The organism is Citrobacter sp. wls619 (assembly GCF_005281345.1).
GTDB lineage: Bacteria > Pseudomonadota > Gammaproteobacteria > Enterobacterales > Enterobacteriaceae > Citrobacter.
In genome coordinates, this window is sequence record NZ_SZXJ01000083.1 from 1 (window position 1) to 57,671 (window position 57,671).

Annotated in this window: 57 protein-coding genes (1 of these 57 running past the window's edge); 22 read left to right on the forward strand and 35 right to left on the reverse strand. The window is 50.9% G+C overall.

Translation table 11 applies throughout. The annotated features are described in order from the left end of the window. The 3 genes from FDX19_RS25140 to FDX19_RS25705 form a co-directional block, all read left to right on the forward strand. A partial coding sequence (locus FDX19_RS25140) for an FKBP-type peptidyl-prolyl cis-trans isomerase (RefSeq protein ID WP_170974392.1) occupies positions 1–905 on the forward strand: 905 nt, incomplete at its 5' end. A 578-nt stretch (positions 906–1,483) separates the two neighbouring features. Beyond that, positions 1,484–1,951 carry a reverse transcriptase domain-containing protein gene (locus FDX19_RS25510; protein ID WP_249357563.1) on the forward strand — a complete coding sequence of 156 codons (468 nt, stop codon included), beginning with the start codon at positions 1,484–1,486 and terminating at the stop codon, positions 1,949–1,951. 59 nt (positions 1,952–2,010) lie between these two features. After that, positions 2,011–2,148, forward strand: a complete 138-nt coding sequence (locus FDX19_RS25705; protein WP_249424168.1) for a hypothetical protein — start codon at positions 2,011–2,013, stop codon at positions 2,146–2,148. 103 nt (positions 2,149–2,251) lie between these two features. Here the strand turns inward: FDX19_RS25705 and emrB are convergent, their stop codons facing one another. From emrB to FDX19_RS16485, 14 genes are all read right to left on the reverse strand, one after another. Then, positions 2,252–3,790, reverse strand: a complete 1,539-nt coding sequence (emrB, locus tag FDX19_RS16420; protein WP_005122927.1) for a multidrug efflux MFS transporter permease subunit EmrB — start codon at positions 3,788–3,790, stop codon at positions 2,252–2,254. Between the two features lie 16 nt (positions 3,791–3,806). Then, positions 3,807–4,979 (reverse strand): multidrug efflux MFS transporter periplasmic adaptor subunit EmrA, encoded by a 1,173-nt coding sequence (gene emrA, locus FDX19_RS16425; RefSeq protein WP_048213008.1) that lies wholly within the window; start codon positions 4,977–4,979, stop codon positions 3,807–3,809. A gap of 129 nt (positions 4,980–5,108) precedes the next feature. Beyond that, entirely contained in the window at positions 5,109–5,639 is a 531-nt protein-coding gene (gene mprA / locus FDX19_RS16430) for a transcriptional repressor MprA (protein WP_005122929.1), read from the reverse strand. Positions 5,640–5,729: 90 nt separating this feature from the next. Next, positions 5,730–6,065, reverse strand: coding sequence for an L-valine transporter subunit YgaH (ygaH, locus tag FDX19_RS16435; RefSeq protein WP_137383530.1), 336 nt, complete (start codon positions 6,063–6,065; stop codon positions 5,730–5,732). Further along, positions 6,055–6,792 carry an AzlC family ABC transporter permease gene (locus tag FDX19_RS16440; RefSeq protein ID WP_137383531.1) on the reverse strand — a complete coding sequence of 246 codons (738 nt, stop codon included), beginning with the start codon at positions 6,790–6,792 and terminating at the stop codon, positions 6,055–6,057. The genes ygaH and FDX19_RS16440 overlap by 11 nt, the downstream gene beginning before the upstream one ends. A 122-nt stretch (positions 6,793–6,914) precedes the next feature. Beyond that, on the reverse strand, positions 6,915–8,099 hold the full coding sequence (locus tag FDX19_RS16445) for an MFS transporter (protein WP_137383532.1): 1,185 nt from the start codon (positions 8,097–8,099) through the stop codon (positions 6,915–6,917). A 191-nt stretch (positions 8,100–8,290) separates the two neighbouring features. After that, on the reverse strand, positions 8,291–9,286 hold the full coding sequence (gene proX, locus FDX19_RS16450; RefSeq protein ID WP_137383533.1) for a glycine betaine/L-proline ABC transporter substrate-binding protein ProX: 996 nt from the start codon (positions 9,284–9,286) through the stop codon (positions 8,291–8,293). A gap of 68 nt (positions 9,287–9,354) precedes the next feature. After that, a complete protein-coding gene (gene proW / locus FDX19_RS16455) occupies positions 9,355–10,419 on the reverse strand; it encodes a glycine betaine/L-proline ABC transporter permease ProW (protein WP_137383534.1) in 1,065 nt (354 codons plus the stop codon). Further along, positions 10,412–11,614 (reverse strand): glycine betaine/L-proline ABC transporter ATP-binding protein ProV, encoded by a 1,203-nt coding sequence (gene proV, locus FDX19_RS16460; RefSeq protein ID WP_137383535.1) that lies wholly within the window; start codon positions 11,612–11,614, stop codon positions 10,412–10,414. The genes proW and proV overlap by 8 nt, the downstream gene beginning before the upstream one ends. A gap of 354 nt (positions 11,615–11,968) precedes the next feature. Beyond that, positions 11,969–12,928: a class 1b ribonucleoside-diphosphate reductase subunit beta gene (gene nrdF / locus FDX19_RS16465; protein ID WP_137383536.1), complete on the reverse strand. Its 960-nt coding sequence runs from the start codon at positions 12,926–12,928 to the stop codon at positions 11,969–11,971. Between the two features lie 10 nt (positions 12,929–12,938). Continuing rightward, on the reverse strand, positions 12,939–15,083 hold the full coding sequence (gene nrdE / locus FDX19_RS16470) for a class 1b ribonucleoside-diphosphate reductase subunit alpha (protein ID WP_137383537.1): 2,145 nt from the start codon (positions 15,081–15,083) through the stop codon (positions 12,939–12,941). Next, a complete protein-coding gene (gene nrdI, locus FDX19_RS16475) occupies positions 15,056–15,466 on the reverse strand; it encodes a class Ib ribonucleoside-diphosphate reductase assembly flavoprotein NrdI (RefSeq protein WP_137383538.1) in 411 nt (136 codons plus the stop codon). The genes nrdE and nrdI overlap by 28 nt, the downstream gene beginning before the upstream one ends. Beyond that, the gene (nrdH, locus tag FDX19_RS16480) at positions 15,463–15,708 is read right to left on the reverse strand and encodes a glutaredoxin-like protein NrdH (protein ID WP_137383539.1); all 246 of its coding nucleotides are present in this window, start codon (positions 15,706–15,708) and stop codon (positions 15,463–15,465) included. The genes nrdI and nrdH overlap by 4 nt, the downstream gene beginning before the upstream one ends. Positions 15,709–15,986: 278 nt before the next feature. Continuing rightward, positions 15,987–16,418: a carboxymuconolactone decarboxylase family protein gene (locus FDX19_RS16485; RefSeq protein WP_137383540.1), complete on the reverse strand. Its 432-nt coding sequence runs from the start codon at positions 16,416–16,418 to the stop codon at positions 15,987–15,989. A gap of 90 nt (positions 16,419–16,508) precedes the next feature. Here FDX19_RS16485 and FDX19_RS16490 point away from each other — a divergent pair, with 90 nt between their 5' ends. Beyond that, positions 16,509–17,843 (forward strand): PLP-dependent aminotransferase family protein, encoded by a 1,335-nt coding sequence (locus tag FDX19_RS16490; protein ID WP_137383541.1) that lies wholly within the window; start codon positions 16,509–16,511, stop codon positions 17,841–17,843. 123 nt (positions 17,844–17,966) lie between these two features. Continuing rightward, entirely contained in the window at positions 17,967–18,317 is a 351-nt protein-coding gene (locus tag FDX19_RS16495) for a DUF2002 family protein (RefSeq protein WP_005122944.1), read from the forward strand. 37 nt (positions 18,318–18,354) lie between these two features. Here the strand turns inward: FDX19_RS16495 and alaE are convergent, their stop codons facing one another. After that, positions 18,355–18,804 carry an L-alanine exporter AlaE gene (alaE, locus tag FDX19_RS16500; protein ID WP_003037259.1) on the reverse strand — a complete coding sequence of 150 codons (450 nt, stop codon included), beginning with the start codon at positions 18,802–18,804 and terminating at the stop codon, positions 18,355–18,357. A gap of 555 nt (positions 18,805–19,359) precedes the next feature. Between alaE and stpA the strand changes: the two genes are divergently transcribed. Continuing rightward, entirely contained in the window at positions 19,360–19,761 is a 402-nt protein-coding gene (gene stpA / locus FDX19_RS16505; RefSeq protein WP_137383542.1) for a DNA-binding protein StpA, read from the forward strand. A gap of 35 nt (positions 19,762–19,796) precedes the next feature. Here the strand turns inward: stpA and FDX19_RS16510 are convergent, their stop codons facing one another. From FDX19_RS16510 to FDX19_RS16520, 3 genes are all read right to left on the reverse strand, one after another. Next, complete coding sequence (locus tag FDX19_RS16510; RefSeq protein WP_137383543.1) at positions 19,797–19,976, reverse strand: hypothetical protein; 180 nt, start codon at positions 19,974–19,976, stop codon at positions 19,797–19,799. An 80-nt stretch (positions 19,977–20,056) separates the two neighbouring features. Next, a complete protein-coding gene (locus FDX19_RS16515) occupies positions 20,057–20,584 on the reverse strand; it encodes a rhodanese family protein (RefSeq protein ID WP_137383544.1) in 528 nt (175 codons plus the stop codon). A 9-nt stretch (positions 20,585–20,593) separates the two neighbouring features. Beyond that, the gene (locus tag FDX19_RS16520; protein ID WP_137383545.1) at positions 20,594–20,893 is read right to left on the reverse strand and encodes a helix-turn-helix transcriptional regulator; all 300 of its coding nucleotides are present in this window, start codon (positions 20,891–20,893) and stop codon (positions 20,594–20,596) included. Between the two features lie 174 nt (positions 20,894–21,067). On the opposite strand from FDX19_RS16520, the gene FDX19_RS16525 reads away from it, so the two are divergent. Together FDX19_RS16525 and lysM are read left to right on the forward strand one after the other, a co-directional pair. Then, positions 21,068–21,226 (forward strand): YqaE/Pmp3 family membrane protein, encoded by a 159-nt coding sequence (locus FDX19_RS16525; RefSeq protein ID WP_038632951.1) that lies wholly within the window; start codon positions 21,068–21,070, stop codon positions 21,224–21,226. A 97-nt stretch (positions 21,227–21,323) separates the two neighbouring features. Continuing rightward, entirely contained in the window at positions 21,324–21,773 is a 450-nt protein-coding gene (lysM, locus tag FDX19_RS16530; protein ID WP_137383546.1) for a peptidoglycan-binding protein LysM, read from the forward strand. Positions 21,774–21,785: 12 nt separating this feature from the next. Here lysM and csiR read toward each other — a convergent pair whose 3' ends face one another. From csiR to FDX19_RS16565, 7 genes are all read right to left on the reverse strand, one after another. Then, a complete protein-coding gene (gene csiR, locus FDX19_RS16535; protein ID WP_137383547.1) occupies positions 21,786–22,472 on the reverse strand; it encodes a DNA-binding transcriptional regulator CsiR in 687 nt (228 codons plus the stop codon). 45 nt (positions 22,473–22,517) lie between these two features. Further along, positions 22,518–23,918: a GABA permease gene (gabP, locus tag FDX19_RS16540; protein ID WP_137383548.1), complete on the reverse strand. Its 1,401-nt coding sequence runs from the start codon at positions 23,916–23,918 to the stop codon at positions 22,518–22,520. A 147-nt stretch (positions 23,919–24,065) separates the two neighbouring features. After that, positions 24,066–25,349, reverse strand: coding sequence for a 4-aminobutyrate--2-oxoglutarate transaminase (gene gabT, locus FDX19_RS16545; protein ID WP_137383549.1), 1,284 nt, complete (start codon positions 25,347–25,349; stop codon positions 24,066–24,068). Positions 25,350–25,374: 25 nt separating this feature from the next. Further along, complete coding sequence (gene gabD, locus FDX19_RS16550; protein WP_137383550.1) at positions 25,375–26,823, reverse strand: NADP-dependent succinate-semialdehyde dehydrogenase; 1,449 nt, start codon at positions 26,821–26,823, stop codon at positions 25,375–25,377. A gap of 23 nt (positions 26,824–26,846) precedes the next feature. Next, the gene (gene lhgO, locus FDX19_RS16555) at positions 26,847–28,115 is read right to left on the reverse strand and encodes an L-2-hydroxyglutarate oxidase (protein WP_137383551.1); all 1,269 of its coding nucleotides are present in this window, start codon (positions 28,113–28,115) and stop codon (positions 26,847–26,849) included. Positions 28,116–28,134: 19 nt separating this feature from the next. Continuing rightward, positions 28,135–29,112, reverse strand: coding sequence for a glutarate dioxygenase GlaH (glaH, locus tag FDX19_RS16560; protein ID WP_137383552.1), 978 nt, complete (start codon positions 29,110–29,112; stop codon positions 28,135–28,137). Positions 29,113–29,371: 259 nt separating this feature from the next. Beyond that, positions 29,372–29,974: a short chain dehydrogenase gene (locus FDX19_RS16565; protein ID WP_137383553.1), complete on the reverse strand. Its 603-nt coding sequence runs from the start codon at positions 29,972–29,974 to the stop codon at positions 29,372–29,374. A gap of 98 nt (positions 29,975–30,072) precedes the next feature. Here FDX19_RS16565 and FDX19_RS16570 point away from each other — a divergent pair, with 98 nt between their 5' ends. Next, positions 30,073–30,969 carry a LysR family transcriptional regulator gene (locus FDX19_RS16570; RefSeq protein ID WP_137383554.1) on the forward strand — a complete coding sequence of 299 codons (897 nt, stop codon included), beginning with the start codon at positions 30,073–30,075 and terminating at the stop codon, positions 30,967–30,969. Positions 30,970–31,060: 91 nt separating this feature from the next. Here FDX19_RS16570 and FDX19_RS16575 read toward each other — a convergent pair whose 3' ends face one another. The 3 genes from FDX19_RS16575 to FDX19_RS16585 are packed head-to-tail and all read right to left on the reverse strand — an operon-like array spanning position 31,061 to position 34,012. Beyond that, on the reverse strand, positions 31,061–32,575 hold the full coding sequence (locus FDX19_RS16575) for a tripartite tricarboxylate transporter permease (protein WP_137383555.1): 1,515 nt from the start codon (positions 32,573–32,575) through the stop codon (positions 31,061–31,063). Between the two features lie 10 nt (positions 32,576–32,585). Then, a complete protein-coding gene (locus FDX19_RS16580; RefSeq protein ID WP_105242189.1) occupies positions 32,586–33,020 on the reverse strand; it encodes a tripartite tricarboxylate transporter TctB family protein in 435 nt (144 codons plus the stop codon). Between the two features lie 14 nt (positions 33,021–33,034). Next, positions 33,035–34,012 carry a tripartite tricarboxylate transporter substrate binding protein gene (locus tag FDX19_RS16585; RefSeq protein WP_137383556.1) on the reverse strand — a complete coding sequence of 326 codons (978 nt, stop codon included), beginning with the start codon at positions 34,010–34,012 and terminating at the stop codon, positions 33,035–33,037. A gap of 153 nt (positions 34,013–34,165) precedes the next feature. Between FDX19_RS16585 and tctD the strand changes: the two genes are divergently transcribed. The 13 genes from tctD (at position 34,166) to FDX19_RS16650 (ending at position 49,803) form a co-directional block, all read left to right on the forward strand. Then, entirely contained in the window at positions 34,166–34,840 is a 675-nt protein-coding gene (tctD, locus tag FDX19_RS16590) for a transcriptional regulator TctD (RefSeq protein ID WP_137383557.1), read from the forward strand. Then, positions 34,827–36,239: a sensor histidine kinase gene (locus tag FDX19_RS16595; protein WP_137383558.1), complete on the forward strand. Its 1,413-nt coding sequence runs from the start codon at positions 34,827–34,829 to the stop codon at positions 36,237–36,239. The genes tctD and FDX19_RS16595 overlap by 14 nt, the downstream gene beginning before the upstream one ends. 451 nt (positions 36,240–36,690) lie before the next feature. Beyond that, positions 36,691–38,106 carry an undecaprenyl-phosphate glucose phosphotransferase gene (locus FDX19_RS16600; RefSeq protein WP_137383559.1) on the forward strand — a complete coding sequence of 472 codons (1,416 nt, stop codon included), beginning with the start codon at positions 36,691–36,693 and terminating at the stop codon, positions 38,104–38,106. Further along, entirely contained in the window at positions 38,096–39,382 is a 1,287-nt protein-coding gene (locus FDX19_RS16605) for an outer membrane beta-barrel protein (protein ID WP_137383560.1), read from the forward strand. The genes FDX19_RS16600 and FDX19_RS16605 overlap by 11 nt, the downstream gene beginning before the upstream one ends. 1 nt (position 39,383) lies before the next feature. Beyond that, positions 39,384–39,941, forward strand: a complete 558-nt coding sequence (locus FDX19_RS16610) for a polysaccharide biosynthesis/export family protein (protein WP_137383561.1) — start codon at positions 39,384–39,386, stop codon at positions 39,939–39,941. A 2-nt stretch (positions 39,942–39,943) separates the two neighbouring features. Continuing rightward, a complete protein-coding gene (locus FDX19_RS16615; protein WP_137383562.1) occupies positions 39,944–42,061 on the forward strand; it encodes a polysaccharide biosynthesis tyrosine autokinase in 2,118 nt (705 codons plus the stop codon). Beyond that, positions 42,058–43,269 carry a lipopolysaccharide biosynthesis protein gene (locus FDX19_RS16620; RefSeq protein ID WP_137383563.1) on the forward strand — a complete coding sequence of 404 codons (1,212 nt, stop codon included), beginning with the start codon at positions 42,058–42,060 and terminating at the stop codon, positions 43,267–43,269. Before FDX19_RS16615 ends, FDX19_RS16620 begins: the two co-directional genes overlap by 4 nt. After that, positions 43,266–44,651 carry a capsular biosynthesis protein gene (locus tag FDX19_RS16625; protein WP_137383564.1) on the forward strand — a complete coding sequence of 462 codons (1,386 nt, stop codon included), beginning with the start codon at positions 43,266–43,268 and terminating at the stop codon, positions 44,649–44,651. Before FDX19_RS16620 ends, FDX19_RS16625 begins: the two co-directional genes overlap by 4 nt. Beyond that, a complete protein-coding gene (locus FDX19_RS16630; protein ID WP_137383565.1) occupies positions 44,641–45,630 on the forward strand; it encodes a glycosyltransferase family 2 protein in 990 nt (329 codons plus the stop codon). Before FDX19_RS16625 ends, FDX19_RS16630 begins: the two co-directional genes overlap by 11 nt. 14 nt (positions 45,631–45,644) lie before the next feature. Continuing rightward, positions 45,645–46,856 (forward strand): glycosyltransferase family 4 protein, encoded by a 1,212-nt coding sequence (locus FDX19_RS16635; protein WP_137383566.1) that lies wholly within the window; start codon positions 45,645–45,647, stop codon positions 46,854–46,856. A gap of 1 nt (position 46,857) precedes the next feature. Continuing rightward, positions 46,858–47,970, forward strand: a complete 1,113-nt coding sequence (locus FDX19_RS16640) for a glycosyltransferase family 4 protein (RefSeq protein ID WP_137383567.1) — start codon at positions 46,858–46,860, stop codon at positions 47,968–47,970. Between the two features lie 2 nt (positions 47,971–47,972). Next, positions 47,973–48,380 (forward strand): hypothetical protein, encoded by a 408-nt coding sequence (locus FDX19_RS16645; RefSeq protein WP_101742956.1) that lies wholly within the window; start codon positions 47,973–47,975, stop codon positions 48,378–48,380. A gap of 31 nt (positions 48,381–48,411) precedes the next feature. After that, complete coding sequence (locus FDX19_RS16650) at positions 48,412–49,803, forward strand: DUF4832 domain-containing protein (protein ID WP_137383568.1); 1,392 nt, start codon at positions 48,412–48,414, stop codon at positions 49,801–49,803. 47 nt (positions 49,804–49,850) lie between these two features. On the opposite strand, the gene galE is transcribed toward FDX19_RS16650, so the two are convergent. The 7 genes from galE to FDX19_RS16690 all read right to left on the reverse strand — a co-directional run. After that, positions 49,851–50,867 (reverse strand): UDP-glucose 4-epimerase GalE, encoded by a 1,017-nt coding sequence (galE, locus tag FDX19_RS16655; RefSeq protein ID WP_121584947.1) that lies wholly within the window; start codon positions 50,865–50,867, stop codon positions 49,851–49,853. A gap of 65 nt (positions 50,868–50,932) precedes the next feature. After that, complete coding sequence (locus FDX19_RS16660) at positions 50,933–51,871, reverse strand: hypothetical protein (protein WP_137383569.1); 939 nt, start codon at positions 51,869–51,871, stop codon at positions 50,933–50,935. A gap of 153 nt (positions 51,872–52,024) precedes the next feature. Then, entirely contained in the window at positions 52,025–52,660 is a 636-nt protein-coding gene (locus tag FDX19_RS16665; RefSeq protein ID WP_005122990.1) for a carbonic anhydrase, read from the reverse strand. A 155-nt stretch (positions 52,661–52,815) separates the two neighbouring features. After that, positions 52,816–53,988: a MalY/PatB family protein gene (locus tag FDX19_RS16670; protein ID WP_137383570.1), complete on the reverse strand. Its 1,173-nt coding sequence runs from the start codon at positions 53,986–53,988 to the stop codon at positions 52,816–52,818. 124 nt (positions 53,989–54,112) lie between these two features. Next, complete coding sequence (gene nhaC, locus FDX19_RS16675) at positions 54,113–55,573, reverse strand: Na+/H+ antiporter NhaC (RefSeq protein ID WP_137383571.1); 1,461 nt, start codon at positions 55,571–55,573, stop codon at positions 54,113–54,115. A 194-nt stretch (positions 55,574–55,767) separates the two neighbouring features. After that, positions 55,768–56,706: a transcriptional regulator MelR gene (gene melR / locus FDX19_RS16680; RefSeq protein WP_137383572.1), complete on the reverse strand. Its 939-nt coding sequence runs from the start codon at positions 56,704–56,706 to the stop codon at positions 55,768–55,770. 590 nt (positions 56,707–57,296) lie between these two features. After that, positions 57,297–57,671 carry the 3' end of a methyl-accepting chemotaxis protein gene (locus FDX19_RS16690; RefSeq protein ID WP_137383573.1) on the reverse strand. It continues 1,119 nt past the right edge of the window, so only the last 375 of its 1,494 coding nucleotides appear in the window; its start codon lies beyond the right edge, outside the window — the gene reads right to left on this strand; the stop codon is at positions 57,297–57,299.

Consider the following 57,671-nt stretch of genomic DNA (forward strand, 5'->3'; position numbering starts at 1 on the left):
CGGCGAAACTGGAGAAACAGACGGCTCAGTTGACTGAGCTGGAGAAAGACAAAGCTAAAGCAACAGCAAAATCTAAATTACTTGCGCAACAGATTTTGAAGCTTGTCAACGTAATAGAAGATACGGGAAAAGTAAAAAAGTATCTGGAATCTCAGAACGTTAGTCTGATCGCTCAGAATAGTGAGCAAAAATCAAATATGGTTAAAATGGCCGAGTCATTGCGAAATTCTGAGAATCTGTCAAAGTTAGTTGCGGAGGAAAGAAGGAAAAATATTGAACTTAATACTTTGATTTCTAAATTGAATGTTTCAATAGGCGAAAAATCATCGCGAATTGGCGTGCTTGAGCAAGAGTTGTCTAAAAATGCTCAAAAAAATATTGAGCTTGAAGCATCAATACGACAGATGAATTTGAGTACCGTAAAGGCAGCTAACGTGCCTGAGAATGCCGCACATGGTGGTAATGCGGTTGCCCCGAAACCGTTATTGCAACAGCAACAAAATTCGCAAACGATAATAACTTCGCTTTCTGTTAAAGAGCAGTCAGAGGAACTGATGCGTTCAATTAAGGCGAAAAAAGGGGCTATTCAGCAATCCGATGGGGTTGTTTATGTTGTGGAAAGCAAAGGCGCAAAGCGGAAAGCGAAGCAAAAAGATAATATACAGTTTGTAATGAAAGAAGAGGTTAGTACGGGCATAGTTTTATCAAATAATGTTAATATTAATAGCAAAGTTGATAAGCTACCTGAATTACTTAGCAAGGCCGTTACTCTTGTAGGCACTAAGGGGCGCGTGAAAATATATATACCGCCTGATTTAGCTTATGGTGGTAAGGGTATTCCCAATGTTGCACCTTCAGGTATTGTTTCAATATTAACGGTAGATGTTACTGGCTTGAAACCATAAGCATATTTTTCTTGCTGCCTTTTATATGTGCGCTGGGCATGGCGCGTAGCGCCGTGACAGGCGCTGTTCTTTGGCTGTGGTGGTCAAAGAACGACTAAGAGGTGTAAGTCCTCGACACATCTGGTGAGGGAAGTGTTAGCCGAAGGCAAGGGTGTCTACCGTGAGGAGGATCTTCAGGAAGCCGGAAGCAAAATGCTGGCCTGACGAACAGGAAGCGGTTAAGGCGGCGCAGCGGGGTGAGGTGGCATATATCACCAAAGCCCGATACTCACACAGAACGCTGTGACGTAGAGCCGACAGGTATAAGCAGGAAAGTCGCGCGAATTACCCCGAGAGATCTGCCACTCTGCCATCGTGTTACCAGTCTCGTGAGAGGCCGGGATGGGGCGGCAGAAGTCAGCCGATATGGATCTGGAGAAGTTCTTTGACCGTGTGGATCACAGGCTTCTGATGTCGCAGCTTGCGGGAACGATAAAGGGCAGACGGGTGTTGAGGTTAATATGCCGCTACCTGAAGTCAGATATGGAGAAAGGTGATAAGCGGGAGAAATGGCGGGAGGGGCTACCGCAGGGCGGCCCGTGTCGCCGTTGTTATCCAACATACTACTGGATGAACTGGATAACGAGCTGGAGCGTCGTGGGCACAGCTTCTGCCGCTACGCGGATGACTGCAATATCTACGTGAGCAGCCGGAAAGCGGGTGAACATATACTGAAAGAACTCAGAGCGTTCCTTGACAATAAACAGAAGCTTACGGTAAATGAAAGGAAGAGCGCGGTGGCGCATCCGTGGGAGCGAAAGTTCCTGGGTTACAGCGTGACATGGCACAAACAGACGAAACTGAAGATAGCGCCGGCGAGCGTTAAAAGGCTGAAGGGCAAGGTCCACAGTCTGACGACGGGAAACCGGAGCCAGTCTCGATGTACTGACACCGGTGCTGTGAGGATGGATAAGCTACTTCAGACTGACGGAAGTCAGGGGGAATACTGGAGGAGCTGGACGGCTGGATCAAACGGAAACTGCGTTGCCTGGTGTGGAGGCAGTTGAAGAAACCGTCGACACGTTCAAAGATGTTACAAAGAGCGGGTCTGAACAAGGATCGCGCGATGATGTCAGCATACAACAGCCACGGAGCATGGTGGAGCTCGGGAGCCAGTCATCTGAATCAGGCGATAAAGACAGCATGGTTCAGGGGGATGGGCTTAATATCACTGGTGGAAAAGCAGCGGCAGTTCCAGCGTTAACATGAACCGCCGAATGTGAAACCGCACGTACGGTGGTGTGAGAGGACGGCGGGAGTGATCCCGCCTCCTACACGATTATAAACTCTAATTGATTATTAACGTATTAGTGCGCGCCGCCACCGCCACTGCCTGCACCGAATGGCGGTTTGGCAAACCATACCAGACCAAGCAGCACCAGGAAGATCCCCGCCGACATCCAGAAGATTTCGTTGGCGGAAATGATCAGCCCTTGATTGGTTATCTGCTGGGCCAGCCAGCCAGAGGCTTGTTCCTTGCTCATCCCCAATCCCTGCAGTTGGTCATACATAGCCTGTGCATTGGGGTTGTAGGGGTTAACGGACTCCGTTAACTGTGCATGGTGTAGCGACTCACGGCTAGTCCACATCGTCGTGGTGATCGATGTACCAATAGAACCCGCCAGCGTTCGCGTAAAGTTAGACAGGCTCGATGCTGCCGCCATTCGTTCAGGCGGTAAACCCGATAGCGTGATGGTGGTCAATGGCATAAAGAAACAGGCCACCGCGAAGCCCTGAATAAACTGCGGCCAGGCCGATGCGCCAAAGTCCATTCCGGGTTCGAACGTCCACGCACGCCAGTAGAAACAAACGGCATACATGATGAAGCTGAACGTGACCAGCCGACGCATATCCAGCTTGTGTGCGAAACGGCCGATAATCGGCGACAGGATCACGGGAATCACCCCAACCGGCGCAGACGCCAGGCCTGCCCAGGTTGCCGTATATCCGTACACCTCCTGCAATAACTGCGGCAACAGGACGATTGCGCCGAAGTAGAGCATATAGGCCAGACTGATACACAGACAGCCGATGGTAAAGTTTCGCGACTTAAACAGCGAGAGATCGACAATGGGGTGCTCGTCGGTAAGCTCCCAGACGATGAGGAAGCTGATTGCCACCACGGCGACAACCGTCAGGATGATAATTTCCTGCGAGGCGAACCAGTCCAATTCTTTGCCGCGGTCGAGCATAATCTGCAAACTGCCGATACCAATGACCAGTAGCGCCAGACCAATGGCGTCGATACGCCGCTGCTCGGTTTTGGTTTCCCGACCGCGCAGGGTTTGCAGCGTCATCAACACCACTACAGCACCGATTGGCACGTTGATGAAAAATATCCAGCCCCAGTGATAGTTATCGCTGATATAGCCCCCAAGAATGGGGCCACAGATCGGGGCAACAATCACCGTCATCGACCAGAGCGCGAGGGCAATGGAGCGTTTGGCGGGAGGATAGTTATTCAGTAACAGGCTTTGCGAGAGCGGGATTAACGGACCGGCGACAATCCCCTGAATGACGCGGAAGAAAATCAGCATGTTCAGGCTGGTGGACATCCCACATGCCCATGAGGCAATGACGAAGGCGATAGTTGACCACATGAAGAGTCTTACTTCGCCAACGCGCTTTGCCAGCCAGCCGGTGATCGGAATAGAGATAGCATTCGCCACCCCGAATGAGGTGATCACCCAGGTTCCCTGGCTCAGTGAAGAGCCGAGGTTCCCGGCGATAGTGGGGATCGCCACGTTAGCAATGGTGGAGTCCAGCACCTGCATGAATGTCGCCAGGGACAGCGCAATCGTCATAATGACGAGCTGCGCGCCTTCCAGCGGTTTTTGCTGTTGCATCACACGCACCTTTGAATTAGCCCGCGTTGGCCTGCACGATCTCTTCGATCATCTTATTGACCGGATCAAGGTTGATTTCACGTGCATTACTTTCAGATACTGGCGTCGTGCGGACCTGACTTGCCAGGATCTGCCCGTCACGATTAGCGGTATCTACCGTAACCAGTGTCGATAAACCAATACGCAGTGGATGTTGTGCCAGCTGCTGCGCATCCAGCTCGATACGTACCGGCAAACGCTGGACGACTTTGATCCAGTTACCGGTCGCGTTTTGCGCCGGAAGCAGGGAGAAAGCGCTGCCCGTACCCATATCCAGGCCGACGACTTTCCCGGTGTATTTCACATCATCGCCGTAAATATCACTGATAACGGTCGCCGGTTGGCCAATACGCATGTGCGCCAGCTGTGTTTCTTTGAAGTTGGCATCCACCCACAGATTAGTGGCCGGAACAACTGCCATCAGTGGCGTCGTCGGGCTAATTTGCGCGCCAGGCTGCACGGCACGACGGGAAACATAGCCGGTCATCGGGCTGACAATTTTAGTACGTTCCAGCGCCAGCCAGGCATTACGCACTTCGGTGGCGGCCTGTTGTACAGCGGGTTGATCTTCCAGCTTGCTACCCAGAATCATTGCCTGGTTCGCATTATATTGTTGGATTGCGACATCAAGCTGAGCCTGAGCGCTGGCGACGGCATCGCGGGCGTGTTGCAGTTCTTCGCGGCCAATCAGGTTGGCGTTACCCAGCGGGACACGGCGATTAAAGTCGCTTTGTGCCTGGGCCAGCGCGGTTCTCTGTACTTCAATGCTTGCCTGCAGCTGCTTGCTGTTGATCATCAACTGGTGCGTCTGGCGCACGCTGGACGCCAGCGCAGTTTTGGCCTTTTCAAATGCCTGTTTGGCATCTGTCTGATCGAGAGTGACCAGGACATCGCCCTGTTTTACAAAGTCAGTGTTATCAGCCCAGACTTTCGTCACGCTGCCTGATACCTGCGCCATAATTTGAACCTGGTTCCCTGCCACGTACGCATCGTCTGTCTCTTCGATATGACGCAGTACTAAAAACCAATAAATCCCATATGCCACGGCAATGATAATAAAGAGCAAGGTCAGAAGCAGCAGCATACTTTTACGTTTGCCATTCTTCTTGACCGGTTGCTGCGGGGTTTGAGTCTCCGCATTTGCGCTCATGTTGTTCTCCACGATCTTATTTTTTTCACATCGGCTGGAGCCGACCTGTTTATCAGAAAGGCCAGCACTGTGCGTGCTGGCCTGTCGGTTTTTCATTTATAAATCTGGATTTCTGAGCGAGTCAGCGCGTTAGCGCAGCGCTTCTAATACCGCGCCATCCTGCTCCATCTGATCAAGACGGGTCAGAAGTTTACGGGTGATGTGCTCAAGTTGATCTTTTTCGGTGGTGCTGAGAGATGACCAAAGCTGATGAAGGCAGTTATGCTGAGGCGGTAATACCTCCTGCAAAAAAGCATGGCCTTTTTCGGTCAATTGCAGATGCAGACAGCGGCGATCGTTATCGCTTTCGCGACGCTCAATCCAGCCGCGCTTTTCTAACTCATCCGCGATGCGGGTGGCGTTAGTTCGTGACGAGCCAAGTGCGCAGCTCAGTTCAGAAGGCTGAATACTGTGGTTTTCCTGAGACTCCAGCGTAATCAACGCCATAAACAACGTCTCGTTAATCCCTTGAGCTTTCAGCATCTTATTGCGGTTTTCCAGCAGCTTGCCCTGCATATGCATGCAAAGACGGGTCAGAAGCACTTCCTGATAAGGGAACTCTTCGTAGCGGCTGGCGCGAAATTTTAGCATTTGTTCAATGGGCGTAAACGAACTATCCATTTGGGTATAACCTCATTAATTTCAGCCGATATAGTAACGACAGTGACAAATAAAGTAAATGTATTATTTATTTAAAATGATTATTTTAATCTATGAGACAAACAGCATTTTCCAGGCTAATCCATAGCCCAGAGCACTCAGTAAAGTCGGAATGATGATGCTGCGGGTCTTATAGAAGCTTGCACCCAGTACCACAAACCCCACCAGCGTAGGCACAAAACGACGGGCGTCGTGCATCACTTCTGGCGCGGTAGACACCACCAGCAGGGCGCAAATTGATGCAATACCGATGGTGTCGAGTAATATTCCAGTGGCTCCGCGCTTTGTCGGGCGCACATTCCCCATTCGCAGACGCAGTGGCAAATAGCGAAAACAGTAATTGACGCAGCCGACCAGCAGACCGAGCAGCAGAACCTCATAGCTCATCAGGACCTCCCTGCCAGAACGACTGAATGAGCGCGGTCAGGCATCCACAGGCTATGCCTGCCAGGATGGCTGCCGGAATGGAAAACAGCGTTACGCCAGCCAGCGCACCGGCTAATGCCGCCGTGACGCATAGCGTTTGCTGACGCTGGAAAGAGGCCAGCAGAAAACTCATAAACAGCGCCGGGAGCATAAACCCCAGCGCCGCTTCTACCGCCGGGAAACCCTTCAGTAAGCCAGTGCCGGAAAATGCGCCGATAACCGTGCCAAGAACCCAGGAAGCCCAGGAGCATAGCGCGATGCCGATCATCCAGTTTTCACTCCAGCGGCGGTTATCCCGCACCAGCTTCGCCGTTGCTGCGGCAAAGACTTCGTCAGTGAGGCCAAAGGCCCATAGCGCGCTTTTAGGTTTGCTCAGCTGTCGGGCGATACGGCTACGCAGAGAAGGGCCGTACAAAACGTGGCGAACATCCATCGCCATGACGGTCAGAGCCGCGACCCACAGTGAGCTGCCTGCGGCGAGCATGGTTGTGATGACAAACTGGCTGGCGCCGGCGTAAATGATGCAGGAGAAAAAAACGCTTTCAACGGGAGTAAAGCCCAGGCGAGTCGCATTCATACCAAATGCAAATGCGACCGGAATATAACTGATAACTATCGGTAGACTGTCTTTGAATCCTTCAGTTAACGTTGCAGAACGGAATTCAGACTGGGGAACAGGGCTTTCCATAGGATTATAGGCTTCATTACCGAAATTAAAATAACCTGGCTCAATACGTTATAACCTTAGCAGACTGATGGGCTCCTTAACACCCTGAGGAGCCCAATCAAAGGTAAACGGACGTTATACGCCTAATTTACGGCTTCCTGGCGGTGAAAACCTCGCCACCAGACCAGTAGATTGAGTACGGCAACGGTCACACCTGCCAGACAAACGCCAGCCCAGCCGGCATGCTGCCAGGCTGACGCTGAAATCAGCGAACCTGCCGCACCACCAATGAAATAGCTGGTCATGTACCCGGCAGTCAGACGATTACGTGCGTCCGGGTGAATGCGATAGATAACGGTCTGGTTGGTGATATGTACCCCCTGAACGGTCAGATCCAGTACCAGGATACCGATAATCAGCATCGGCACTGATGTATGTCCGAGCCAGATAGCCAGCCAGGAGAGCAACAGTAGCAGCAGGCCTGCGGTAGTCGTGAGGTGTGATTTACCCTTATCGGCAAAACCGCCCGCCGGACGAGCGCCTAACGCACCGGCAGCCCCGGCCAGGCCGAACAGGCCAATCATGCCTTCTGAATAGTTAAACGGTGGTGCGGCGAGTAAAAATGCCATCGATGTCCAGAGGATACTGAAGTTGGCAAAGGTCAGGCAGCCCAGCATCGCGCGGGTGCGGAGTAATTTATCGTGGATAAACAGGCTAAACACAGAACCCAATAGCTGCGGGTAGTTAAGATGGGTCTCTGATTTCATCTTCGGCAAACCACGCCACAGGGCAATCGCCATCAGCGCCATCAATACTGAGGCCACCCAAAACACGGTGCGCCAGCCGCCGAGATTCGCCAGTAACCCTGCAACCGTTCGCGCCAGCAAAATCCCCAGCAACAGGCCGCTCATAATCGTACCAACGACTTTACCGCGTTTGTCTGGCGTGGCAAGCGTCGCCGCCAGCGGAACCAGGATCTGTGCGACAACTGAGAACAACCCGGTTAGCGCAGTGCCGAGGATCAGCATCCCCAGCGACTGACTGCTGGCAGTAATCAGCATGCCGCCTGCGGCTAACAGTGTCATCGAGACAATCAGCATCCGGCGTTCAAACATGTCGCCAAGTGGTACCAGAAACAGGAGCCCCGCCGCGTAGCCAAGCTGTGCTGCAGTGACGATAAAGCCCGCAGTACTGGCCGATAGCGAAAAGTTTCGCGCGATGGTGTCGAGCAGCGGCTGGGCGTAATAGTTACTGGCAACGGCGAGGCCGGTCGCCACAGACATTAAAACAATCAGTGCCGGGCTAAGCCCGTGAGTGGGTTTGGTCATTGTTTTCAACTGAATAATGGGTTGCAGAAAACAATCATAACGGAAGTGATTAAATGTTGCTGATTTGTTGGGTGATGGATTGTGCGGTGAGGGAAGGGCGTGTAGGCCGGATAAGGCGCATCGCGCCACCATCCGGCATTGGTGCGGTTACTGGGCCTGATAGCGTCGCGCTTATCAGGCCTACGAGTGGGTTATTTCTGCGCAGCCAGCGCTTCTTTTACCCAGCCGTCGAACTGCTGCTGGTGGGCTTTTATCCAGCCATCAACGTGGCCCTGAACGTCAGCTTCTGAGGCTTTACCATCATGCATCATTGCGTTCTGCGCATTGATATCTGCCAGTGGTAATTTCATGATGGCAAACAGTTTCGCCGCCGCTGGGTTTTTCTCCGCCCAAGCCTTGTTGGCGACAATGTGCATGGTGTTTACCGGGAAGCCATAGTTCGCGCCGTTCGGCAGTTTGGTATCGATATCTTTCTGTTCACCGGGCAGAGAAGAGAACGGGACCTGCAGCCAGACGACATCTTTGCCCGGTTTCATCACGTCACTGACCCAGTACGGTGTCCAGGTGTAGTAAAGAATGGGTTTGCCTTCTTTAAAGCGGGTAATGGTGTCCGCCATCATCGCCGCATAGTTACCGTGGCTGACCTCGACGGTTTTTTCCAGATCGAAGGCTTTGTTCTGGTGGTTGATTACTGCTTCACAACCCCAGCCCGGCGAACAGCCCATCATATCGGCTTTACCGTCACCGTTGGTGTCAAAGATTTTGGCGATCTTCGGATCTTTTAACTGGGCGATATTGGTGATTTTGTACTGCTCAGCGGTTTTTTTGTCGATCAGATAACCCTGTGCAGCACCCGTAACGAATACCCCCTCGCGATAAAACTTTTTGTCTCCGCCGGCTGCGGCGTACATATCATCATGCAGCGGCTGCCAGTTCACGGCGGTAAAAGTTGCATCGCCAGAGGCAATGGAGGTATAGCCGACGTTGTAGTCAACTTCGCTGGTTTTGTTAACGGTATAACCCAGCTTCTCCAGCGCGCGGGCGACCAGCTGCGTCTGGAAGGATTCTTCAGAGATGGTGCTCTGGATTGGCTGTACGGTGATGCCTTTGCCCGGCAGGTCGGCAGCGAAAGCGCTGGTGGAGACAAGGGTGGCAAACGCTGTGGCAATAATTATTTTCTGTCGCATCGTTGTTCCTTAATTATTGGAGGGACGTATAGGCCCGGTAAGCAATGTGTCACCGGGCAACGGGTGAACTACTTAGTGAAAGGGCGGGTGAGAAGCCCAACCGGACCAGTGGTGTACCAGCGACGGTTACCACGGCTACGCGAGTCGCGGCCTACGGCCTGCGTCAGACGGTCCAGAATGATGGCGAGGATCACGATCCCCACACCGCCAACGGTAGCCAGACCCATATCCAGACGACCGATACCGCGCAGCACCATCTGACCCAACCCACCGACGGCGATCATCGACGCGATAACCACCATGGAGAGTGCCAGCATCAGCGTCTGGTTCACCCCTGCCATAATGGTGGGCATCGCCAGCGGCAACTGCACTTTAAACAGCATCTGACGCGGGCTGGCACCAAACGAGCGCGAGGCTTCGATCAGATCGGCCGGGACCTGATTAATCCCCAGAATGGTCAGACGCACGATGGGCGGCAGGGCGAAGATAATTGTCACCACTACGCCGGGGACGTTGCCAATACCGAACAGCATGACGATCGGCACCAGATAGACGAACGCGGGGGTGGTCTGCATGGCATCCAGCAGTGGCCGGACAATCTTCGCCGCACGCGGGCTGCGCGCCAGCCAGATCCCCATTGGCAGGCCGATCACCACGCAGAACAGCAACGCGGTAAGCACCAGCGCCAGGGTGATCATGGCCTGCGACCAGGCACCGATAGCACCGATAGCAATCAGTGAAATCAGCGTAGCGGCGCCCATTCCGATGCCGGAAATTTGCCAGGCGATCAGGGCGAACAGGATAATGGCCACCGGCGCAGGCATACCCAGCAGGAGTTGCTGGAAGCCATTGAGTATGTAATCCACCGGGACTCGAATGCCCTGGAAGACAGGACGGAAATGGGTGACCACCCAATCGATCCCTTCGGTGACCCAGCTATCCAGCGGGATCAGCGTTTTATGGAAGGGATCCATAATATTGAAATGCTCTGGTGCCGGTGCAGGTGCACTGGTCAGCCAGTCTGTGCTCGCGCCGTCGGCAGGTGCGCCTGAAGGCGTCCCCCAGGCATCAGCAGATTGCGCGGCGCTGTCGGCCGCCGGTGTGGTATCCCACGGATTGGTTTGATCAGTCATTGTTTGCCCCCTCGCGATCTAAAGCCTGTAGCAGCATGCGTTTTGAAATAATGCCCACATACTGCTGTTCCTCATCGACAACCGGCACCGCGCACGGGGCCTGACCGACATGAGAAAGTAACTCGCTCAGAGGAGTTTGTGCATCCACGGCTAGCGGCTCGTTGATTAATGCCGCATCAATACCTTGTGCCTGGCTTAAGGCTGTTTTTAATGAATCGATCGACACCACGCCGACGAATTTATTGCCGCGTTCAATCACGTAACCATATTCGCGATCTTTGTCCTGCAGTAATTGCAGGGCCGAACGGGGACCGACGCCTGGCGTTTTACGAATTAGCCCTTCAGGGCTACGACGGGATATATCTTTAGCGCTAAAGACCTGGCTAATATCTACGCCACGGAAGAAGGTACGCACATAATCATTCGCCGGATTATTCAGGATTTCATCCGGTGTACCGACCTGGACAACTTCACCGTTTTGCATAATGGCAATTCTGTCGCCAATACGCATCGCTTCATCAAGATCGTGGGAAATAAAGACCACGGTACGCTGATGTTTCGCCTGGAGTTTTACCAGCTCATCCTGCATTTCGGTGCGAATTAACGGATCGAGCGCAGAGAAGGCTTCATCCATTAATAAGATATCGGGATTGATGGCCAATGCGCGGGCGAGACCCACGCGCTGGCGCATTCCCCCGGAAAGTTCATCCGGGTAGCCGTGCGCATAATTCTCCAGACCAACCTGACGTAGCGCATCTAACGCTTTTTCTCGACGTTCATCCGCGCCAACACCGGCTAATTCCATGCCGAATGCCGTATTGTCCAACACCGTCATATGCGGCATCAGAGCAAAGGACTGGAACACCATCGCAATCTTTTTTCTGCGCACCTCGCGAAGCTCGGCATCGGAGATTCGGGCAATGTCTACGCCGTCTATCAATACCTGTCCGCGGGTGGGTTCAATCAGGCGATTGAGAAGGCGTACCATTGTGGATTTACCCGAACCGGATAATCCCATGATGACAAATATCTCGCCTTCTTCAATGGCCAGACTGGCGTCTTTAACGCCAAGCGATAGCCCTGTTTTATCCAGAATTTGCTCTTTTGAAAGTCCTTTTTCAATATATTTGAACGCTCTCTGGGGATGCTCGCCAAATATCTTATAGAGATTTTTAACTTCTAATTTAATTGCCATGCAATAGAATGATTCCTGTTATTTGTTTATATCGATATATTACCTGATGGAAATAGTGACCTTTTTCTACCCTAACATACTGAGAATCTGAGACAACCCTGAATTTGTTTGTGGCATGAATATTGCCAAACGTCAGATGGCGGGATTTCCCATGATATAAGGGCTGAGCGCGGATGAGCCTTGAGGGATATTTTTTGTAAATGACACTGAAAATGCGCCTGAATTGTTGAAATACAGGCGAATATTGCGGCTGATATTGAGTGTAGATCACCCAACACTATTTGTGTGATAAAAATGTGATCTCGTTAAAATATTAACGCGAAAAATGTAAGGTATTTTCCGCGTAAGGAAACGTTAAAAATTCCAGTCGTCATCTTCTGTTTCGACGGCTTTACCCATCACATAAGATGACCCTGAACCGGAGAAGAAATCGTGGTTTTCGTCTGCGTTGGGTGAGAGCGCTGCGAGGATTGCCGGGTTCACATCCGCCATTTCTGCCGGGAACAGGGCCTCATAACCTAAATTCATTAGCGCCTTATTGGCGTTGTAGCAGAGAAAGGCTTTGACATCTTCCACCCACGGGGTTTGCGCATACAGTTCCTCCGTATAACGAACTTCGTTGTCATATAATTCCATCAACAGATCGAGGGCGTAATTCTGTAGCGCGTCACGCGTAGAGGGTGAAACGTGCTCCAGACCCTTTTGGTATTTATAGCCAATGTAATAACCATGAACTGCTTCGTCACGAATGATCAGGCGGATAAGGTCAGCGGTATTCGTCAGCTTGCCGCGGCTGGAGAAATACATCGGTAGCCAGAAGCCGGAATAGAACAGGAAGGATTCCAGAAATACGCTGGCTATTTTCTTTTTCAGCGGTTCTTCGCTGGCGTAATGCGTCAGAATTATCTGTGCCTTGTGCTGGAGCGGAGAATTTTCCTCACTCCACAGGTAAGCCGCATCCACATCTTTGGTCTGACAAAGCGTGGAAAAAATAGAACTGTAGGAGCGTGCGTGCACGGCTTCCATAAAGCTGATATTCGACAGTACCGCCTCTTCATGTGGCGTGATTGAATCCGCCATTAGCGCGGGGGCGCCGGCGATATTCTGAATCGTGTCGAGCAACGTCAGGCCGGTAAATACGCGGATAGTGAGCTGCTGCTCGGCAGCGCTCAACGTTTGCCATGCCGGAATATCATTGGATAGCGGGACTTTTTCCGGTAGCCAGAAGTTACTGGTCAGGCGATTCCATACCTCAAGGTCTTTATCATCTTCAATCTTGTTCCAGTTGATGGCGCTGACGCGAGATAGTTTCATTCTGTTCTCCTTACAGTGCGCATGACACGCAACCCTCAATTTCGGTTCCTTCCAGCGCCAACTGGCGTAACCGGATGTAGTACAACGATTTGATACCCTTACGCCAGGCGTAGATCTGCGCCTTGTTGATATCGCGAGTGGTAGCGGTATCGGGGAAAAAGAGAGTCAGTGAAAGCCCCTGATCGACATGGCGCGTTGCTTCCGCGTAGGTGTCGATTATTTTTTGCGGGCCAATCTCGTAGGCATCCTGATACAAGGCCAGATTCTCGTTGGTCATAAACGGGGCAGGGTAGTAAACGCGCCCGGTTTTACCCTCTTTGCGAATTTCCACTTTCGATACAATCGGGTGAATGCTTGAGGTCGCGTGGTTGATATAGGAGATAGAACCGGTCGGCGGAACGGCCTGCAAATTCTGGTTATAGATGCCGTAGCGCATCACATCATCCCGCAGCTGCTGCCACATCTCCCGGGTTGGCAACGTAATGCCGCTTGTGGCAAACAGTGCGCGGACCTTCTCTGTTTTAGGCTGCCAGTCTCCCTGCAAATACTGGGTAAAGTACTCGCCGTTGGCATAGCGTGACTGACTAAATCCGGCAAAAGCTGTACCGCGTTCACGGGCCAGTTTCATTGACGTATTCAGCGCATGCCAGGTGATGGTGTAGAAATAGAGATTGGTAAAATCCAGCCCTTCTGGCGAACCATAGGCGATCCCTTCCCGCGCCAGATACCCGTGCAGATTCATCTGTCCCAGACCAATGGCGTGCGACGCGCTGTTCCCGGCTTCGATCGAAGGCACGCTGCGGATGTGGCTCATGTCCGAAACGGCGGTTAAGCCGCGCACGGCTGTTTCCACTGTACGAGCAAAGTCAGGTGAATCCATGGTATGTGCAATGTTCAGCGAGCCAAGATTGCAGGAAATATCATGCCCTACCTGCGTATAGCCCAGTGCCTCATCATAGGTTGATGGGGTGTTGACCTGCAAAATCTCCGAGCACAGGTTGCTCATATTGATACGACCGGCAATCGGATTCGCACGATTCACCGTATCTTCAAACATAATGTAGGGGTAGCCAGACTCGAACTGGATCTCTGCCAGTCGCTGGAAGAAGTCGCGGGCATTAATGTATTTTTTGCGCACACGCGTGTCGGCAACCAGTTCGTCATAGCGCTCGCTCACGGCGATATCGCCGAATGGTTTGCCGTAAAGGCGTTCTACGTCATACGGTGAAAACAGCGCCATCCGGGCATTTTCTTTCGCCAACTGGAAGGTGACGTCCGGGATCACCACGCCAAGCGAGAGCGTTTTGATGCGGATTTTCTCGTCGGCGTTTTCACGTTTGGTATCAAGAAAACGCAAAATATCGGGATGATGCGCGTGCAGATACACTGCGCCCGCGCCCTGACGTGCGCCCAACTGATTAGCATAAGAAAACGCATCTTCCAGCATTTTCATTATCGGGATCACGCCGGAAGACTGGTTTTCAATACGCTTAATAGGCGCACCTGCCTCGCGCAGGTTAGAGAGCAAAAATGCCACGCCGCCGCCGCGTTTAGATAGCTGTAGCGCCGAGTTTACCGCCCGACCAATTGACTCCATATTGTCTTCGATGCGTAACAGGAAGCAGGAAACCAGTTCGCCACGCTGCTGTTTACCGCAGTTTAGAAAGGTTGGCGTGGCGGGTTGAAAGCGCCCGGAGAGCATTTCATCAGCCAGTTGCATTGCGAGCGCTTCATCGCCCTGCGCCAGCGTGAGCGCCACCATCGTCACGCGATCCTCAAAATCTTCAAGGTAGCGTTTGCCGTCGAACGTTTTCAGCGTATAGCTGGTGTAATACTTCCATGCGCCGAGGAAGGTCTGAAAGCGGAATCCGCTGGCATGGGCGTGGGCAAACAGCTTCACCACGAACGCACGATTGTAGCGGGCTAAAACGCTTTCGTCGTAATAGCCTTCACGAATCAGCGTGTCCAGGCGTTCCTGTTGACTGGCAAAGACCACCGAATGAGGGCGGACGTGGGTAGCAAAAAAAGCCTCCACCGCCTGATGATCTTTTTCGAACTGAATCCGCCCGGCTTTATCGTACAGATTTAGCATGGCGTTCAGGGCGTGATAATCCAGCGCGGGCTGGATTACGCGTTCTGCGGTTGTCGTTGCCAAAATTCGCTCACTCCTTTTCGAACGTTTTCGATATCGCTTTGCGTACCCATCAGCTCAAAACGATAGAGCCATGGCACGCCGCATTTTTGTGAGACGACCTCACCCGCACGCCCATAGGCCTCGCCGAAATTGCGATTGCCGGAGGCGATCACGCCACGGATTAATGCCCGGTTATGAGGATCGTTTAAAAAGCGGATCACCTGACGCGGGACTGCGCCGGCCGTACCGCCGCCGCCGTAAGACGGCACGATTAAAATGTAAGGCTCGTCTACCTGGATCCGCTCGCGTTCATTAAGCGGAATGCGGATGGCGGGCAGCGCCAGACGCAGCATAAAGCGGTGCGTATTTTCGGAACGGCTGGAGAAGTAGACGAGCGTCGTCATGCGCTGGCCACGCGGGGTTCCGGGCGCAGGCGATTGATCATGTCCGGGCGAAATCCTGACCAACGGGTTTCACCTGCCACCACGACGGGCAACTGACGAAAACCTTGCTCGCGCAGGGTATCTGCCAGTTCAGGCTGCAAATCGACATTCACCATCTCAAAGTCAAAACCACGGCTTTCCATCGCCCGTTTGGTGGCGTGGCACTGAACACAGTTATTACGAGTGTAAATAATAATACTCATGATTCGTATTTCCATTTAAGGGTAAATGAGCGATGCATAATGGACATCGGCTTGTGTGCGTGCTGATAGAGAAGATACTAGATGTAGATGAAAGAAGTTTCAACCATACAAGATATGGGAATTTTAGGTTGATGATGCCCTGGGTGATGAGCGGGACGGGAACGGGATATGGACTATAAAAGGTGGCCGGATGGCGACGCGTCGCGTCATATCCGGCCTACAGGAGAGTATATCCCTGACCAGATAAGGCATTAATGCCGCCATCCGGCAGCGCAAAATTACATACGCATACCCACTGCGAGGCGGTTAAAGCAGTTCATCAGGCTGATTGCGAAGGTCAGGTCGCTTATTTCTTTGGCGCTAAAATGGTCAAGCAGTGGCAGATAAACATCGTCTTCGGCATGGCTGCTGGCGACATGAGTGACGGACTCGGCCCATGCCAGTGCCGCACGTTCCCGTTCGCTGAAATGGTGGCTCACCCGCCAACCCGCCAGCGCATCCAGACGGGCTTGTTCCACGCCAGCTTTGCGCAGCGCTTTGCTGTGCATTTCAAGGCAAAATGCGCAGCCGTTGATTTGTGAAACCCTCAGGTAAATCAGTTCCGTCAGGGTGGGTTCCAGCGCGCAGTTTTCCAGCGCTTTGCTTGCCTGAACCAGGGCGTTATAGACTTCAGGACTGAGTTCGTAATAGGGCTGGCGTAACATTGTCATGGTATTGCTCCTCATTTGGATGACCTGCAATGTAGCACTATAATGGTCTGCTAAAGAGAGCCATATTTTTACTTAAAAAGCAGACCATAAATGCCGCGCTACCAGCAAATTGCCCGTCAGTTAAAAACCGCTATTGAGAAGGGCGATCTTAAGCCTGGCACAAGATTACCCTCCAGCCGAACCTGGTCCCAGGAGCTGGGGGTTTCACGTTCGACGGTAGAAAACGCTTATGCTGAGCTGGTGGCGCAGGGCTGGCTTGCGCGGCGCGGGCAGGCGGGAACCTTTGTCAGCGAACAATTGCGACTGGAAACCCCGCCCGCAGCCCCTGCCGTCTTCGCCGGAGAAAACGGCACGCCACAGCTTTTTCAGATGGGATTGCCAGCTCTCGATCTTTTTCCGCGCGATATCTGGGCACGGGTCATGGGTCGACGTTTGCGTACCCAAACACGTTTTGATCTTGCGGTGGGGGATGTTTGCGGTGAACGGGTATTACGTCAGGCGATTGTTGATTACCTGCGAGTGTCACGCAGCATTGAATGTCTTCCGGAGCAGGTTTTTATTACGTCGGGTTATGCGGCGTCAATGATGTTGATCCTGCGCGCGCTGGCCACACCCGGCGAGGGGATGTGGGTCGAAGATCCTGGCTTTCCGCTGATTCGCCCCGTGGTCGCTCAGGAACGCATTGAGCTGATGCCGGTGGCGGTTGATGCTGATGGTCTGGACGTCAGCGCGGGGATCCGTCACTACCCACAGGCGCGTTTTGTCTTGCTGACACCTGCACACCAAAGCCCACTGGGCGTGGCGCTTTCTCTGGCCCGCCGTCACCAGTTGCTGGAATGGGCCGATCGCGCACAGGCGTGGGTAATCGAAGATGACTACGACAGCGAATTTCGTTACCACGGTAAACCGTTGCCGCCGCTAAAAAGTCTGGATGCGCCGCAGCGGGTGATTTATGCCGGAACGTTCAGTAAATCGTTGTTTCCGGCTTTGCGCACGGCATGGCTGGTGGTGCCTCTGACTCAGGTCGAACATTTTCGTCAGCAGGCGGCGCTAACGGCCTGTAGCGTTCCGGTTTTATGGCAGCAAACGCTGGCGGATTTTATGCAAGACGGCCACTTCTGGCGGCACTTAAAACGCATGCGTCAGCATTACGCCCAACGGCGTCAATGGATGGAAAGCGCCCTGACAGAGCAGGGTTTTAGCGTGGTGCCACAAGAGGGCGGGATCCAACTGGTGATCGCCGTGGCGGGGGATGATACTGCGTTAGTACGCAAAGCGAATCAGGCCGGACTGGCGGTTCAGGCCTTAAGCCGGTGGCGCGTCACCTCAACAGGTAAGGGGGGAATATTACTGTCATTTACCAATATTCGATCGGCGGAAATGGCGCAGCAGGCTGCATATCAACTCCGGTTGGCGCTGACATAAATTTGCGTTGTTCTTAAGATATTCATCTCACCGTCTGCACTCGTTTATGGACTTTTCTGAAAGCGTTGCTAATGCTGAATCAGGTAAGGTAAGCCCGCAGTAAAAGATAACGAGGAAAATAATATGTATTTACGACCTGATGAGGTGGCGCGCGTACTTGAAAAAGTGGGCTTTACCGTTGATGTAGTCACACAGAAAACATACGGCTATCGTCGTGGCGAGAATTATGTATATGTAAACCGTGAAGCGCGGATGGGACGTACCGCATTGGTGATTCATCCCACGCTAAAAGAGCGGAGTTCTTCACTGGCAGAACCGGCCACGGATATTAAAACCTGCGATCACTATCAGCAATTCCCGCTTTATTTAGCCGGCGATACTCATGAACATTATGGTATTCCACACGGCTTTAGCTCGCGTATCGCGCTGGAACGTTATTTGAATGGGTTGTTTGGCGACGTGAGTTCAAACTGATAACGCGACTGGCGGTGCCAGTCGCGATGAGATATTTTTACGCTTTAGCCTGGTGGTAGCTGCTGACTTTAAACAGGCGGCGGCAATAATCAAGGAAGTAACCATATACTGCACCCATCAGCATTGAGACCACGATGTTGGAGCTTACCGCAGCCGTGATCTGGTGCCAGTCAGCGCCAACCGTCAGCAGAATAATCACATACACCGGTGACTGGAACGTGACATAGGCCAGCACATCCGCCAGATTTTTTGCCCATCCTGCCTGCGTGGCTTTGCGTGCCGCACGCATAAACAAATCGCGGTACATACCGTATGGCCAGGCGATCAGGATGTTGACGGGGATAGCGACCAGTCTGGAGTACAGTGACTGTTCGAAGCTCATTCCTGAAAGGAATATCTCGATCAACATGTTCACGACAGAACAATAAACAACCATCGCGAACGTGTCTGCTACAGCATGACGCAAGCGTGACTGTGGAGAGAACATGTTAATGCTCCTTGTAAAAAGGGGTAAAAAGGTTTTCAATATCTTCTTGCTAGTGATTTGTCTTGCTGCTTTCGCGTTTGAATAGGATATCTGCCTGGATAATAACTAGCAACTAGCTTAAAATTTTTATTTATAATCTTTTTGTCGATAAAATGCTCTGTGGCGGTCTGTTTTTTGTTCGTTTTGGCATTTTCGTTGTCACGCAAATTAAAATCATTAAAAATCAATATGTTATTTTGACTTGTTTTTCTGAACTTTTTGCGCTCCTTTTTGAGTGTTGACGAAATTTTCGCCTATCTACCGCAACGTCTGCGCGATGCCTGTATTGGTTTATCTGGTGCGGCAGTGAGATATCCCGAAGTCTATTTATTCTGGTTGCTGGCCGAATATAAAATATCGCTGGCTAAAGAGCACTGTATGGCAAGATATATAATAATAGCGATTGTCGTTTTAATATCTTGCGACAAAAAAGAGACTGGAAAAAGAAAAAATACTCGCATACAATTTGCTTCGTAATACCGATTTCTGTTTTTGCGTTAAAGAGGTTTTATTAATATGAGTTCAATGTTAAAAAACTTAAATAATATTCGATCGCTACGTGTCATGGCGCGTGAATTATCCGTCGAGGTTCTGGAAGATATGCTGGAAAAACTGCGGGTAGTCACCAAAGAACGACGTGACGAAGAAGAACAGCTGCAGCGCCAACGTGCAGAACAGCAGGAAAAAATTAATACACTGCTGGCGATGATGAGAGCCGATGGGATTGATCCTGAAGAACTTTTGAGCATATCGGCGGCAACGTCGCGTTCGGTTAAAAAACGTCAGCCACGTCCGGCGAAATATCGTTTTACGGACATCAACGGTGAAATAAAAACATGGACTGGACAAGGCCGCACGCCGAAGCCGATTGCGCAGGCGCTGGCTGCCGGTAAATCTCTCGATGATTTTTTGATCTAATATCAAGGCGGTGAGGGGAACCTCACCGCTTATTTTCAGCAGACGCCGAAATCGCCTTCTTCAGAATATCGCGTGACATCAGCAGTTTTTAGGGTGTATTTTTCGCCGCTTTCATTGCTGGCTTGTACAGCCACAATTTGTTCATCTTTCACTTCGACAACTTTCAGTTTTGGTCCGCCCATACGCGGTTGCACCAGATCGCCAGGTTTAAACATATTGCGCTCCTTTCTTAATCACAACGCCCACCATAGATCACGTCAATCGGCGGGTACAGTGCTGTTTCTTCTATTACCGCTTAATGAGTACGTCGGTTCCAGGGCATTTTGTCGAGCAGTCGCGCCATCCCGCAGAAGCCAGTTACACCCGCAAGTACCAGCCCCGCACCGACAAAACCGCTGAGTAAGAAGAAGCCGCTGTTAACGGCGTAACCGAGAATGACGCCAAGCAAGGCAAGGCTGCCTGCGGCAATCTGCACCTGACGCATTAGCGGCAACGGTTGTGAGCCATCTTTTGCAACCGGCAGACCTGCCGCTTTCCAGCCGTCGATCCCGCCCTCAAGCAGCCAGACCTGTGCCGGCGCGGCGGCGGCATTCAATTTTGCCGCCGCGTTTTGTGTACGCTTGCCTGACTGGCAGTGAAAAATAATGCGCTCAGCCCGTAAGTTTGCGGGGAGTGAACCCTGCTCGAGGGTGGATAACGGTGCCAGGTGCGCCTCGGGGATATGTTCGTACAGATACTCGTCAGCGTCGCGGATATCAATCAGTTTTGCGCCCTGGGCTAACAGCGCCTGCGCCTCGTGGGGGGAAATCATCCCAATGGTCATAGTGGTTCCTTATGGGCAATACAGTGTTTTTAATGTGGCGATCAGCGAATTCACGGCCGTATTTTTAATGGAGTAAAGGATGCGCTGGGCATCACGCTGGCTGTCTATCAGTCCCTCTTCGCGCATTCTTGCCAGATGCTGAGAGGTGGCCGATGCACTAAGACCAGTAACGCGGGCTAACTCTCCCGCGCTGGTACCCGGTGAGCCACACAGCATGCACAAAATCAGTAACCGTTTTGGATTACTCATCGCTTTGAGCAGGGCGGCAGCCTGTTCTGCGCTGGCCTGCAGTTGTTCGAGTTCAGTCATATATACTTTAGCATTTACTAAGTTAAGTTAATTCTAAAATAAATAGGCATCGTACGCCAGCGTAAAGAGCGTAAAGGAGGGTAAAACAGCAGGGGAAGCCAGGCAGAGTTGGATAAACTCACTAACCTTAGATTTCTAAGAAATGATTATTTTTTTTGCTTGTATGGAGTGTGTATGGGTTTCTGGAGAATCGTTTTTACTATTATTCTGCCTCCGCTTGGCGTGTTGCTGGGGAAAGGATTCGGCTGGGCATTTATCCTCAATATCGTTTTGACACTGTTGGGCTACATTCCAGGCCTTATCCACGCCTTCTGGGTGCAAACGCGTAACTGATAGTCGTCTCCGTAGCGGTGCCATCGCGCCGCTTTCCTTACCGCCTGTTCTCCTCTGCTACACTTTCTGGTGCTGCTTGTTAATCATCGAGGTGAATATGGGACTCTTCAATTTCGTGAAAGATGCGGGTGAAAAACTCTGGGATGCGGTTACCGGAAACCATGACAGCGCCGAGCTGGTGAAAAAAGTGCAGGAGCATCTGAGCAAAACCGGTATTCCAGATGCAGATAAAGTGGACGTCCAGATTACCGAAGGTAAGGCGACCGTTTCTGGCGATGGATTAAGTCAGGAGGCGAAAGAAAAAATCCTGATTGCTGTCGGTAATATCTCCGGTATCGCCAGCGTAGACGATCAGGTTACAACCTCTGCGCCGGCGAGCGAAAGCCAGTTTTATACCGTAAAGTCAGGCGATACGCTGAGCGCGATTGCCAGGCAGGTATACGGTAATGCCAACCTGTACAATAAAATATTCGAAGCCAATAAACCGATGCTAAAAAGCCCGGATAAAATCTACCCCGGGCAGGTTTTGCGTATTCCGCAAGAATAATGCTGTTCAGATCTATTCCGTCAGTAATTTGCCGGACATGGCTTGCTGAATAATGGGAATTGGCGTCAGCAGGTGCTGGCGCATTAACTCGCTGGCGCGGGCGGCATCGCGCGCCAGAATCGCTTCGGTCAGCGTTTGATGCTGGTCGTGCTTATCTTCCAGCATCTCTACCGACAGCACCGTTTTACGCAACCAGATGAAACGGTATCGTGCCGCCAGAGAGAACAGCCGTTCACGCATTTGCAGCAGATATTGCGAACCACAGCCAGCAACAATCGCCGTGTGAAACGCCTGATGGCGCTGATCCCACTCATCAAGCATCTGCTCGCTGGCGTCAACGGCCTCCAGTTTGCTGAGCATATGCGCGCGCGCCAGAATCTCGGCTTCCCAGGCATCGTCCCCACGCGCGATAGCCAGACCCACCAGCATGGCTTCCATATTGGCGCGGGCATCGAAAATATCGAGTAACTCTTGCTCGGACATCGGCGCCACCCGATATCCTTTCTGATTGACCACCGTGACCAGTCGCTCTGCAACCAGTTGCGAAAGCGCTTCGCGCAGTGGCCCAACGCCCAGTTCATAACGTGAAGTCAGCAGGCTCATACGCAGTTTCTCATCAGGCTGATATATACCGCGGATGATATCGTTCTTCAGCCAGCGGTACCCATCAATGGCCGTCGGTTGGGAAATGGCGGTCATGGTCTTACTCCTGAATAAATGTCCCGGCCTGCGCCGGGATCAGATTTAATGCGTATTTTGCAACGGTGTTTTTTGCCACGATAGCAGTTTTTTCCAGCGTGACATAATGGGCACGGTGCAAATAATCCCGATGGCGAGTAGCCCGGTCGACACCACCTCCAGCTGTTGCGCCGGACGGAAGAGCATCACCACTAATACGAAGACAATAAAGGCGATCACCAGCCAGGTAAGCCATGGAAAGAGCCACATTCTCAGTTTAATTTCACCGCCCTGCGCCAGCAGGATTTTGCGCATCCGTAACTGAGAAATAGCAATCACCAGATAGACCAGCAGCGCGATGGCGCCGGAGCTGTCGATCAGAAACTTAAATACTTTGGCCGGCGCGTAATAGTTGACGATAACGGTGAGGAATGCCGCCCCGGTAGAGAGTAGTACTGCCACATACGGCGTTTTGCTGCGGTTTGTTTTACCCATAAAGGCGGGGGCATCGCCACGACGGCTCAGGGAATAGAGCATACGGGATGACGTATATAGCGCGGAGTTCAGGCAACTGGTTACCGACAGCAAAATAACGCAATCCATGATCAGCTTTGCATGCGGAATATGCAGTAACTCCAGCACCGAGCGGTACGACCCAACCTCTTTCAGTCCCGGCATGTTCCACGGGATCAACGCGACCACCACGAAAATGGAGCACAGATAGAAAATTGAGATACGCCAGATAACCGAGTTCGTCGCCCGTACGATGTGTTTATCCGGGGTGTCGGATTCCGCGGCGGCAATGGTGACAATCTCCGCGCCCATAAAGGAAAACATGGTGATTAGCATCGCACTGAGTACTGCGCCAAAACCATTGGGCATAAAGCCGCCCTGATCCCACAGCCGTGAAACGCCGCCGACCTCAGCGTAGGGATAGAAGCCGCTAATCGCCGCGGCGCCGAGGGCGATAAACGCCAGAATGGCAATCACTTTACACAGCGCCAGCCAGAATTCAAACTCGCCGTAATTTTTGACGCTCAGCAAATTACTGCCGGTTAATGCCAGGGTGATAACCAGGGAAAACAGCCAGATAGGCACTCCTGGGATCCATGAATGCAGGATGATGGCCGCAATGTTAGCTTCCAGCGGAATCACCAGCACCCAGAACCACCAGTACAGCCAACCGATGGTATAACCGGCCCATGGCCCGATAGCTTTATCGGCGTAGGTGGAGAAGGAACCCGTATCGGGTGTGGCGACGGCCATTTCGGCCAGCATGCGCATAATCATGACCACCAGTAACCCGGCGAACAGATAGGCCAGCAGCACCGCCGGACCGGCTTCGGCAATCGCCACGCTTGAACCTACAAATAAACTGGCGCCGATAACGCCGGCAATGGACAACATGGTGACGTGGCGTGATTTCAGCCCGCCCCCTAAATCATGTGATTGTGACACTTGCCCCATCTTTAAACCTCGTTATTGTTATTGACGTCGCTTCCTGCACCTTACCCATAGGCCCGGTAAGCGTAGTGCCACCGGGCATCACAACATTGCCGGATGGCAGCGCTTGCGCTTTATCCGGCCTACAATTTCCCGTTTTTATTCGGGGGTTTAACCCTGTTTTGCCTCGGCAAAACACTGAGCAATAATGTCCAGACCCTGACGGATTTGCCCGTCTTCAATGGTGAGTGGAACAAGGATGCGCAGCACGTTGTAGTAAGGCCCGCAGGAGAGCAGGATCAACCCTTTGTCACGTGCACGCGCGACGACGTCGGCCGTCAGTTTGGCATCGGGTCTGGTGTGGTCGCCGTCTTCGAACAACTCGATGGCAATCATTGCGCCCAGCCCGCGAACATCACCAATCTCGCGGTGCGTTTCCGCGATGGCCAGCAGACCATCGCGCAGGGTTTTGCCCAGGTCGTTCGCTTTTTGCAGCAGGTTTTCCTGCTCGAAAATATTCAGCACCGCCAACGCGGCGGCACAGGCAATCGGGTTACCGGCATAGGTACCGCCCAGACCACCCGGTGGGACGGCGTCCATCACCTCGGCACGTCCGGTGACGCCGGCCAGTGGGAAGCCGCCGGCGATGGATTTTGCGAAGGTGGTGAGATCGGGGGCCACACCCATTTGCTCCATCGCAAACAGCGTACCGGTACGCCCTGCGCCGCTCTGCACTTCATCGGCAATCAACATGATCCCGTGTTCGTCACAAATGGCGCGCAGGCGCTGCATAAAGGCCGGAGAGGCGGCGTAAAAACCGCCTTCGCCTTGTACAGGTTCAATGACGATGGCGGCAATATCTTCCGGGGCCGCGTCGTTTTTGAAAATACGGTGGATGCTGGCAATCGCATCGTCATCGCTGATACCGTGCAGCGCGCAAGGGTACAGCGCACGATACACATGACCCGGCATCAGCCCCATGCCAGCAGAGTACGGGTTCACTTTCCCGGTTAATGAGAGGGTGTAGTGGGTACGGCCATGATAGGCACCGCTAAAGGCGATGGTCCCGGTACGTTTGGTGGCCGCGCGGGCGATTTTCACCGCATTTTCCACGGCTTCAGATCCGGTGGTGACCAGCAGGGTTTTCTTGGCGAAATCACCCGGCACTTTCTTGTTCATAATCTCACACAGCTCGAGGTACGGCTCATAGGCCAGCACCTGGAAGCAGGTATGTGACAGTTTTTTCAACTGCGCTTCTACCGCAGAGACAATCTGCGGATGCAGGTGACCGGTATTCAACACCGCAATACCGCCAGCAAAATCGAGGAACTCACGGCCTTCAACGTCCCAAACCCGGCAGTTTTCTGCGCGTTCGGCAAAAATCGGGTGGATCTGTCCTACGCCACGAGGAACGGCGTTACTGCGACGTTGCATGAGTTCTTTATTGGTGCTCATCAGGTGTTCTCCAGTATTTATTTTATTAAAGGCCAATACACATATATTTGATTTCTAAGTAGTCTTCGATGCCGTACTTCGAACCTTCGCGGCCAAGACCGGAGGCTTTAATGCCGCCAAACGGGGCAACTTCATTTGATATGATGCCGGTATTAATCCCGACGATGCCGTACTCCAGCGCTTCACCAACGCGGAATACCCGGCTTAAGTCACGGGCGTAGAAGTAGGCCGCCAGCCCAAACTCGGTGTCGTTGGCCTGGGCAATGACGTCAGCTTCATCTTTAAAGCGAAACAGCGGTGCCAGCGGGCCGAAGGTCTCTTCTTTGGCGACCTTCGCGTTATCAGGCACATCTACCAGAATAGTGGGCTGGAAGAAGTTGCCGCCCAGTGCGTGAGCCTTACCCCCCGCCACGATGCGAGCGCCTTTATCCAGCGCGTCGGCGATGTGTTCCTGCACTTTGGCGACGGCTTTTTCATCGATCAGCGGCCCGGTGGTGACGTCAGGTTGCAGACCGTCGCCGAGGTGCAGCTTGCTTACCGCTTGCTGGAGCTTGTCGGCAAACTGCTCATACACGCCGTCCTGAACATACAGACGGTTGGCACAGACGCAGGTCTGCCCGGCATTACGAAACTTCGATGCCAGCGCACCTTCCACGGCTTTATCGAGATCGGCATCGTCAAAGACGATAAACGGCGCATTGCCGCCCAGTTCGAGTGACACCTTCTTGATATCTTTGGCGCACTGTTGCATTAGCTGGCGTCCAATCTCAGTGGATCCGGTAAACGACAGCTTGCGTACCAGCGGGTTGCCAGTCAGCTCATTACCAACAGCACTGGCTGAACCGGTCACCACGCTGAAAACACCTGCCGGGATCCCGGCGCGATTGGCCAGTTCAGCCAGCGCCAGCGCGGAGTACGGTGTCTGGCTGGCGGGTTTGAGCACCATCGTGCAGCCTGCCGCCAGCGCCGGACCGGCTTTACGGGTGATCATTGCGGAAGGGAAGTTCCACGGTGTGATAGCGGCGGTAACGCCAATCGGCTGTTTGATGACGATCAGACGCTTATCAGCTTGATGGCCGGGAATGGTGTCGCCGTAAATACGTTTGCCCTCTTCGGCAAACCACTCGATAAATGAGGCAGCATAGGTGATTTCGCCTTTGGCCTCAGCCAGCGGTTTACCCTGTTCCAGCGTCATCAGGCGGGCGAGATCGTCCTGATGCTCAATCATCAGATTGAACCAGCGACGCAGGATATTGGCGCGCTCTTTCGCGGTCAGCGCTCGCCATGCGGGCAGGGCGCGATTCGCGGCTTCAATGGCCTCGCGGGTTTCATCTGCTCCCATTTTCGGTACGCTACCCAGTTGCTGACCATTCGCGGGGTTGGTCACCGCGATGGTCTCGCCGCTGTTGGCGTCACGCCAGTGGCCGTTGATCAGTGCCTGCTGGCGAAACAAGGTGGGATCGTTAAGTTGCATGATTGCTTCCTGTCTTAAAAAGGTTAACGGGTGAACGCGGCGTGTAATGTCTCCACGCTACGTGCCGCACGCAGCGTGCGTCCGGGATTACTCTGGTTCTCCAGAAGGGCGTGAACTTTGCTGACGATATGCGCGCCGATAGGGAGAGCTGACGTTGCCGCGGGAGACGGGGCGTTACAGGTGTGAATCGAACGCGGCGTGGTGACAAACAGGAAATCGTCAATCAGCTTGCCGTCCGGCGATACCGCCTGTGCCCGCACACCTGCAGGCCACGGCTGCAGATCTTTCTGCGTCAGGCTCGGGCAATACTTTTGCACCAGCCGCAAATATCCGCTTTTGCACAGCGAGTTTTTCATTTCGCCAAGCCCGGAACGCAGGTTGTTTTGCAGCACGCGGCGGATGCCGGAAGAGCCGAGGATCTCCAGCGTATCGCTGAGCGAGAAGTCGCGTTTACGGTAGCCTTCGCGTTTAAATGCCAGCACGGCGTTCGGACCTACCGTCACGCTGCCGTCTATCATGCGGGTGAGATGCACACCGAGGAATGGCATCGCCGGGTCGGGGATCGGGTAGATCAGATGATTGACTATCTGGTTATGTTCTGACGCCAGGCGGAAGTATTCGCCGCGGAACGGGCAGATGATAAAGCCAGGTTCAACGCCGAGCATTTTCACCAGTCGGTCCGCCATCAGGCCGGAACAGGTAATCAGGGTAGCCCCTTCATATTCCTGACCCTGACGGGTATGGACGATCACGCCCGCAGCATGCTCTTTCAGCGCGCTGACCTCCGCGTTGTAAATAATCTCACCGCCTTTGGCCTGGAAAATCTTCGCCATCGCGGCGGTGACTTCGCGGTAGCTGACTATTCCGCTCGACGGGACAAAAATACCGCCCAGTCCGGTGATGTTCGGCTCACGCTCACGCAGTTCTTCGGCGTTTAACCACTCGCGCTCTAAACCGTTAGCGGCAGTGCGATCCCATAAGGCACGCATCCGCTCCATTTCCAGCGCCGAGGTGGCAACCAGCATTTTTCCGCAAACGTCATAGCGGATGCCGTTTTGGTCGCAAAAAGCTTTGGTGGCGCGATTTCCGGCCAGGCAAAACTGTGCCTTCAGGCTACCGGGAGTGTAATAGACCCCGGCATGAATCACGCCGCTGTTGTGGCCCGTCTGGTGGCAGGCCGGGCTGGACTCTTTCTCCAGCAACGCAATTCTGGCATCCGGGTAGACATCGATCAGCTGCATGGCAGTCGACATGCCGATAATGCCGCCGCCAATAATCACAAAATCATACATCCGCTATTTTCCTTCGCGCTTACTGGTGGGTCTGGTAATGGTGGGTGGCATAGGCGAAATAGCCACGCTGACGCATCAGTTCGCGACGCAGGTCAGGATGCGAGGTGAAGCGGTCGCGACCGTGCAGCCAGAACAGGTTGTTGATCAGCAAGAATTTACCGACCGATACCGGAACGGAAAGAATGTTCTTGCTGGTTTCCAGCGCATCGGACAAATCGCTCAGCCAGACGCCTTCTTCATAATCCTTCGGCTGGACAAACTGGTCGATGTAACGCATGACAGGGCGGCCCAGTTGGTCAACGTCAAACACCGGATGGAATACGTCCTGGCTAACGTTTTTGCTTGGTGGTGCGGCAAAGCGCATGGCACGGCGTGCCAGCGGGTGGGTAAAGTACTGATCCAGATGTTCCCAGTCATCGAGATGCAGCAGCAGCGAGTTACCGCCCGTCATGTTCTGCTCGTCTATCTTCATCATCAGTACATAGTCGGTGATTTCTTCGAGATAGGTACCGTCGTTATGCAGCTCCATGACACGGTGCGGCTGACGAAGATAACTGTCTGAGTTATCGACGTTTTTAACCACGAAGCGCGCATAGTACTGACCGCTCATCGCATCAAAATTTGAGCGCCCGATAAGATGCGCGACGGCTGTTGCCAGTTTGACCATCTCTTCTGCCTGTGCCACGTCATCAACGCCCACGGCATTGATCAGCAGTGCGCCTTCAGCACGATCCAGCAAGGTTTTTAGTAGCAGAGGCTGCAACTGATTGCCGCACAGGGCGTCGAGGATCTGACCCACTTTGAAACGCAAGAAAGATTTGTATTCCAGGGCCTGTACCGGCCATTGCGCGACGGCTTGCAGAAATTGCTCCGTAGTCTCAGCACAGAAAGTCAGCTCCAGTAAGCGTGGCGACTGGGCTGATGGTTTCAGTGTGAAGCCGCTGTAGTGTTGGGCTGGATCTTCAGCGTTCGGTTGTACGGCAGTCAGTGCGTTCATCAGAATCGATCCTCTCAGTAGATTGTCAGGGAGACATGGCGATGCTCGTTTCGTAGCCATAAATTAAAAATATCTACATTTTTGAAAAACGCGCACAGAATGTGCTTTTTGTTTATTATTTGTGATCAAAAGCAACAAATATTTAACATTAGAAAGGGTGAGGTTAAATGAAAAACGCGGGAGATAAGCAGGAGAATGTTATTTAAAAACAGAGGATTAATAGTTCTGCCGCTGCTGGGGCACAGCGGCAGTAAAAAGGTTAGTAACCGACTTTATAAATACGTCCGCTTTGAATGCCTTCCACGCTGCGGCGGTAAGCGTTGGCCACGGTTGCCGCAGGTACGCTTTCAAAGCCAGGGAAGAATCCATCGTAGGCTTCAGCAGATTCACTCAGGACGGTCGGGCTAATCAGGTTAATGCGCAAGCCGCGTCCTAACTCGCAGGCTGCTGCGCGCACAAATCCTTCCAGCCCGGCATTTATGGTCGCCGCATTTGCCCCCTGGGCAATGGGCTCATGGGAGATAATGCCGCTGATAAGCGTAATAGAACCGCCATCATTCAGGTAATGTTGCCCGGTTAAGGCCAGACGCACCTGGCCTAACAACTTATCCTGCAGGCCCTGATTAAATTCACTGTCGGTCATCGTCGATAGCGGGCCAAAGAACAGATTGCCAGTGGCGGAAACAATCGCATCCACGCGTCCTGTTTTTTCAAATAGCGCCTGGACGCTCTCTTGTGAGGTGATATCGACCTGGTAATCACCCTGCGTGCGGCCCACGCGGATCACCTCATGTTTACGGCTCAACGTCTCTGTGACTGCACGACCGACTGTACCGCTGGCACCAATAATGACGATTTTCATAACCACCTCCGCAATAGTGTGAGCCGCTATTCTTTAATGAAAATGAAATCAGATAAACTGGCTAAAAGTTAGATGATTACTAACCAGGGGTTTGCAATATGGATAAGCTGCGCGGCATGGAAACGTTTATCGCGGTGGTGGAAAGTGGAAGCTTTACCGGTGCGGCAACGCGACTGGAGATATCTGCGGTGATGGTGGGGAAATATATCGCCCTGCTGGAGGCGCAGCTTGGTACGCGTCTGCTGGAGCGTAACACTCGCCGTCAGAGTCTTACCGATGCCGGGCGCGTTTACGTTGAAGAAGCGCGTCGGGTGCTGGAGCAGGTCTCAATCGCTGAACGTTCGGTCGAACGGCTCCGGCGGGCTCCGGCGGGTACGCTACGCATCAGCGCGCCAACCTCCTTTGGGGCCTGTGTTGTCTCGCCGCTGGCTGCGGATTTTTTGCAAACCTGGCCAGAAGTACGCATTGAGTTAGATCTGACCAACCGAATGGTGGATCTGGTCGATGAAGGGGTCGATCTGGCAATACGTATTGGGGATATTCATCAGACGGATGTCGTGGCGAAATATCTGGGTCCGTACCGTATGGCTATCTGTGCGTCGCCGGACTATCTTGCCCGACACGGCACACCACGAACGCCAGGAGATCTGGTGGATCATCTGTGTTTGTCGCATACCGTGTGGACGGCACGTAATGAATGGAAACTACCGGGTGTGGCGGGTGAGGTCAGGTGGAAACGTGACGCGATTTTACGCTGTAACGATGGCCACGGCCTGCGTATGGCGGCGGTAGCGGGAGCCGGGCTGCTGTTACAACCGGAAGTTTTGCTGACAGAAGAGCTCGCGAATGGCCGGCTGGTCCGGGTGCTGGAGGGGTTTACGCCGCAACCGCGACCAATTCATTTGTTGTGGCGACAGGATTTGCGCCCACTGCCCAAGCTGACGCAGTTTGTTGAACATGTGCTGGAAGGAACGCAGGGGCTGCGCGGAAAATAAAAGTGCCGGATGGCGTTGCGCTTATCCGGCCTACAACCGAGCCAAATTGTAGGCCGGATAGGGCGCAATAGCGCCGCCATCCGGCAATTCGTTAGCCGATATCCACCTGCGGCTTATTGTTGCGTTTGCGGATCAGGCGCAGTACTGGCGGGATAACGATAACCATGACCGCCATCACCAGCAGGACTTTCGCCACGCCGCTGGCCCACAGAATATCCATGCTGCCATTACTGATGGACAGGGCACGACGCAGGTTCTGCTCCAGCATTTCCCCGAGCACAAATCCGAGAATCAACGGAGACATCGGGAAGTGCATTTTACGCAAAATGTATCCCAGTACGCCGAGACCAACCATCAGTACCAGATCGAAGGTCGTGCTGTGGACGGCATACACACCGACCGCCGAAACCGCCGCAATGGCCGGAACGAGGAACCACAGCGGAATGGTCAGCATGCGGGTAAACAGACCGATTAACGGGATGTTCATCACCAGCAGCATCACGTTGGCAATCAGCAGCGCCGCGATCAGTCCCCAGACGATATCCGGTTGTTCGGTGAACATTGCTGGCCCCGGCGTGATGTTGTACAGCGTCAGCGCACCCATCATGACCGCCGTGGTGCCCGAACCGGGTACGCCGAGCGTCAGCATTGGGATAAACGAGCCACAGGCCGAGGCATTGTTAGCTGCCTCAGGTGCGGCAACACCACGAATGTCCCCCTTCCCAAAGCTGTCGCTGTTACCGCTGAGCTTTTTCTCGGTCATGTAGGTGATCGCACTGGCGATGGTTGCTCCGGCGCCGGGCAGAACGCCGACGAAAAAGCCAATCACCGATGAGCGCAGCGTTGCGCCCACGCACTGCATACCCTCTTTGGCATTGAACAACATGCGGCCCGTTTTACGCACCAGCGTTTGGCCACTGCTGGTATGTTCCAGCATTAATAATATTTCTGAGACAGAGAACAGCCCAATCACTACCACGATAAACTGCACACCGTCGGAGAGATGAACACTGTCAAAGGTGAAGCGATAAACCCCGGTGTTGGCGTCTACGCCGACGGTCGCGAGCCCGAGACCGATAAGCGCTGCCAGAAATGATTTCAGTGGGTTCTGCGCCATCATGCTGCCGAGACAGGCAATAGCGAAGACCATTAAGGCAAAGTATTCTGCAGGACCGAATGACAGCGACCATTGTGCTAACGCCGGGGCAAACAGAATGATGCCGCCGATAGCGATAAGCGAACCGAAGAAAGAACTGACCGCTGAGATAGAAAGCGCCACGCCGCCGCGTCCCTGTTGGGCCATTGGATAGCCGTCAAGGGCGGTCATAATGGCTGCCGCATCGCCAGGAACATTGAGCAGGATAGAGGAGATGCGCCCGCCGTATTCGCAGCCGATATAAACAGTCGCCAACAGGATCAGCGCAGACTCCGCTGGCAGATGCAAAGCGAAGGCCAGCGGCAGCAGGATCGCCACGCCGTTGATTGGCCCCAGACCCGGCAGCAACCCAACGATGGTGCCGACAAAGCAGCCGATCAAGGCGATAACCAGGTTTTCCGGCGTCATCGCCACCGCGAAACCCTGAGAAAGATAAATCCAGGTATCCATCGTTTCTCCGTTAACCCAGCCAGGCGCCGAGTGGTAAGGTGACGTCAAGCAGTCGGTCGAAGGCGTACCACAACAGAATGCCGAGAACCGAACCGGAAATGCCCGCTGCCGGGATGGTTGCGCCGAACAGCATGCCAATCACCACGGTGAGAATGGCAGTGGCAATGGGAAAGCCCAGCCATTCAAACCCCCAGGCGTACATCAACAACACAATCACCATCGTGAGCAGCTTTTGCAGCACGTGGCGGCGAGGCCAACTGATGGTGTCCGGGTGGCGCAACAGCAGCGCGACGGCACACAACAGCATCAAGCTGATAATGCCAAGCGGAAACGGACGTGGCCCGACGGGTTCATAGCTGTATTCGCTGCTGATTTGCCAGGCCACAAACAGCCCGGCTATACAGAGCAACAGCCAGATACCCGCGAAAATACGATCGCTCATCATCTTTGCCCCCGGGCTTATTTCGCAAGGCCGAAGGCTTTTGCCTGCTCACGGTAATCGGTGACCTGTTTCTTCACGTAGTCATCGAGTTGCTTACCGCTCATGTTGAACTCGAACAGGCCACGCAAATCACGCTGCTTTTTAAATTCGTCGGTCTGCTGGAGCTTATTAAAGGCATCAACCCACCACTGGTAATCCGCATCGCTCACTTTTGGCCCAACGTAGAAGCCACGAATAATCGGCCAAACAAGGTCATAACCCTGCTCTTTGGCGGTGGGGACATTGGCTAACTGGCCCGGCAGACGTTCATCAGAGAACACCGCGAGCACGCGGATCTTGTCGCCGCTGAGATAGGGCACCATTTCACTGAGATCGCCGGAAACCACCTGCACGTGATTGCCCATCAACGCGGTCACCGGTTCTCCACCCCCTTCAAAGGCGACATAACGCATTTTGTGCGGGTCGACGTTGGCCTTTTGCGCCAACAGCGCCGACTTCATCCAGTCCTGACTTCCGATAGAGGCGCCTGCGCCAATGACCACGCTGTTGGGATCTTTCTCCATGGCAGTCAGCAGGTCTTTCAGCGTTTTCCAGGGGGAATCACTACGCACGGCAATCATGCCGTAGTCGGTGCCTACGCTCGCCAGCCAGCGCACGTCATCGACGCCATAGCGGCCGAATTTACCTTGTGACAGATTCAGCAGGGAACCGCCGGAGAATGCTACTACGGTTCCGGCTTCGGCAGGACGTTGCGCGACGATAGCGTTATAGGCCACGGCACCCACGCCACCGGGCATATAGGTTACGCGCATCGGTTTTTCGATGGCGCCCGTTTCCATCATGCTCACCTGAATCAGCTTACAGGTGAGGTCGAACCCACCGCCGGGTTTCGCCGGAGCAATGCATTCGGTGCGCGATGGCGCTTGTTCGGCAAAAGTAGAGGTACTCATCAATAAAATGCTTGCAGTAAGGGTACGAAGTAATTGTTTTTTCATTGTTTATCCTCACGCCGGAAAACCGGATTTTCGGGTACGGAAGAAGATTTTTGTGATTATGTGAGCCGATGTGTAGCAGTTCGGTTGCGTGATTGTTAAAACATTAACCTTTCAATTCCCTTTCAATGCGGCAGAAACTTTACAGGATGTGATATGCGTCTCTTATTAGCGGAAGATAACCGTGAGTTAGCTCACTGGCTGGAGAAAGCGCTGGTACAAAACGGCTTTGCCGTTGACTGCGTGTTCGACGGCCAGTCGGCCGATCATCTTTTACACAGTGAAACGTACGCGCTGGCGGTACTGGATATCAACATGCCGGGGTTGGATGGTCTGGAAGTCGTCCAGCGCCTGCGCAAACGCGGGCAGACGCTGCCGGTTTTGTTGCTGACGGCGCGCAGCGCGGTAGCCGATCGGGTGAAGGGGCTGAATGTAGGGGCTGATGATTATCTGGCTAAGCCGTTTGAACTTGAAGAGCTTGATGCCCGGCTGCGGGCCTTGCTGCGGCGTAGCGCAGGCCAGGTGCAAGGGATACAGCAACTGGGAGAATTGGCGTTTCACGATGAAGGTTACTTTCTGTTGCAAGGACAACCGCTGGCGCTGACACCGCGTGAGCAGGCCCTGCTGACGGTACTGATGTACCGTCGACTGCGCCCGGTTTCACGCCAACAGTTGTTTGAGCAGGTGTTCAGTTTGAACGATGAGGTCAGCCCCGAGAGTATTGAGCTGTATATCCATCGGTTGCGGAAGAAACTGCAAGGGAGCGACGTGCGTATCGCCACGCTGCGTGGCCTGGGTTATGTGCTGGAGCGCTGTGATGAGGTGGGTTAAGCCCCAGTCGTTGTACCTGCAATTGCTGATGTTTCTGGGGCTACCGCTGTTGTTGCTGTGGGGACTCTCGGCGTTTAACAGCTACGTTAGCGCGTTACAGGCCGCGACGCAGGCGTATGACCGGACGCTGCTCTCATCGGCCAGAACGGTTTCTGAGCGGCTGGTGGTGCGTAATAAACACCTGGAAGTCAACGTGCCGTGGGTGGTACTGGACAGCTTTGAACTGAACATGAACGACCGACTGTATTACAAAGTGGTCGATCCGGCGGGGAAGGTTATCTCGGGGTATGACGATTTACCGGCCATGCCACCCGCGACCTCGCGTACCCGGCTGTATCCGGCGTTAGCGTGGTTTTATCATACGGAATATCGCGGTGAAGCGATCCGCGTGGCACGCCTGCTCCAGCCGGTCAATGAGGGCGGGATTGTCGGCATGGCCGAAATTTATGTCGCCGAAACGCTGCAATCACGTCGTTATCTGGCGCGGCAACTGCTGTTTTCCTCATGGGTGTCACAAGGTCTATTAGTTCTCCTGACGCTGGTGCTGGTCGGTTGGCTGCTACGTCGGGTATTACGCCCCATGCGTCAGTTGTCATCGCTAATGGTTCGTCGCGAACCAGGGCTGCTGACGCCACTGCCGGAGTTACTGCCGTGGTCGGAAACCCGTCTGCTGATTGTCGCGTTCAACCGCTATATCGACCGACTGCGAGGGCTTATCTCCCGCCAGGAGCGCTTCAGCGCAGATGCTTCCCATCAGCTCAAAACACCACTGGCAGTGCTAAAAACGCAGGCGGCAGTAGCTTTGGCGAGCCCGCAGCCGCAGCAATGGTATGAGAGCTTACAGGCGATGAGTTCAACGCTGGATAACACGATTCAGTTGACGGAAAGGTTGTTACAGCTTTCAGCGGTGAAGCGTAAAGAGCAGGGGGAAAGGCACTTTTCGCCCGTTAATCTGTATGACGTGGTGCAAACCAGCTGTTTTACCCGTCTGGCGCAGGCGCGCAGTAAAGCCATCGATCTGGGGTATGAGGGGGAGCAGGAGGCGCTGTGGATTGAAGGGGATGAGGTGCTACTCGGTGAACTGTGCGGAAATCTGCTGGATAATGCGCTGAAATATACGCCAGCGCAGGGCGTGGTGACGGCGCGGTTAATGCGCGAGGGGGAAGCCGTGGTGCTGGTGGTTGAAGATAGCGGGCCAGGTATTGATGAGCAACAGGTACATCAGGCGCTACTGCCGTTTCATCGTCTGGATAACGTCGGCAACGTCCCGGGGGCAGGGATAGGCCTGGCTCTGGTCAACGATATTGCGCGTCTACACCGCACACACCCGCAGTTGTCGAGGAGCGATACGTTAGGGGGACTGAGCGTACGGGTACGATTTTTAAGCATCACTATCTGATATCTTTATTTCCCGGGTGCAGATTATTCTTAAGAAAATTCCAAATAAGAAAGCAGAACATTATTAATAATAACGGCATGTGATTTATTGGTTTTATTTGTATGGCGCCGCAGTTAATTAATTTTAGCGGCTATTTAGGGGAAAAAGAGAAACGATTTTATGTTATTCATCATACATATAACGGCTTTTCATAGTCTACGAATTGTTATCTGTCAATAACGGTTGTGTTGTAAATTATCATCTTTTTTGGTGGTGACGACAAAATGCTTGCTCACAAATTAATGAATAAAATCATTATCATATAAGTGACAAGTGGGTGATAGTCACACTAATCAACATTATTTTTTACATTTACTGACAATGTACCATTGCGTTTTTTAGACTTGTGATATAATTAGCAACATGAAAAGAGAAAAAAACAATTAAATATCAATAAATAATGGGCTGAGATATGCTTAAAAATTCGCTAAAGATTAGCAGTCAAGGATATCCAGTCTTTTTGAAACTGGTCGATTTTATTGTAATTAATATTACGTTAATTTTTAGCGCCCATCTGTTAGATATGGTGCCGTTTAAGACCATTGTCATTCTGAGCATCCTCTTCTCAGTGTTTTTCCTGCTGCTTGCTGAATACACAAAAATGTATCAGCAGAAGATAAAAACCATCGGCATACGCAACCAAAAACGGCTGCTTTTTTGTACACTGTTGGCAATCTCGTTCAACGAAGTGATCAGCATGACGGTGGCCGAACCGGAGTCACTTGGATACCTGACAAGTCTGACACCGTCTTTTTTATCCCCTATTGTTTACTGGTATTTCATTCCTTTACCTTTTCTTTATTTTATTCGTTTTTTTATTTTTAAATATTCAACGAAAAAAAACATTCGTGTGGCGATTATTGGTCTGACCGACAACGGTGTGGCAGCAGAAAATGCGTTGATAGCTGAATACTCCAATATCAAATTAGATTTGGCTTTTTATGACGAACGCGCGTTGTCCCGCTGTGGTGATATCGTGGATAAGATAAAAAGTCCCTTTCGCGGCCCGGTCATTAATCTGGTTGAAGAGGCTAAGCAAGGGAATATCGACGAGATCTATATCGCATTGCCGATGGTGGCATTACATCGTATTCGTCACTTTTTGGCCATGATGTCAGATACCACGGTAGATACCTATATTGTTCCTGATTTTTATACCTACAGTAACAATATGTCCAAGCTGCGCTCGATCCACAATCTGCAAACCATTGGCATCTTTAGCTCACCGTTTGAAGGGGCCGGTTCATTTATTAAACGTGCGGAAGACCTGATTCTCGGTAGCATCATTATGGTGATGATCTCCTCACTGATGTTAGCGATTGCCATTGGTATTAAACTTACCTCTCGTGGCCCGGTGTTTTTCAAACAAGATCGATACGGCCTGAGTGGACAAAAAATTAAGGTATGGAAGTTTCGCTCGATGCGAGTTATGGAGAATTCCGATACGGTTATCCAGGCCACCAAGAATGATCCACGTGTGACAAAATTTGGTAGTTTCTTGCGACGCACCTCTCTGGATGAACTCCCGCAATTCATTAATGTGTTGCAGGGAAGTATGTCTATTGTCGGTCCCAGACCTCATGCGGTTACGCATAATGAACAGTACCGCAAACAGGTCGAAAACTACATGATCCGCCATAAAGTTAAGCCGGGGATCACCGGGCTTGCGCAGATTAACGGTTTCCGTGGGGAAATCGATGCACTTTATAAGATGGAAAAGCGCGTTCAGTATGATATTGAATATATTCAAAACTGGTCGTTATGGCTGGATATAAAAATTATTATTAAAACTATTTTCAAAGGATTTGTCGGTAAGAATGCATACTAAATTAATAGTTATTACCGGAATCGTGATATCGCAGTCCGCATGGGCTGATTTAACGCCGAAATCACACATTGGCTTTGCGGGGATCGACTTCCAGGGCAAAGTTGCTGTGGATTACGGTTATGATGATAACGTGACTTATCAGCCCCATAACCGCGATGCGATAGGGTCAGCTTTCCAGAGCGCAGCGCCGGTGTTTAGTATGATCGGTGAGCGCGGCCAGGATAAGTATTTGCTAATGTATTCAGGCGATTATCGTAACTACTCAAGCGATTCTGCCGATAACTATAACGACCATTTTTTCCGTTTTAACGGTGCCTGGCGTTATGGGCAAATGCATGGCTTAACCCTGAATCTGGAAGATTCTATCGGGCATGAATCCCGCGGCCGCGATATCACAGAGGGCTTTTTGCCGAGCCAGTTCCGTCAGTATGGAATTAACTCTCCTCTGACGAATAATTTTATCAACAGTGAGTTGCGCTATAGCTATGGCGCACCAGATGGACGCGGTAAAGCGGAACTGGCGCTGTTATATAAAAAACTGACGTTCGGGAATACCTCGGATGTGCAGGATACCAGTCCGGATTTTTACAATTATATTCAGCAGCAGGAATGGCATGAAAATAGTCTGGTGGCTGAAGTTTTTGACCAATACACATCCAGAACGCGCTTTCGCTATAGCTTTATTACGAACCAGCGTCACTATGATAACAACTCAGAAAAAGACAGTAATGAATACTATTTGCTTTACGGTCTGAAATCGCAGTTGACGGGGAAAACCAACGTCGACATGAATATTTCATGGCTGTACAAAACATTTGAAAATGCCGCAAACTCGAGTGATTTTAATGGTCTAAACTGGGATATAAAGGGGGAGTGGAAGCCGTTAAATCAGTCAGTCTTCACCGCCCACTCTGCTCAAAGTATTAAAGACCCCTCGGAAGTTGGGGGGTATATCTTAGTGACTGAGTATGGGATTTCTTATCAGCATTTCTGGCTGGGTAATCGTTTTTCTACTTTGCTGGACTACTCATACACCACGGAAGACTATAAAAAACAGAACAAGGATCGACATGATAAAAATGGTGTATTTAGCGTAACCATGAGCTATGACTACACGCCGTCTGTCAACTTTGAGATTAAATATCAATTAGATACCTTGAATTCGAATAAGGATACTGATTCGTTTTATATCGGTCCCGACGACAGTAAGAAAGTCATTAGAACGTTGGGTTATGATAATTCTATGATTATGCTTAAAGCTAAGGTTCAGATCTAAAATGAAAATAATAGAACTGTGCGCGTTTTTCCTATTCAGTATCCTGTTGGTCGGATGCACAACGTCCAGGCCACCATTAATGGACGATCCTGCTGCGGTGGCAGAGGATTACCGAATTGGGGCGGGGGATACTGTCAATATCGTTGTTTACGGGGAACCCGAAATGACGATGAAATTTATCGTGGATAAGAGTGGAACAATAAACTTCCCTTATATCGGGGTGCTGGGTTTAAAAGATAAAACACCAGAACAGGTGAATAGTGAATTAACTCAACGCTTGCGCAATGGGTATATGGTTAATCCCATGGTGACCGTGAGTCTTGCCGAGTTCCGCAAGTTCTACGTGTCAGGGGAAGTGAAAAGCCCGAATGGATTCGCCTGGGAGCCGGGACTTACCGTAGAGAAAGCGATTGCTCAGGCGGGGGGATTTACTGACCGTGCAGATCGCAAAGATATCAACATTCGCCTCTCCGGTAGCAATCAGCTACTTGAGAATGTTGATTTAACGCACTCTGTTCGTCCTGGGGATGTCGTGATTATTGGCATGGGGTTCTTCTAACGATGAAACTATCTATAGTGGAAAACGGCAAGCAACGAGAAAACTCCGTCGATTTCTCCCGCTTTGCCAAAGAACTGAAAAAGAACGCCTGGAAAATCGCGCTGGCCGGCATTATTGCCGGGGTTGTGGCGTATCCCTTGATCAGCATGATGTCATCAAAATATGTCTCGACGGCGACGGTGCTGATTAAGGCACAAGCCGATAACGTTTCGCCGTTTCCCCAAGTGGATGGTTTTGATTCAACGCGGAGTGGTTACTACGAAACGCAATATGCGCTGATGCAGTCGCGCATTATCCTCGAGCAGGCGGTCCGCGATCTGAAGCTGGATGAAAACCCGGATTTTACCGGGGTGAAGCCCGGCTCTGGCAGTGAAGATCAGCAACTGAGGGTTGATCAGGCGCTGAAAACATTGTCGAAAGACCTGAAGGTCATCGGTATCCGTACCACCAATCTGGCCTCTATTTCTTACGAGTCTTCTTCGCCTCAACTTTCCGCTGAGATAGCCAATGGCGTCGCTCAGGCTTTTATCAACTACACGGTAGAACAAAAGCGTCTGAAAGCAGAGCAGGCTCGCAATCTCAACTTTGAAAAAATGGAAGAGATTCAGCAATCGATAGCGAAACAAAAAGAGGAAATGGATAGCTACCTGAAAAACTCTGGGCTGCTGACCTTCCGCGGTATTGATGGCTTTGAAACAGAGCAGTTAAGCATTGTGACCAACCGTCTTGCCGATGCGACCCAACGCCGTGTCGCCGCGGAGTCTGTTTACAATGAAGTCAATAGCCGAGGGAAATCTTCAGGCGATATTATTTCGCTGCCATCAGTTTCTGACCATGCTCAGATTCAGGATTTACGCATTGCGCTGATCCAGGCGCAGCGCACGTTGTCGGAACTGCGCAAAGTGTATGGGCCTAAAAGTGCCAATATTTTAAAAGCAGAAGCCGATGTGCAATCAATCCAAAATCAAACGGGTCGGGTACTGGGTGAGCTAAAACTTGGCTTACGTCAGCAGTATTTGGCCGCGCTGGCCGACGAAAAGAATTACCAGCAGCAGGTTGCTGAGCAAAAAGAGATCTTCCAGAAGATGGCATCAAAACGGGATGCCTATAACAGCCAAAAATTGGCGTTAGATAAAATGGAAGATCTGTATAAGACGCTGTATCAGCGGACTCAGGAATTGTCGCTGTCCGGGGTTAATGCGGATGCGGTGCTATATGATCCAGCCGTTCCTCCGTTAAAGCCGTCTAAGCCGAATAAATCGCTGCTGCTCGTGATGGTGGTGATGCTGGTTGTGGTATTCAGCATCATGTATTTCATCGTCAAAGCGGCAATGGATAATTCAATCAGCACCCTGAGCCGTCTGAAGAAACGTCTCAATGTCGAGCCATTGGGCGAAATTCGTCGATTTACTGGTACTTCGGGACGCGCACAGGTGCGGGATATGATACTGAAGAACCCGCTGAATGCCGATATCATCCACGGTATTCGTACCCGAATTATGCTGGATAATCGGCCGCTACAGACGATCGCTATTGCTTCGGCGGAGCAGGGTGAAGGGCGTTCCCTGTTGGCGAATCTGTTGGCCAGCTCATTCAGCTTCGATCAGAAAACGTTGCTTATTGATGCTGATTTCTTCAATACCAACGGCCTGTCTTCTGAACTGGCATCGGCGACGTCTGCGGGTGTGGCGGAGCTGTTGCGGGGTGAGGCTCCGCTAGAAAAAGCACGGATTAAGATCGCTGAAAATCTTGATTTTATCCCCCACGGTAAGACGACCATTTCCTCGTTACTGATGCTGTCGTCAGAGCATGTTGAACCCGTGATGTGCGAACTGAAGTCGCAGTATCAACGCATTATTATTGACGTTGCGGCGGTGAATCAAAGTCAGGATATCCAACTGATCAAACGAGCCGTTGATGGGGTTATCTTTATCGTGAAAGCCGGGACCGGTTCTGCGGAGAATATCGCCAGCGCACTGGATAAGATTGAGGATAATCAGGGCGTGGTGATTGGCGCGGTGTTGAATGCGGTCGAGGAAAAAAACCTTGAAACGCAGGAAGGGTTGCGCTCATTGAACTTCAATACTGACCAACTGATGACTACGCCAGGTCGTGTATGAGTTTACTGAAGAGCGCTTCTACGATAGCCAGTTCATCAGTTGTTTCGCAGCTGATTGGTGCGCTGTCTATCTGGTTGATCTCACATAAGTACGATATGGCAGAGGTTGGGCTGTATGCGCTCAACTACAGTATCGCGGTGGTGGGGGCACAGGTGTGTACCTTTGCCTCCCAGCTGTTGATTCCCAAACAGCAGGATGACGAGCTGGCGCAAAATGTGGTGTTCTGTTTACTGCAAAGCGCGCTCATTGCCTTACCGTATGCCGTCCTGACCGCGTGGTTGTTTCACCAGAACATACTGTTTCTCTATTTGCTGACGCTTTCAACGGCGTGGGCGTTAATATCGGAAAACTTATCGCTGCGGACAGCCAACTTTTATTTTCTGATCTTTCAGCGTATTTCTGTCTCTGTGGTGGTGGTGCTCTCGGTACTGCTCACGCACCAGGTACAGACATTTTACTGGTCCTGGGCCTGCGCCATGATAGTGCTGACCACCAGCTGTATTTTACATTCGTTTGATATTCGCTCGGTGACGTCGCAGCATTTGCGTCCGGCAAGTAATTTGCGATTTTTTAAACAGAATATTCATCATATCACTAAAGTCGGTAGTGCTGAGGTGCTGGCAATGGCGAGCAGTAACTTGCCTATTATGCTGATTAACTTCTGGTTTTCGGCGCTGACGGCGGGGTATTTTTCCGTTGTAAGCCGGTTCTGTCTGGCACCGGTAGTGATTATCGGCAACGCGGTACGCAATACCATTTTTTCTAAATGGTCCATCGACTTCAGAAATAACACCTTCAATTATCAGGAGTATACGAAGGTGCGTATGCTGCTGTTAGTGCTGGGGGTTGTCTGTACCTTAGGCGTCTTTATTTTCTATCCTATTGTGATGCGGCTGGGTTTTAGCGAAGACTGGATTAACTCCATTGAGACGTCGCGCTACATGCTGCCCTATTTGTTCCCGGCGCTGGCGATAAGTCCTTTAACGGTGATTGAGCTTATTTTTGGCTCGCACCGCTATTTTCTGCGTATCCAACTTGAACAGTTGGCGATTGTGCTACTGGCGTTTGTGGTCGTTCCCTATTTTTACCCTGATTACGCGGCATCAGTAATATTGTTCTCTTCACTGACATTTATTCGCTATGCGTTCATTTACCTGAAAATGAACAAGCGGGCCAATCTCCTGAAACACAAGCCGGTGACGCCATGACACTGAATACCGGAAATTATTTACAGGTCTACACCTTTATAACGCTGATCCTGTGTGGTCTGGTGCAGTATTTCACCGGCATGCAATCCGTGTTGTGGATCCCGTTTTTCCTGACATTACTGATGGTGGGATTACTGGTGATGCAGACGCGAGACGGGGCGTTGCGTCTGGATGCACAGGAAACCATTATCCTTGCGCTGTATTTTTCCTTTCTGGTGCTGGCGGGAACATCGACCCTGATTCAGGGCGGGGTCACCGTGGCAATTGTGGCCTTCAAAAATGAAATCGCGTTATCGCTGGTGATGGTTTGTTTGCTGTTGGGTTTTTGCCGTGAATCGCAGATATATCGGGCGACACGCTATCTGTACTGGGTGTTCTATGCGCAAATCCCGGTGATGATTTATCAGGTTTTGCTGGTTGTTCCTCAGCGTGTGGCTGTGCGCGGGGAAGATGAAAAATGGGACTCCGTGGTAGGCACATTCGGCGGAGACCCGATGGGTGGCGGCAATACGGCGGCGATGGGGTTATTTTGCCTGTTAATTATGTTGCTGAAACTCTCTGAATATAAGCACGGGCTTACGACGTTTAAATCCGCAGCGCTGCATATCATCCTTGGAATAGGGTTATGCATCATTGGTGAGGTCAAGTTTGTCATCCTGCTGTCACCGATATTTCTGGCATGGGTGTGGATATCGCCGAGCTATGTTAAAGATGTCAGTAAGGTAAACCTGAAGACGTTATTCGTCATTGTGGCAGGAATGCTGGTGCTCATCGGCCTGTCGATTATGATACTGGCCTGGTACTACTCTTCCGCTTTTGGCAGCGATCCGACGAAAGGCTCATTAAGCATTTTTATTGATTCATTGAGCTATATCTTTGATCCGAACTACATCATGTCGACCGGAGAGTTGGGGCGTTTCACAACGTTTCTGTTCTGGTTAAAAAATAACGATCTTTGGGGACTGTCGGGCACATTATTTGGCTATGGGCTTAATGCTACAAACAGTGGTAGTACGGTCTCCCCTGGGTTTTTGAACATTATCTATAACCTGATTTTAGACTCGACTGCTCTGAGTATGCTGCTGTGGGAAGTTGGCATTATTGGCACGCTGCTGTTTATTGGCTTGTTTATTTATATTCTGAAAGTATGCCAGCCAAAACCAGTATTGATGCTGGAACAGTTGGATAAACAGGATCTGCAGTTACTGAGCTTTGCGCCAGCGTTTAACGCTTTCGCTATCAGTTGTTTAATCAGTTTACCTTACAGCCAGATATTGATGATTACGCCGATGTTACAGTTCCTGTTCTATTTATCGCTGGGGGCGAGCTTAGTGATTCGTCGAACCGTACTGCGCAGTGCAGGGGGATGGTATGGACAATAAACCATTTATTTCAGTGAGTATTAAGACACTCAACGAATCTAAAGGTATTGAGAAAACGATCGACAGCATTCGGCGTCAGTTGGTCGGGTACCCGCATAAAATTATTGTGGCTGACAGTTTGTCGACAGATAACACCCAGCAGTTGGCTGCCAATAAGGGCGTCACGGTAGTGTCACTCACCGATCCAGGCGATCGCTGTTGTGGGGTGGGCCATCAGTTGGGCTATCTATACAGCGAAGGGGAATATTTATTACTGATGGATGGAGATATGGAGCTGGAAGAGGGCTTCATTGACCAGGCTGTCGCCTTTTTGCAGGCGGAACCGGACTATGCCGGGGTGGCCGGTACCGTCGAAATGGATGATGCCGTTAACTATGAATTTAAGTCTCGTAAGCAGCGGATCAATAAAATCTATCCTCTTGGCGATAGCGATCATCTGGGGGGCGGTGGACTGTATCGTCGGTCGGCAATTGAAAAAATTGGTTATCTGACCAACCGTAATTTGCACGCGTATGAAGAGGCTGAGCTGGGTCTGCGTTTAATCGAAGCGGGCTATAAACTGCGGCGTCTGGATATTCCTTACTTCAGCCATACCTCACATACGCTGCCGACGTTTAAGATGCTGGCGCGCCGCTGGTCCAGCGGTTATTACCAGGCTCCGGGTGAGCTTTTGCGTTGTAGTTGGGGGAAACCCTGGTTTTCCCAGTCATTCAACATCGTGAAGAATGAGGCGGTATTTGCGCTCTACCTTATTCTCTTATTTGTTGCGCTGCTCACCTTTAATATCAACGTGTTTGCCGTTGCGCTTCTCCCATTACTGGCATTTGCCTTGTTGAAGATTGTGCAAAATCGCTCGTTAACAGATGGGCTGCAAAGCGTTATTAATTTAATCGTACGCTCAGCGGGGCTGATCAAAGGTATTTTTTACCCGGTACGCGATCCGCTGACTCCGCCCAACAGTAAAATCATTCATGAATAACCGGGGCAGGCGCCATGAAAGTATTATTAGTTAACAAGTTTTTTTTCATCAAAGGCGGCGCGGAAACGGTTTATTTTCAAGAACGCGACATGCTGAAACAGGCTGGTGTCCAGGTCATTGATTTTTCCATGCAGCATGAGAAAAATTTCCCCTCTGATTATGCGGATTATTTCGTCAGCAATGTCGATTACCATCAAGAGAGTAATCTGTTGGGGGGTATCAAAACCGCGGTTAACTTTATTCATAACACCCAGGCCTGCAAAAAAATGCTGGCGCTTTTACAAAAAGAACGCCCCGATATCGTTCACTTTCATAATATTTACCATCAGTTGACGCCGGCGTTAATTAAAGTGGCGCGTAATTTTGGCTGTAAAACGGTGCTGACGGCGCACGACTATAAGATTGTCTGTCCTGCATACTCCATGTTACGTGATGGGAAGGTGTGTGATGCCTGTATCACCGGTACCGTTTTCAACGCCTTCCGCTATCGCTGTCAGGAAGGCTCTGCCTCGAAAAGTTTGCTGCTCTCGTTAGAAGCGACCTGGCAATACATTGCCCAAAATTATCAGGCTCTGGATGTGATTGTTTCACCCAGCGTCTTTTTACGCGGCGTGTTACTCCGAACGTTGCCGAAATCGCGAATCGATGTGATCGTCAATGGTGTTGATGATAGCCAGCCCCTCGATGAGGTCGTCGATGACGGTTATATACTGTACTTCGGCCGCCTGAGCCGTGAAAAGGGGGTGGCAACGTTGCTGGCCGCTCATCAGAAAATGCGTAACCCGGCTCCGCTGAAAATAGTGGGGCACGGTCCGTTGCATGACGAGTTAGTGGCGAAATACCCGGAAGCTGAGTTTTTAGGTTATGTACAACAAGGGGATGCCCTCAATACGCTCATTAAGCATGCCCGCGTGGTTATCCTCCCCTCTGAATGTTATGAAAACTGCTCAATGGCGGTGCTGGAGGCGATGTCTTTCGCGAAACCGGTGATCGGGTCGCGCATTGGTGGGATCCCCGAACAAATACGTGACGGTATTGAAGGGCTTTTATTTGAGCCGGGTAATGCGCAGGAACTGGCGAAGGCGATGGATACTCTGGTTGATGACCCGGATAAAGCACGCGTCATGGGCTTACGGGGTCGCGCGCGCCTGAGTGAAAAATATGCGCTTAGCAAACATATGGATACCTTACAGGCGCTATATAAAGAACTTCTGAGCAGGCCATAGAATGAGTAAAAAAATAACGGTTTTTGGTACCCGTGGTATTCCGGATGTATTGGGCGGTGTGGAAACCCACTGCCAGAATCTTTATCCGGCGATTAAACAACAGTTTGACGTTGATATTTGTGTTATCGCCCGCTCGCCGTATGTTAGCTACAAACGATCTTCTTATAAGAAAGTTGAGACCTATGCACTGTGGGCACCCAAAAAACGGTCACTGGAAGCGATTGTGCATTCTGTTTTAGCGGCGTTTAGAACCTGTGTCGACGGTTCTGATATTGTGCATGTCCACGCTATAGGGCCGGGTTTGGTGATCCCATTATTACGCGTGTTAGGCAAGAAGGTGGTTTTTACCCACCACGGGCCTGATTACGATCGTCAAAAATGGGGATTTGTCGCCAAAAAAATATTGCTGCTGGGTGAACGCTGGGCGGTGAGATATGCCAATGAGGTGATAGTGATTTCTGAGGTCATTAACCAACTGATTCAGAAAAAACATGCTCGCTATGATGCGCATTTGATTTTCAACGGCGTCAATAAGCCCCGTCCGTTGTCAGAGCAAACCCTTCATGCCACGCTTTCCCGCTTTGGGCTCGAGGCGAAAAACTATTTCGTGGTGGTCGGACGGTTTGTGGAGGAAAAGGGGATGCATGATGCCATCTCCGCGTACAAACAAAGTGGTTTGCAACAGCCGCTAGTGCTCATTGGTGATGCCGATCACCCAACGGAATACAGTATTCGGCTCAAGCAACTTGCCGCTGATACCCCTGGCGTGGTGATGACCGGATTTTTAAGGGGAGATGAACTTCAGGCGGTGTTTTCGCAGGCCAGGCTGTTCGTTATGCCTTCCTACCATGAAGGGCTACCGATTGCGCTTCTGGAGGCGATGTCGTATTCCCTCCCGGCGGTGGTGAGCGATATTCCCGCAAATTTGGAAGTGCAGTTGCCGTCTGAGGCCTATTTTCGGGTCGGCTCATTGTCCAGTCTTGCTGAGAAATTAACCGCCTGGGCCAGCGCAAATAGCGTGGACTATCGTGTCTATTTGCAAAATTACGACTGGCAGGAAATTGCCAGAAAAACAGTCAATGTCTATCACTCAATTGATAAAGATGTAGGTTAATTTTGACCAGTCCTCAGAATCGCCCCCCCGTCATCGAACGATTTTATGCGCAACTTGATGAGCATATTTCGGAGGGACTGACTCCGGAACAAAAAGACGGGATCGAGAAAGCGATCGTCGCCAGCACTCTGGCATCAAGACATCGAATCGATATCCGCAGAAGTTTTCCATTTTTCGGTAAACGCTTTTATCTGGTTTTTTTATTCGGCAGAGACTTACGTCAGCGGCATCGTCAGGAGTCGACCTTATCGACCATGCTGCTCACTTTTTTGCTGCTGCTAGGCACGTTGTTTGTCACCTGCTGCGTATTACTGACGCTATATATGATCAAATCCGCATTGGGTATTGATGTGTTCCAACATTTTCACGTGGGTATTTGGGACTGGTGGTTAAGCCTGAAAGACCGCTAGTGTTAACAAACCTGTGGAGGGCGTCACTGCGATGAAGTGTAAATGGTTTTCTGCGCTGTTGTGTCTGTTCTGTCCGCTGACGGTACTGGCCGCCTTAACGACCGTAACCCCCAAAGCATTGACGGGTCCACTGACAAACCCAGGTATCGGGGTCGCCAGTTTTCATCAGGGATACGGTGAAACGCTTGGACTGGCGGATTATCCCGACACCGGCTTTGAATATGAGCGCTTTTACTGGCGTGACCTTGAGCCTGTCGAAGGCCAGTACAATTTTGCACTGGTTGATGACGCCTTCAGGTATGCCGCGGCGCATCGACCGGCGATGAACGTCGGACTGCGCTTTATGGCGCTTGCTGAGCCGGAAACCGGTTCACAAATTCCCGACTGGTTGATTAAAAAAGGCGTAAAGGGAACCTGGACGCCGGACAAAAAAACCTTTATCCCTGATTTAGACGATCCCCTATTTATTGAATATAGCCAGCGCCTGCTGAACGCAATGGGTAAACGCTATGATGGTAACGAGAACCTGGCTTTCGTGGATATTGGCATGGTGGGGTCGTGGGGAGAGTGGCATAACAGCAACTTCCCGATGCTGAAGCCATTGCTGGAGCGCTACACCACGGCGCAGTTAGATCGCTATGTGGCGATGCATTTCTCTGCTTTCCCCAACACGCCAAAAATTATGCTGATGAGTGGTGGGCAAAGTCTGGCGAATGCGGTCGCGCGCGGGGCGGGTTGGCGTGCGGACTGCCTGGGCGATCTCCGCGTGTTTTCTGCTTCCTGGAATCATATGGCGGATGATTATCCGCAACGGCTGCAGGCTGCACAGAAAAGCGATTCAGGATTTAACGATGCCTGGAAACATGCGCCAGTGAGCTTTGAGATCTGCTCGTATATGCAGGACTGGAAAAATATCTTTCACTATACGCGAGAGGAAGTGCAGGGGATTTTTGACTGGGCGGTGCAGCAACATACCAGTACGATTAACCTGAAATCGAGAACCGTGCCCCGTGAGTATCGTCCGATTGTCGACGAGGCGCTGACAAAACTGGGTTATCGGTTTCGCTTGGCATCTCTGAGCCACGAGTCAGTCTGGGAAGGTGGACAAGAACTCACCCTGACAAGCACCTGGTATAATGAGGGTAACGCGCCGATTTACCTGCCCTACACGCTGGCATTTCGTCTGGTTGATGAGGCCAATAAGGTGGTGGCACAAGGGAATGTCCCGGAAGATATACGTCACTGGCTGCCCGGAGAGCACCCACTGAGTTACCCGATGCCGATGCCCGGGACGCTGCCAAAAGGGAAATATGCTCTTGAAACGGCGATTGTGGATAAATCCGGTGCGGCAAGAATTAACTTTGCCAATGAAGGGAAGCAGAGCAACGGTTGGTATCGTGTCTCTGCGGTAACGGTGAAATAGCCTGCCGTAGTAAGGAGCCTGGCCATCAGGCTCCTTATCGTTGAAAATTAAACGTGATAGCCATCCGGATTGTTTTTTTGCCAGTTCCAGGTGTCGCGTATCATTTCATCCAGGGTGTAGATGGCCTGCCATCCCAGCTCTTTTCGTGCTAACGACGGGTCTGACCAACACTCGGCAATATCCCCGGGCCTTCTGGCCACAATCTTATAATTAATGCGGGTTTGCGCCGCTTTCTCGAAGGCTGCAATCAGGTTAAGTACGGAATACCCGATACCGGTACCGAGATTGAAGACTTTGTATGCCGCCCCTTTTTCCTGGCAATCCAGTGCCGCTAAATGGCCAGTTGCCAGATCCATCACATGGATGTAATCACGCACACCGGTGCCGTCGGGGGTTGGATAGTCATTTCCATAGACCGACACGCTTTCCAGCTTGCCAATCGCCACCTGAGAAATATACGGTACCAGATTGTTGGGGATACCATTCGGATCTTCGCCAATCCTGCCCGATGGATGCGCGCCGACTGGGTTAAAGTAGCGTAGGCAGGTGATTCGGAAATCGGGCTGTGCGCGGGAAAAGTCTGCCAGAATTTGCTCGACCATGAATTTTGATGTGCCATACGGATTGGTGGTACCACCGGTTGGCGATTGTTCACTTAATGGAACGCTTTCCGGGTTGCCGTATACCGTGGCGGAAGAGCTGAAAATAAAGTGCTTCACTCCCGCAGCCAGCATCTCACGCAGTAAAACCAGCGTGCCGGTGACATTATTGTCATAGTAGGCAAGCGGCTCTTTTATGGATTCTGAAACTGATTTTAATCCAGCAAAATGAATGACATCGGTGATGTTATGGTTAGAGAAAATCGTTTTCAGAACATCGTTGTTCAGCACATCAGCAATATAAACGATGGGCGCTTTACCGGTCAGTTCCGCAACCCTGTCCAGGGATGTTTGTGAGGAGTTGGAAAGGTTATCGATGACCACAACATCATCACCTCTTTCCAGAAGCGTCAGCACGGTATGTGAGCCAATATAACCAGCACCACCAGTGACTAAAATTGCCATACAGTCTCCAGATATATTTTTTGCAAACTATCATTAATTCATTAATGCCACCGCATAAATAAACGTTATTGGTGGCGTCGGTTAAGGTAAAAATTCCGATATTTCACCCGGCATTTATAAGATATTTTTTTAAGTATAGAAAACAGGCTGAATTTGCTTATCTTACTGTCATACACGATATAGTTATTGGTGAAGTTCAGCGTGTGGACGCCCTCGCTTTGGTTGATGCTGGCATTGATCTGCGCAATCAAACGCTCATCAAAGCTGGATGCGTTAAGCGTGATTAGCTCTTTGATATAAACAGACTTTCCGTACGTCTCTGGTGTGCATTCCTGAGTGAGGAAATAGAGTTTATTATCAACGCAGTGTGGTGCGCCAGCGCCCCGGGGGTGTTGATTCGACAGGTTAAGCGTGGGCATTATTTTTTGCCATGGCCCGGTTACATCACTGGCTGTATGGATAACTAACTCATCTTCCATCGTGGTGGATAAAAGATAAAGATTTTCATGCAACGAGACGACGACGTTATCGGTGAGCGCCTGGTCAGGTACTAATACTTTTACCTGTTTCCAGCGCGTAGGGAACTCTATCGACTGGAATAAGATAACCTCTTTCCTTTCTGAAGACTCCGGGATCATGAAAAGCTGATCGTTGCTGTAAAATAAAAAAGGAAATGATAAATGGCATTTTAGGTTATCAAAACCGTCGAGTTTCACATCCTCAAGCTCAACCAGGTTAGCATCAAGGATACGGCAGCGCAGAATACCTTGCGAATTACGAAAGCTTAGTGCTTCATAAAAAACATAAACTTTATTGTCTTTTTCAATAATGAAAGGATCGGCCTGAAAGGTATATTTCTTTTTGAGCTGTTGGGCTCGGGTGCGGTTCAGAATTTCCAGCGTATTAGTGGGAAAGGTATGCGAACCATTATTTTTCAGGATCATAATATCCCACGACTCATGAAAAAATAACATATTAATCAGTCTGTTATTTTTCGTTCGCATGCGTACCTGCTCCTTTTTATCGCTTAATCTATTGCGGGTTCCACGACGGCCACACTGATGGCTAGTTTAAAAGCTAGTCGCAAGAGGAGTGTTTGTCTACTAACAGAAATCGTAGTGGAAGGATTGCCAGAGCATCCGTGCTCCAGTACTGATTTACTCGAAATGGACGTGTGGATTATCGGCCAGCGAAACGTAAGTTTTGCTGTTCTTATCCAGAGTACGAATTTCTCCGCTTTCGATGTCGTAGACCCAGCCGTGCAGACGAATCGCGTTGTTACGCAGGCCAACAGCCACGCAAGGATGCGTTTTAATGTTGTTCAACTGGGCAATCACGTTTTCTTCCACCATGGCATTTACTTTATCGATTTCGTTAGCCCAGGTTTTCTTTTCAACCACGGCTTTCGCGGCATCGGCATAGTGCAACCAGTGGGCGACAGCAGGCATCGGGTCCAGGGGTTGGCTTTCTGCGATGGCTTTCATCGCACCGCAGTTGGAGTGACCACAGATAACGATATCCGTCACGCCTAAAGCAACGACCGCGTACTCAATGGTCGCAGACACGCCGCCAGGCTCCGGGCCAAAAGACGGTACGATATTACCGGCGTTACGGATAACGAAAAGCTGTCCTGGCTCTTGCTGCGTCACTAACTCTGGCACCAGTCGGCTGTCAGAACAGGAGATGAAAAGCGCTTTAGGATTCTGGCTGGATGCCAGGCTGCGGAAGAGTTCCTTACGTTGAGGGAAAATCTCTTTTTGGAAGTTGAGGAAGCCCTCAATGATATGTTGCATAGCAGTGTCTCTTTTCTCTGTTTAAGCAGGTTATGATGAAGATCACACTTTCCAGTTTAACACCAGCCGACAGAAGGGAAAGACTTTATAGCAGTTCGGTCACTATCTTTGGGCAATGTTGCCCTGACGAAGCAGGGCAAGCGTCGCGGTCTGCGTTACATGTTCTGCCGTTTCTGGTATGCCGCTTTTAGTCTGTTCATCGCCTCTACCAGGACGGCGCGCGGGCAGCCAACGTTCAGACGCATGTGCCCCTCTCCGCCGGGACCATATTGTGACCCCGGTGACAGGCCAAGTCTGGCTTCATGGACAAAAAAATCGCTTAGCTGCGTCTCGCTAAGCGCCATTTTTTCGGCATTCAGAAAGAGCAGATAGGATGCGCCACCATAGACAATTGAGATCAACGGACAGTGCATTTCGATTTCATTTCTAACAAATGCTACATTATCAGCCAGATAAGCCAATAATTCCCGGTGCCAGTCACCGCAATGGGTATAGGCGCTATAAATCGTTGCCTGTTGCAGTGAGTGAGTCTCTGCAAGATAACAGTTATCGAGAAAATGATAGAACCGGTGACGCAGTTCATCATTCTTTATAATAGCTATCCCTCCCTGGATCGCCGCCGTGTTGAAGGTCTTGCTAACAGAGGTCAGTACGATTGACTGACTTCCTACTGCGTCATCGAGGGTAAAAAAGGGCAGGTGTTGCTTACCTGGCAGGGTTAAATCGCTATGCACTTCATCGGAGAGAATGATGACGCCGGCCTGCTGGCAATAGTGACTGATTTTTTCAAGCGTTTCCCGTGACCACACCATTCCACCAGGATTATGTGGCGAGGGAAAAAGAAACATTTTGCACTGTTTAAGTTTCTCGCTGAAATCTTGCCAGTCAAATTCATAGCAACCGTCTTTTTCAATAAGGCGGGTCTGGAGTAAATGCCTGCCGCTGGTTTTCACCAGGTTAGGGTAGGGGTCATATATTGGGGTACAGGTTAATATATTGTCTCCCGTGCGGGTAAGTGCCAGCAAGGACATGACAATGGTTTTTATAACGCCGGGAACAAAATGCAGCCAGTGCGATTTAAGCTCGGCATTATATTGTTGTGCGTACCACTGGATAACGGACTCTTTCCATTGCGGATAATCCAGATTATAGCCTTGAACAGGCTGCTCTACTACTGTGCGTAACGTATTCATGATGGGGTCTGGCGTAACAAAATCCATATCCGCAATCCACAGTGGTAATACATCGCTGGTACCGTACATTTGTTGTAATTGTCCGTATTTGCGACAATTAACATCCCTTGTGACAATATCATCAAACAAAGACATTGCTGACTCCTGGAAAGTCTCTGAAAATAGTTTACGCAACGCAAAAAGCGCAGAATGTTTATGTATATCTAATTGATATATTAAATTTACCCTGGTGATAGCTAATATTTATCTACGTATTAGCCTATGATTTTTGCTCGACCATATGCTCTGTAGCTTCATTTGGTTCATATTTAGCAATACCGATACCCGTTGCCGCCCACAGCAATGCAAAGATGACGCCGCTGTAGCAGAGGATTGCCCATGGCAGGTAATCAAGCGTTGTCACGCCCAGCATAGTGGCGCAATAAACGCCCGAAGCAGACCACGGAATAATAGGTTCGACAACGGTTCCGGCATCTTCGGTGGTTCGCGAAAGGTTCTTCGCGGCCAGTCCACGTTTTTTGTATTCATCTTTAAAGGCATCGCCGCACAATAACAACGGTAAGGTTCCATTGGCGGTACAGGCGCAGATGGTGAACGTCGTAACAATGGTGGTAGCGACCAGGCGGAATGTTGATTTAACTCCTTTTGTCAGCGCGTTAATGACCGTGTGCAGGGAGCCTGTCGCGCTCATGGCACCAGCAAAACTAAAGGCGCTGAAGACGGTCACAAAGCTGCTGAACATAGAGATTGCGCCGCCTCGCTCTAATAAGCGTGAGACATCAGATGACAGTACAGGAATATGATCTCCGGTAAGCATCGCGAGCTTAAAGCCGCTAACCACGGATTCGCCGACCGAAGATGCGCTGAATTGTTGAAAAACCAAAGCCAGAATCATTGATACGATGGTGGACAAAAACAGCATCGGGATAGGCGGTTTTTTCGATAGCGAACCGTACAAAACGATAATCGGCGGTAGCAACAACAGAAGGTTGAACTGATAAATCTGGCCGATAGCGTTCATTAAATGGGTGATATTTTCTGGTGCACTGGCAGCGGCATCAATGCCCATACCCATATAGCTATACACTACGCAGCAAATAATGAATCCCGGACCGGTGGTCCACAGCAAATGGCCAATATGGGAGTACAGATTTACACCGGCAGCCAGTGCCGCCATATTGGTTGAATCAGAGACCGGCGAGAGTTTATCGCCAAACCAGCAACCTGAAACAATGGCACCGGCGGCGATGGGCAGAGAGACATTAAGGCCAATGGCCACACCAATCATGGCAATTCCGACGGTACCAATGGAACCCCATGAGGTGCCGGTACACACTGAAATCAATGCACCCAGCATAAAGGCTGAAATATAAAAATACTGGGGGTTAATCCACTTCAAACCATAATAGATCATCATCGGGATGGTACCTGATACCATCCAGGAACCAATCAAAAAACCGATACTGGCGACAATCAGAATGACTGGCAGTGCTTCTGATATTTTATTGCAAATCGATTGCAGAATATCATCCCATGTATAGCCATGAGCAATGGCGATAAATGAAGCGGCTGCCGTGCCCATCAGGATCATCGGTTCAGCGCGAATATTGAATATAAAATATCCGATGCTTATCCCGCCCAGCATGATAAGCATCGGTAATACTGACCAAAAGAAAGAGAGTTTTTTTCTGTAGTGTGAGGTACAGCTATTTTGTTCCATAATTCCATCCCAATCGTTAACGGTTGAACAAGCCAAAGAAATACCTGCTACAGGCCAATCAATAACGGAGTGGCGTAGTTACGTGAGTTGATGATCGAACTCTATTTTATTAACTGTTTCAGGCGATCTGTTCTGGCCTGCTGTTATGATGTTCATATTTCAGCAGTAAAATAAGAGATAGATTTGATAGTCAATTATCCCTCCGCATAAGGTGGATGATTTCGGCGTTGCTGACTGAGCTTGCGATACTGCTGAGGCGGCATACCGACGTATTTATGAAATGAGCTATAAAATCGACTGCTGGAGCGAAAACCCGCAATCATCGCGATATCCAGAATGGTTTTATCGGTGTCGCTGAGTAATGCCCGTACATGGTTGATGCGCATCGCCGTAATATATTGTTTCATCGTCAGTTGCATTACGCGATGAAAGATACCCATCGCATAATTAGGATTAAGTTTGACGTGATCGGCAATGGCCTCGACGGTCAGCAATTTGTCACAGTTGGCGGCAATAAATTCCAGCATCTGGCTGACGTAAAATTGTGAATGCCGCGAAATGCTGTTCTTCTGGGTCCGTACAGTTTGGTTTCCCAATACTGTCCGCCAGCCTGAGAGGCTAAACCGCTTGAGCATCAGGGCGATTTCATCAATGGCTAACTGACGAATCTGTTCGTTATCGCTGTTGAGCTCATTTTGCCAACGTTGAACCTCAAAAGCGCTCAACTGCTGGGATGCCGACGAGGTAATCACCCGGCCGTGCGTCACGTGATTAATCAGCTCTCTATCCAGCGGCCAGGACAAAAATAAATGCATGGGCAAGTTGAAGATAGCCATTTGCTTACAGTGCCCGGCATTCGTGAGCTGATGAGGGGTACACGCCCAGAACAGTGTGATAAAACCTTGTTTGCTCTGTACCACTTCGTCATTGAACAGGTACTCAACATCACCATCAAATGGCACATTCACTTCAACCTGCCCATGCCAGTGACTGTAAGTCATGGCCAGCGGCTCCCGCAGCTCGACATCCATACGCTGATACTCTGAATAGAGTGCCAGTGGGCTACGAGTCTTTTTTTCATAGCTGCGGCACATATGGGGATCATGCGGCAGCTGCGGAATACTTTTAGCCATTACGGGTTGGTTCCTGAAAAGTGAATTTGACCATGAGGTAGCGCCAAAGCATGAACATAGCTTAACCGAAAAAAATCACCGTTTTCTCTCCATTTTCGCGAAATTATTCCCAAAAACTCAGATCGCCTGTCTGTCACGTGAAGATCTGAGTTATCGGGAATGACGAGCTTTACATCAGTATTCCCGGTATGCAGCGGCGCATAAATCGGCGTTATAGCAATGGCTCAAATTCACGCCATACCGGTATTGACTAACCCCGGAAACGGTAATGGGAAGGGTAACAGTGGCAATCATGGTAATCGCCAGAAGGGAAATTCAGGTAACAAAGGCAATCAGCGCAGCGTAAAAACTATGGCAAACCGGATCACGTTTAGCTATCACATGGCAAGGCAATATGCTGTCAGATGTGGTTTGACGGGGTATAAGTCGCTGCCATCGGGTATTATAAAAAAAACGCTCTAAGAAAATGGCTCCAAAAGAAAACTGTTAAAATCTCAAAAATCCAGTCCCCCGTTCACTTAAAACATCTTAAGTGAACGGGGTTACGCATCATGGAAGTTTTGTCGATATTAATATTTGAATTTAAGTTTTCAAATACCACTTTCCTTGTTATTCAAAAATGAAGATGTTTCATCCGCCTCAAGGGTGAATTTTGATGTATTACCAGATAGATTTTTTGCCAAATTATGAAGGTTTTTGGTACTTTGAGCCGACGCATCCACGAGTGATGCATTTTGGAGTGTAACGGTGTCCATCTGGTTTACTGCTGCTGCAATCTGATTAATACCAAGATGCTGCTCATCCGAAGCTACTGTTATATCTTCCATTATTTCACTAACGCGTGAAACAGAGAGTGAAATCTCTTTCATTGCTTCACCAGCATTAGATACTTGCTCCGTCCCTTCCGCAATTCTTGTAACAGCATTATTAATGAGCCCGTTAATTTCTTGCGCGGCATTGCCACT

Coding starts and splice junctions, on each gene's coding strand:
- galE (WP_121584947.1), bottom strand. CDS start 50,867: ATGGCAATTTTAGTCACTGGTGGTGCTGGTTATATTGGCTCACATACC.
- FDX19_RS16610 (WP_137383561.1), top strand. CDS start 39,384: ATGAAAATAATAGAACTGTGCGCGTTTTTCCTATTCAGTATCCTGTTG.
- FDX19_RS16630 (WP_137383565.1), top strand. CDS start 44,641: ATGGACAATAAACCATTTATTTCAGTGAGTATTAAGACACTCAACGAA.
- FDX19_RS16660 (WP_137383569.1), bottom strand. CDS start 51,871: ATGCGAACGAAAAATAACAGACTGATTAATATGTTATTTTTTCATGAG.
- ygaH (WP_137383530.1), bottom strand. CDS start 6,065: ATGAGCTATGAGGTTCTGCTGCTCGGTCTGCTGGTCGGCTGCGTCAAT.
- gabT (WP_137383549.1), bottom strand. CDS start 25,349: ATGAGCACCAATAAAGAACTCATGCAACGTCGCAGTAACGCCGTTCCT.
- FDX19_RS16520 (WP_137383545.1), bottom strand. CDS start 20,893: ATGACTGAACTCGAACAACTGCAGGCCAGCGCAGAACAGGCTGCCGCC.
- FDX19_RS16490 (WP_137383541.1), top strand. CDS start 16,509: ATGCCGCGCTACCAGCAAATTGCCCGTCAGTTAAAAACCGCTATTGAG.
- FDX19_RS16625 (WP_137383564.1), top strand. CDS start 43,266: ATGACACTGAATACCGGAAATTATTTACAGGTCTACACCTTTATAACG.
- gabP (WP_137383548.1), bottom strand. CDS start 23,918: ATGGGGCAAGTGTCACAATCACATGATTTAGGGGGCGGGCTGAAATCA.
- FDX19_RS16635 (WP_137383566.1), top strand. CDS start 45,645: ATGAAAGTATTATTAGTTAACAAGTTTTTTTTCATCAAAGGCGGCGCG.
- FDX19_RS16615 (WP_137383562.1), top strand. CDS start 39,944: ATGAAACTATCTATAGTGGAAAACGGCAAGCAACGAGAAAACTCCGTC.
- lysM (WP_137383546.1), top strand. CDS start 21,324: ATGGGACTCTTCAATTTCGTGAAAGATGCGGGTGAAAAACTCTGGGAT.
- FDX19_RS25705 (WP_249424168.1), top strand. CDS start 2,011: ATGATGTCAGCATACAACAGCCACGGAGCATGGTGGAGCTCGGGAGCC.
- FDX19_RS16525 (WP_038632951.1), top strand. CDS start 21,068: ATGGGTTTCTGGAGAATCGTTTTTACTATTATTCTGCCTCCGCTTGGC.
- FDX19_RS16495 (WP_005122944.1), top strand. CDS start 17,967: ATGTATTTACGACCTGATGAGGTGGCGCGCGTACTTGAAAAAGTGGGC.
- emrB (WP_005122927.1), bottom strand. CDS start 3,790: ATGCAACAGCAAAAACCGCTGGAAGGCGCGCAGCTCGTCATTATGACG.
- FDX19_RS16445 (WP_137383532.1), bottom strand. CDS start 8,099: ATGACCAAACCCACTCACGGGCTTAGCCCGGCACTGATTGTTTTAATG.
- FDX19_RS16485 (WP_137383540.1), bottom strand. CDS start 16,418: ATGACAATGTTACGCCAGCCCTATTACGAACTCAGTCCTGAAGTCTAT.
- FDX19_RS16570 (WP_137383554.1), top strand. CDS start 30,073: ATGGATAAGCTGCGCGGCATGGAAACGTTTATCGCGGTGGTGGAAAGT.
- FDX19_RS16595 (WP_137383558.1), top strand. CDS start 34,827: ATGAGGTGGGTTAAGCCCCAGTCGTTGTACCTGCAATTGCTGATGTTT.
- nrdF (WP_137383536.1), bottom strand. CDS start 12,928: ATGAAACTATCTCGCGTCAGCGCCATCAACTGGAACAAGATTGAAGAT.
- FDX19_RS16585 (WP_137383556.1), bottom strand. CDS start 34,012: ATGAAAAAACAATTACTTCGTACCCTTACTGCAAGCATTTTATTGATG.
- FDX19_RS16565 (WP_137383553.1), bottom strand. CDS start 29,974: ATGAAAATCGTCATTATTGGTGCCAGCGGTACAGTCGGTCGTGCAGTC.
- emrA (WP_048213008.1), bottom strand. CDS start 4,979: ATGAGCGCAAATGCGGAGACTCAAACCCCGCAGCAACCGGTCAAGAAG.
- gabD (WP_137383550.1), bottom strand. CDS start 26,823: ATGCAACTTAACGATCCCACCTTGTTTCGCCAGCAGGCACTGATCAAC.
- lhgO (WP_137383551.1), bottom strand. CDS start 28,115: ATGTATGATTTTGTGATTATTGGCGGCGGCATTATCGGCATGTCGACT.
- stpA (WP_137383542.1), top strand. CDS start 19,360: ATGAGTTCAATGTTAAAAAACTTAAATAATATTCGATCGCTACGTGTC.
- FDX19_RS16580 (WP_105242189.1), bottom strand. CDS start 33,020: ATGATGAGCGATCGTATTTTCGCGGGTATCTGGCTGTTGCTCTGTATA.
- mprA (WP_005122929.1), bottom strand. CDS start 5,639: ATGGATAGTTCGTTTACGCCCATTGAACAAATGCTAAAATTTCGCGCC.
- csiR (WP_137383547.1), bottom strand. CDS start 22,472: ATGACCGCCATTTCCCAACCGACGGCCATTGATGGGTACCGCTGGCTG.
- melR (WP_137383572.1), bottom strand. CDS start 56,706: ATGGCTAAAAGTATTCCGCAGCTGCCGCATGATCCCCATATGTGCCGC.
- glaH (WP_137383552.1), bottom strand. CDS start 29,112: ATGAACGCACTGACTGCCGTACAACCGAACGCTGAAGATCCAGCCCAA.
- proV (WP_137383535.1), bottom strand. CDS start 11,614: ATGGCAATTAAATTAGAAGTTAAAAATCTCTATAAGATATTTGGCGAG.
- proW (WP_137383534.1), bottom strand. CDS start 10,419: ATGACTGATCAAACCAATCCGTGGGATACCACACCGGCGGCCGACAGC.
- FDX19_RS16440 (WP_137383531.1), bottom strand. CDS start 6,792: ATGGAAAGCCCTGTTCCCCAGTCTGAATTCCGTTCTGCAACGTTAACT.
- FDX19_RS16640 (WP_137383567.1), top strand. CDS start 46,858: ATGAGTAAAAAAATAACGGTTTTTGGTACCCGTGGTATTCCGGATGTA.
- tctD (WP_137383557.1), top strand. CDS start 34,166: ATGCGTCTCTTATTAGCGGAAGATAACCGTGAGTTAGCTCACTGGCTG.
- FDX19_RS16620 (WP_137383563.1), top strand. CDS start 42,058: ATGAGTTTACTGAAGAGCGCTTCTACGATAGCCAGTTCATCAGTTGTT.
- FDX19_RS16600 (WP_137383559.1), top strand. CDS start 36,691: ATGCTTAAAAATTCGCTAAAGATTAGCAGTCAAGGATATCCAGTCTTT.
- nhaC (WP_137383571.1), bottom strand. CDS start 55,573: ATGGAACAAAATAGCTGTACCTCACACTACAGAAAAAAACTCTCTTTC.
- FDX19_RS16670 (WP_137383570.1), bottom strand. CDS start 53,988: ATGTCTTTGTTTGATGATATTGTCACAAGGGATGTTAATTGTCGCAAA.
- nrdI (WP_137383538.1), bottom strand. CDS start 15,466: ATGACGACGCTCGTCTACTTCTCCAGCCGTTCCGAAAATACGCACCGC.
- FDX19_RS16575 (WP_137383555.1), bottom strand. CDS start 32,575: ATGGATACCTGGATTTATCTTTCTCAGGGTTTCGCGGTGGCGATGACG.
- FDX19_RS16650 (WP_137383568.1), top strand. CDS start 48,412: ATGAAGTGTAAATGGTTTTCTGCGCTGTTGTGTCTGTTCTGTCCGCTG.
- FDX19_RS16605 (WP_137383560.1), top strand. CDS start 38,096: ATGCATACTAAATTAATAGTTATTACCGGAATCGTGATATCGCAGTCC.
- nrdH (WP_137383539.1), bottom strand. CDS start 15,708: ATGAGTATTATTATTTACACTCGTAATAACTGTGTTCAGTGCCACGCC.
- alaE (WP_003037259.1), bottom strand. CDS start 18,804: ATGTTCTCTCCACAGTCACGCTTGCGTCATGCTGTAGCAGACACGTTC.
- FDX19_RS16515 (WP_137383544.1), bottom strand. CDS start 20,584: ATGACCATTGGGATGATTTCCCCCCACGAGGCGCAGGCGCTGTTAGCC.
- proX (WP_137383533.1), bottom strand. CDS start 9,286: ATGCGACAGAAAATAATTATTGCCACAGCGTTTGCCACCCTTGTCTCC.
- FDX19_RS16510 (WP_137383543.1), bottom strand. CDS start 19,976: ATGTTTAAACCTGGCGATCTGGTGCAACCGCGTATGGGCGGACCAAAA.
- FDX19_RS16665 (WP_005122990.1), bottom strand. CDS start 52,660: ATGCAACATATCATTGAGGGCTTCCTCAACTTCCAAAAAGAGATTTTC.